General features: G+C 63.4%; 40 protein-coding genes. 13 read left to right on the top strand and 27 right to left on the bottom strand.

What is annotated here, in order from left to right; translation table 11 throughout:
* The 3 genes from VI26_RS19840 to VI26_RS19830 all read right to left on the bottom strand — a co-directional run.
* Positions 1-1,301: hypothetical protein (locus tag VI26_RS19840; RefSeq protein WP_048411493.1), on the bottom strand; the 1,301-nt coding region annotated here is incomplete at its 3' end.
* Between the two features lie 2 nt (positions 1,302-1,303).
* The gene (locus VI26_RS19835) at positions 1,304-1,726 is read right to left on the bottom strand and encodes a DNA polymerase III subunit chi (protein ID WP_048411492.1); all 423 of its coding nucleotides are present in this window, start codon (positions 1,724-1,726) and stop codon (positions 1,304-1,306) included.
* On the bottom strand, positions 1,713-3,278 hold the full coding sequence (locus VI26_RS19830; RefSeq protein WP_048411491.1) for a leucyl aminopeptidase: 1,566 nt from the start codon (positions 3,276-3,278) through the stop codon (positions 1,713-1,715). Before VI26_RS19830 ends, VI26_RS19835 begins: the two co-directional genes overlap by 14 nt.
* Before the next feature lie 201 nt (positions 3,279-3,479).
* Between VI26_RS19830 and lptF the strand changes: the two genes are divergently transcribed.
* The 5 genes from lptF (at position 3,480) to VI26_RS19805 (ending at position 11,054) form a co-directional block, all read left to right on the top strand.
* Positions 3,480-4,580 carry an LPS export ABC transporter permease LptF gene (lptF, locus tag VI26_RS19825; protein WP_048411490.1) on the top strand — a complete coding sequence of 367 codons (1,101 nt, stop codon included), beginning with the start codon at positions 3,480-3,482 and terminating at the stop codon, positions 4,578-4,580.
* Positions 4,581-4,587: 7 nt separating this feature from the next.
* The gene (gene lptG / locus VI26_RS19820) at positions 4,588-5,664 is read left to right on the top strand and encodes an LPS export ABC transporter permease LptG (protein ID WP_048411489.1); all 1,077 of its coding nucleotides are present in this window, start codon (positions 4,588-4,590) and stop codon (positions 5,662-5,664) included.
* A 1-nt stretch (position 5,665) separates the two neighbouring features.
* On the top strand, positions 5,666-8,239 hold the full coding sequence (locus VI26_RS19815; protein WP_048411488.1) for a [protein-PII] uridylyltransferase: 2,574 nt from the start codon (positions 5,666-5,668) through the stop codon (positions 8,237-8,239).
* Positions 8,240-8,681: 442 nt separating this feature from the next.
* Entirely contained in the window at positions 8,682-10,310 is a 1,629-nt protein-coding gene (locus VI26_RS19810) for a protease pro-enzyme activation domain-containing protein (protein WP_048411487.1), read from the top strand.
* Between the two features lie 99 nt (positions 10,311-10,409).
* Entirely contained in the window at positions 10,410-11,054 is a 645-nt protein-coding gene (locus tag VI26_RS19805; protein WP_048411486.1) for a HugZ family protein, read from the top strand.
* A gap of 61 nt (positions 11,055-11,115) precedes the next feature.
* Here the strand turns inward: VI26_RS19805 and ribA are convergent, their stop codons facing one another.
* Positions 11,116-11,697 carry a GTP cyclohydrolase II gene (gene ribA / locus VI26_RS19800; RefSeq protein WP_048411485.1) on the bottom strand — a complete coding sequence of 194 codons (582 nt, stop codon included), beginning with the start codon at positions 11,695-11,697 and terminating at the stop codon, positions 11,116-11,118.
* 96 nt (positions 11,698-11,793) lie between these two features.
* Complete coding sequence (locus VI26_RS19795; protein WP_048411484.1) at positions 11,794-12,519, bottom strand: GAF domain-containing protein; 726 nt, start codon at positions 12,517-12,519, stop codon at positions 11,794-11,796.
* A 32-nt stretch (positions 12,520-12,551) separates the two neighbouring features.
* Here VI26_RS19795 and VI26_RS19790 point away from each other — a divergent pair, with 32 nt between their 5' ends.
* Positions 12,552-13,706 (top strand): hypothetical protein, encoded by a 1,155-nt coding sequence (locus VI26_RS19790; RefSeq protein ID WP_231581066.1) that lies wholly within the window; start codon positions 12,552-12,554, stop codon positions 13,704-13,706.
* A 54-nt stretch (positions 13,707-13,760) separates the two neighbouring features.
* Here the strand turns inward: VI26_RS19790 and VI26_RS23420 are convergent, their stop codons facing one another.
* The 3 genes from VI26_RS23420 to VI26_RS19775 all read right to left on the bottom strand — a co-directional run bounded on the left by VI26_RS23420 (position 13,761) and on the right by VI26_RS19775 (position 18,125).
* Positions 13,761-16,427, bottom strand: a complete 2,667-nt coding sequence (locus VI26_RS23420; RefSeq protein WP_082151170.1) for a collagenase — start codon at positions 16,425-16,427, stop codon at positions 13,761-13,763.
* Positions 16,428-16,650: 223 nt separating this feature from the next.
* Positions 16,651-17,532 carry an Hsp33 family molecular chaperone HslO gene (gene hslO / locus VI26_RS19780; RefSeq protein ID WP_048411483.1) on the bottom strand — a complete coding sequence of 294 codons (882 nt, stop codon included), beginning with the start codon at positions 17,530-17,532 and terminating at the stop codon, positions 16,651-16,653.
* Positions 17,529-18,125, bottom strand: coding sequence for an MFS transporter (locus VI26_RS19775; protein WP_048411482.1), 597 nt, complete (start codon positions 18,123-18,125; stop codon positions 17,529-17,531). The genes hslO and VI26_RS19775 overlap by 4 nt, the downstream gene beginning before the upstream one ends.
* Positions 18,126-18,346: 221 nt before the next feature.
* Here VI26_RS19775 and VI26_RS19770 point away from each other — a divergent pair, with 221 nt between their 5' ends.
* Positions 18,347-18,775, top strand: a complete 429-nt coding sequence (locus VI26_RS19770; RefSeq protein WP_048411481.1) for a hypothetical protein — start codon at positions 18,347-18,349, stop codon at positions 18,773-18,775.
* Here VI26_RS19770 and VI26_RS19765 read toward each other — a convergent pair.
* Positions 18,744-19,160: an OsmC family protein gene (locus VI26_RS19765; RefSeq protein WP_048411480.1), complete on the bottom strand. Its 417-nt coding sequence runs from the start codon at positions 19,158-19,160 to the stop codon at positions 18,744-18,746. The two genes, VI26_RS19770 and VI26_RS19765, sit on opposite strands and share 32 nt — an antisense overlap.
* A gap of 121 nt (positions 19,161-19,281) precedes the next feature.
* Between VI26_RS19765 and tsaD the strand changes: the two genes are divergently transcribed.
* From tsaD to VI26_RS19750, 3 genes are all read left to right on the top strand, one after another.
* On the top strand, positions 19,282-20,307 hold the full coding sequence (gene tsaD / locus VI26_RS19760; RefSeq protein WP_048411479.1) for a tRNA (adenosine(37)-N6)-threonylcarbamoyltransferase complex transferase subunit TsaD: 1,026 nt from the start codon (positions 19,282-19,284) through the stop codon (positions 20,305-20,307).
* Positions 20,308-20,362: 55 nt separating this feature from the next.
* Positions 20,363-22,267 (top strand): ATP-binding cassette domain-containing protein, encoded by a 1,905-nt coding sequence (locus VI26_RS19755; protein WP_048411478.1) that lies wholly within the window; start codon positions 20,363-20,365, stop codon positions 22,265-22,267.
* Positions 22,268-22,472: 205 nt separating this feature from the next.
* Positions 22,473-23,234, top strand: a complete 762-nt coding sequence (locus tag VI26_RS19750; RefSeq protein WP_048411477.1) for an ABC transporter substrate-binding protein — start codon at positions 22,473-22,475, stop codon at positions 23,232-23,234.
* Positions 23,235-23,282: 48 nt separating this feature from the next.
* On the opposite strand, the gene accD is transcribed toward VI26_RS19750, so the two are convergent.
* The 15 genes from accD to leuC form a co-directional block, all read right to left on the bottom strand.
* Positions 23,283-24,152, bottom strand: coding sequence for an acetyl-CoA carboxylase, carboxyltransferase subunit beta (gene accD, locus VI26_RS19745; RefSeq protein ID WP_048411476.1), 870 nt, complete (start codon positions 24,150-24,152; stop codon positions 23,283-23,285).
* A gap of 74 nt (positions 24,153-24,226) precedes the next feature.
* Positions 24,227-25,015: a tryptophan synthase subunit alpha gene (gene trpA / locus VI26_RS19740; protein ID WP_048411475.1), complete on the bottom strand. Its 789-nt coding sequence runs from the start codon at positions 25,013-25,015 to the stop codon at positions 24,227-24,229.
* A 9-nt stretch (positions 25,016-25,024) separates the two neighbouring features.
* Complete coding sequence (gene trpB / locus VI26_RS19735; RefSeq protein ID WP_048411474.1) at positions 25,025-26,227, bottom strand: tryptophan synthase subunit beta; 1,203 nt, start codon at positions 26,225-26,227, stop codon at positions 25,025-25,027.
* Complete coding sequence (locus VI26_RS19730; RefSeq protein ID WP_231461218.1) at positions 26,214-26,843, bottom strand: phosphoribosylanthranilate isomerase; 630 nt, start codon at positions 26,841-26,843, stop codon at positions 26,214-26,216. The genes trpB and VI26_RS19730 overlap by 14 nt, the downstream gene beginning before the upstream one ends.
* Positions 26,844-26,845: 2 nt before the next feature.
* On the bottom strand, positions 26,846-27,637 hold the full coding sequence (truA, locus tag VI26_RS19725) for a tRNA pseudouridine(38-40) synthase TruA (RefSeq protein WP_048411472.1): 792 nt from the start codon (positions 27,635-27,637) through the stop codon (positions 26,846-26,848).
* 263 nt (positions 27,638-27,900) lie between these two features.
* Complete coding sequence (locus VI26_RS19720) at positions 27,901-30,318, bottom strand: FimV family protein (RefSeq protein ID WP_048411471.1); 2,418 nt, start codon at positions 30,316-30,318, stop codon at positions 27,901-27,903.
* 278 nt (positions 30,319-30,596) lie between these two features.
* A complete protein-coding gene (locus VI26_RS19715; protein ID WP_231581065.1) occupies positions 30,597-32,759 on the bottom strand; it encodes a FimV/HubP family polar landmark protein in 2,163 nt (720 codons plus the stop codon).
* 406 nt (positions 32,760-33,165) lie between these two features.
* Positions 33,166-34,176, bottom strand: coding sequence for an aspartate-semialdehyde dehydrogenase (locus VI26_RS19710; RefSeq protein ID WP_048411470.1), 1,011 nt, complete (start codon positions 34,174-34,176; stop codon positions 33,166-33,168).
* A 152-nt stretch (positions 34,177-34,328) separates the two neighbouring features.
* Positions 34,329-35,441, bottom strand: coding sequence for an aspartate-semialdehyde dehydrogenase (gene asd / locus VI26_RS19705; RefSeq protein WP_048411469.1), 1,113 nt, complete (start codon positions 35,439-35,441; stop codon positions 34,329-34,331).
* A 180-nt stretch (positions 35,442-35,621) separates the two neighbouring features.
* Entirely contained in the window at positions 35,622-36,686 is a 1,065-nt protein-coding gene (leuB, locus tag VI26_RS19700) for a 3-isopropylmalate dehydrogenase (RefSeq protein WP_048411468.1), read from the bottom strand.
* A 13-nt stretch (positions 36,687-36,699) separates the two neighbouring features.
* The gene (locus VI26_RS19695; protein WP_156183975.1) at positions 36,700-37,008 is read right to left on the bottom strand and encodes a hypothetical protein; all 309 of its coding nucleotides are present in this window, start codon (positions 37,006-37,008) and stop codon (positions 36,700-36,702) included.
* Positions 37,005-37,784 carry a class I SAM-dependent methyltransferase gene (locus tag VI26_RS19690; RefSeq protein ID WP_048411466.1) on the bottom strand — a complete coding sequence of 260 codons (780 nt, stop codon included), beginning with the start codon at positions 37,782-37,784 and terminating at the stop codon, positions 37,005-37,007. Before VI26_RS19690 ends, VI26_RS19695 begins: the two co-directional genes overlap by 4 nt.
* Positions 37,785-37,797: 13 nt before the next feature.
* Complete coding sequence (gene leuD / locus VI26_RS19685) at positions 37,798-38,436, bottom strand: 3-isopropylmalate dehydratase small subunit (RefSeq protein ID WP_048411465.1); 639 nt, start codon at positions 38,434-38,436, stop codon at positions 37,798-37,800.
* A 92-nt stretch (positions 38,437-38,528) separates the two neighbouring features.
* Positions 38,529-38,666 carry an entericidin A/B family lipoprotein gene (locus VI26_RS24085; protein WP_082151169.1) on the bottom strand — a complete coding sequence of 46 codons (138 nt, stop codon included), beginning with the start codon at positions 38,664-38,666 and terminating at the stop codon, positions 38,529-38,531.
* A 19-nt stretch (positions 38,667-38,685) separates the two neighbouring features.
* Positions 38,686-40,092 carry a 3-isopropylmalate dehydratase large subunit gene (leuC, locus tag VI26_RS19680; RefSeq protein ID WP_048411464.1) on the bottom strand — a complete coding sequence of 469 codons (1,407 nt, stop codon included), beginning with the start codon at positions 40,090-40,092 and terminating at the stop codon, positions 38,686-38,688.
* A gap of 170 nt (positions 40,093-40,262) precedes the next feature.
* Between leuC and VI26_RS19675 the strand changes: the two genes are divergently transcribed.
* On the top strand, positions 40,263-41,042 hold the full coding sequence (locus VI26_RS19675) for a helix-turn-helix transcriptional regulator (protein WP_048411463.1): 780 nt from the start codon (positions 40,263-40,265) through the stop codon (positions 41,040-41,042).
* Positions 41,043-41,159: 117 nt separating this feature from the next.
* Complete coding sequence (locus tag VI26_RS19670; RefSeq protein WP_048411462.1) at positions 41,160-41,996, top strand: hypothetical protein; 837 nt, start codon at positions 41,160-41,162, stop codon at positions 41,994-41,996.
* Between the two features lie 226 nt (positions 41,997-42,222).
* On the opposite strand, the gene VI26_RS23415 is transcribed toward VI26_RS19670, so the two are convergent.
* Complete coding sequence (locus VI26_RS23415; RefSeq protein ID WP_082151168.1) at positions 42,223-42,771, bottom strand: ankyrin repeat domain-containing protein; 549 nt, start codon at positions 42,769-42,771, stop codon at positions 42,223-42,225.
* Positions 42,772-43,122: 351 nt separating this feature from the next.
* Between VI26_RS23415 and VI26_RS19660 the strand changes: the two genes are divergently transcribed.
* Positions 43,123-43,557 (top strand): hypothetical protein, encoded by a 435-nt coding sequence (locus tag VI26_RS19660; protein WP_048411461.1) that lies wholly within the window; start codon positions 43,123-43,125, stop codon positions 43,555-43,557.
* A gap of 70 nt (positions 43,558-43,627) precedes the next feature.
* On the opposite strand, the gene VI26_RS24730 is transcribed toward VI26_RS19660, so the two are convergent.
* Entirely contained in the window at positions 43,628-44,107 is a 480-nt protein-coding gene (locus VI26_RS24730; protein ID WP_156183974.1) for a hypothetical protein, read from the bottom strand.
* A 1,038-nt stretch (positions 44,108-45,145) separates the two neighbouring features.
* Positions 45,146-54,238, bottom strand: a complete 9,093-nt coding sequence (locus VI26_RS19650) for a hemagglutinin repeat-containing protein (protein WP_369799218.1) — start codon at positions 54,236-54,238, stop codon at positions 45,146-45,148.
* Positions 54,239-54,349 lie beyond the last annotated feature (111 nt).

The following is a 54,349-nucleotide window of genomic DNA, read 5'->3' as shown; positions in this document are numbered from 1 at the left end:
TCTTCCACCGACAAGGCCGATGGCTCGGCCAGCGATTCCTCGGCAGCGACTTCCGGCACCAATGCTTCGGCTGCGGCGACAGGCTCTGGCTGTTCCAGAGCGGGTTCTTCCGCCGACAAGGCCGATGGCTCGACCAGCGATTCCTCGGCAGCGACGGCTGACTCGGGCGACTCCTGAATAGGCTCCGCCAACGGTAACTCCGCCGCCTGTTGCGGCTGTTCCCAGATCTGCTCCAGCGCTTGCTCCACTGCTGACGGCACGGCGGTAAAGTCCGCGGCCGGCATCTCCAATACCGTATCCGGCACTGGCTCCTGAACAGCAACAGCGGTTTCCGACGGCTCCAGCTCGGCTTCAAGCGCCAGTTCTTCCGCGGCGAAACCCGCCGCAGGCATATCCAGCGCCGGCTCGGCGGCCGGCGTTTCCACGCCGACAAGCGCCTCGGGAATCCCTAACTCCGGCTCCTGCTCCGGCTGCAGCGACAAGGCCGGCGCGGCCTCAGCAACAGCTTGCGGCGCGGCCGGCTCGAACCCGGCGCTTTCCGGCCAGTTCGGCAGCAGGCTGTCCACCTTGGTTTCCGGCCCCACCCCTCCGCCAAGCACGCCGGTGGGCAGGCTATCCAGGGAAATCGAGGTAAACGGCGTCGCGGCCGGCGGCATTGGCTCGGGCTCTGGCTGGACCTCGGTGGCTTGGTCGAACGCAGCGTCGGCGGGCTGCGTCGCTTCCGCTTGCGGTGCAGCGGCGTCCGCGACATCCGGCGAGGCGACGGGGGCAGCGTCCCCCAGCGGTTCCAGCGGCTCAAAGTCGGCAGCGACTGCCGATGCGGGCTCAGCCGCGGCCGCCAGCGGCGGTTCAACTATCTGCTCAAGCCGTGGCTCCGGACTTGCCGTGGCCAGTTCCTCTTCCGCCGGCGTCAGCGAAAATTCAAAATCGCCAGCCCCTGCCGGCATGGGCACGTCCCAGCCCGGCAGCGCCTGGTCCAGGCCTGGCTCGGAGGCGGAAACATCGCTCAGGTCCAGCGAGGGCAGCGAGGTCAGATCCAACAAGGGCTCCTCGCTGGCGGGCGCTTCCGCGATCAGGTCTTCAAGGCTCAGTTCGGGAATTTCCAGCTCGGCGGGAAGTTCTTCGCGCTGCGCGCCCAGTTGGTCGGCCAGCGCGTCCATTTCGCTGGAGAAATCAAAATCGGGGATGTCGATGACTTCGTCGCCCAAGGTGGGCACCTGCGACTCGTCCACCACCTCGGTCAACACCGGCAGGTTGAGGCCGGACCAATCAGGCTCTTTCGGCTTTGACGGCTCGCTCATGGTCACTTATTGCTCATGTCGTGATGTTCGATTGCATAACCGCGCTCGCGATACGCCTTGAACCGCTGGCGCGCCGTGGCCAGTGACGCCTCATCGCGTCCGACTATCTCCAGAATACGCTCAAAGCGCTCCATCCGCTCCGGCAAATGCGAACCCAGGTTCAACAATACCGGGTGTTCCAGCGTGTCCGGCAGACGGGCGGTCAGCCAGATCGGCGTGTCCGCCGCCTCGTCGGCGCCCAGCCGGCAATGCGGGACAAAGCGGGTATCGCCAAAGCTCCACAACTGCCGACTGAAGGTTTCCAGCTGCTGCTCGCTGTCGAACCAGATCAGCAGCCGTTCCCCCTTGCGCATCACCGTGGCCGCCAGCAGGCAGGCAAAGCCCTGCGGATCGGCCACCTTGGTGTAAAAATCAATCCTGCTCATCGTCCACCGCTTCCGGGGCTTCGCGGCGAGGCCGGCCGCGACGCACCACATTGCCCAAGGCGATATCCGCGCGATCCTGCAGGAACTGCACCAGCAGCGGCACCGGACGCGCGGTGGCGCCCTTGTCCTTGCCGCCCTTCCAGGCGGTGCCGGCGATGTCCAGATGCGCCCAGTCGTAAGCCTTGGCATAGCGCGACAGGAAGCAGGCCGCGGTGACGCTGCCGCCCGGACGACCGCCGATATTGGCCATGTCGGCGAACGGGCTCTTCAGCATGTCCTGGTATTCATCCCACAGCGGCATATGCCAGGCGCGATCAGCCACTTCCTCGCCTGCGGCCAGCAGTTCGCGCGCCAGGCTGTCCTGATTGCTGTACAGCGCGGTGGCGATGTGGCCGAGCGCGATCACGCAAGCGCCGGTCAAGGTGGCCACGTCGATCACCGTCGCAGGATCGAAGCGTTCGGCATAGGTCAGCGCATCGCACAGGATCAGCCGGCCCTCGGCGTCGGTATTGAGGATCTCGATGGTCTGGCCGGACATGGAGGTGACGATGTCGCCCGGCTTCAAGGCATTGCCATTGGGCATGTTCTCGCAAGTCGGCACAATGGCCACCAGGTTCAGCGGCAGATTCATTTCCACCGCCGCGCGGAAGGCGCCCAGCACCGTGGCCGCGCCGCACATATCGTACTTCATCTCGTCCATGCCCTCGCCCGGCTTCAGCGAGATGCCGCCGGAGTCGAAGGTAATGCCCTTGCCCACCAACACGATGGGCTTGTCCGCCTTGTCCTTGGCGCCGTGGTGACGCAGCACGATCAGCCGCGCCTCTTCCACGCTGCCCTTGGCCACGGACAGGAAGGAGCCCATGCCCAGTTCGGCGATTTCCTTGGGCCCCAGGATCTCGGCGTCGGCGCCAAAGGCCGCGGCCAGCTGGCGCGCTTCCTCGCCCAGATAGCTCGGGGTGCAGACATTGCCCGGCAAATTGCCCAGATCCTTGGCCAGCTTCATGCCGCCGCCTATGGCCAGGCCGCGCTGCAGGCCTTTTTCGCCGTCGGCCAAGTCGCTGCGGCGCGGCACCGCCAGCGTCAGTTTGCGCGGCTCGCGCACCGGCTCCTCGGATTTGCTCTTGAAGCGGTCAAAGCGGTACAGCGCGTCCAGCGTCACCACCGCCGCCTGCTCAATCATCCACTCGACATCGTGCTTCTTGACTGTCAGTTCGCTCAGGTAGCTGACCGCTTCCACCGCCGAGGTCTGGGTCAAGGCCTTGATCGAGGCGCGCACTGCCTCGCGGTATTCCTTGGCGCGGAACTCGCGCTCCTTGCCCAGGCCCACCAACATCACCCTGTCGCACAGAGTGTGCGGCACCGAATGCAGCACCAGCGTGCTGCCCAGTTTGCCTTCCATGTCACCGTGGCGCAGCACTTCGCTGATGAAGCCGTTGGAGATGCGATCCAGCAGATCGGCGGCGAAGGTCAGCTTGCGGGATTCGTATACGCCGACGATAACGCAAGCAACCCTTTGCTTTTCCGGACTGCCGCTTTTTATGTTAAATTCCATTGAGAACTCCCGTGTAGAGCGAGTGTCTGTTGCTCCACCTCTTAACCGGCCGTCGATGCACGGGTAGAATCCTGACGGCCCGGCCTTCCGGTGAAGACGGATTTTGTTGTTGATTCCGAAATCGTCCAATTTTGACGTTTCTGGATGGTCCCCGGAATTATCACAATGCTTTTCATGAAAAGTCAAAAAGGCACTGAATAAATGGTTTTTCAAAAAAGCCTGACACGCGAGCTGACTTTGAGCGCATTAGGCGTTTTCATCGTGTTGCTGGCGATTATCGTTTCCACCCAGGCGGTCAATCTGCTGGGGCGCGCCGCCGAAGGGCAGATGGCCAACGAAGCCGTTGCCGCGGTGCTGGGTTTCACTACGCTGGGCTTCTTCCCGGTATTGATGATTTTGACGGTTTTCGCCACCATTCTGGTGGTTTTGACCCGTATCTGGCGTGATCATGAGATGGTGGTCTGGCTCAGTTCCGGCCTGTCTCTCGGCGACTGGGTATGGCCGGTGATGCGCTTCACCCTGCCGCTGGCGGCGCTGATCGCCGGCGTCACCCTGTTCATCGGTCCATGGGCGGACCAGCGCAGCCAGGACTATGCCGAACAGATCAAACGGCGCGAAGAAGTTTCAGCAATCTCCCCCGGTGTGTTCAAAGAATCGTCCTCGTCCAACAAGGTGTACTTCATCGAGAACTATTCCGGCGAGCACGGCGCGGCCACCAATATCTTCATGCAGGAAATCACCGACGGCAAAGTGGCGACGATTTTCGCCAAGTCTGGTTTTATTACCACCAAGCCGGACGGCGAGCGCGTGGTGGTGCTGGAGCACGGCCAGCGCTACGTCGGCGAGCCTGGCAGCGCCAATTACGAGGTCGCGGAATTCCAGCGCTACACCGCCGGCATCGGCGAAAGCCAGCAAATGCCGGGACCGTCCGGCAACCGCCAGGCCATCCCCACCGCTCAACTGTTGAGCCAGGACTCCGCCGACTACCGCGCCGAACTGGCGTGGCGGCTGTCGATGCCGATCAGTTGCGTGATCCTGGCGCTGCTGGCGATACCGATGTCCTATTTCAACCCACGCAGCGGCCAAACCTACAATCTCTTGCTGGCGCTGCTGGTTTTCTTCGTTTATCAGAACGGGCTGACCGTGGCTCGCAACTGGGTGGCCCAGGGCAAGGCCGGCGTCTGGCTGGTGCTGCTGGTGCACCTGGCCATGCTGGCGCTGGCGCTGGCGCTGCTGAGTTATCGCAACCGGCCCGCCCGCCCCATCGGCCAGGCCCTGTCCCTGCTGTTCCGTAAATCCTGATCCCGTCATGAAACTGATTCATCGCTACATCGTCGTCACCCTGAGCCAGGCGACCCTGTTCACCCTGCTGGCCCTACTGGGCCTGTACGGCTTCTTCGACCTGCTGGCCGAAGTCCCCAGCCTGGGCAAGGGCAGCTATACCCTGGCCAAGATGCTGGGCTATGTCGCGCTGCTGATCCCCGGCCACGCTTATGAATTGATGCCGCTGGCGGTGCTGATCGGCGGCATGGTGGCGATGACCCAACTGGCCACCAGCAGCGAATACACTGTGATCCGCACCAGCGGCGTGACGCTGCCGCAAATCGCCGCCACCCTGCTGAAATTCGGCCTTGGCTTCGCGCTGCTCACCGTGCTGCTCGGCGAGGTGGTGGCGCCGCGCACCGGCCAGCAGGCGCAAAGCCTGAAGCTGTCCGCCACCCACTCCATGGTGGCGCAGGAATTCCGCTCCGGCATCTGGGTCAAGGACAATCAGAACTTCATCAATGTCCACGAGATGCTGCCGGACACCTCCTTGCTGGGCGTGCGCATCTACACCTACGACGACAATTTCCGCCTGGTCCGCACCCGCTACGCCGAACGCGGCTCCTTCTCCAAGGACGAGCAGCAATGGCAGCTGACCAATGTGCGCGAAACCACGCTGGGCGCCGAACAGACGGTCAGCCGTCACTATCCGTCGCTGGCGTGGAAATCCATCGTCGAGCCGGAAATCCTGTCGGTACTGCTGGTGGTGCCGGAGCAGATGTCGGCCACCGCGCTGCTGACCTATCTGGAGCACTTGCGCAGCAATAAACAGCAGACCCAACGCTATGAGATCGCCTTGTGGAGCAAGCTGTTCTACCCGCTGGCCTGCATTTCGATGGCGCTGGTGGCTCTGGCCTTCACCCCGCAGCAACGCCGCCACGGCCAGCTGGGCATACGCTTGTTCGCCGGCATCTGCCTGGGCGTCGCCTTCCACTTCGTCAACCGCTTGTTCGGCCATCTGGGCCTGCTCTACGACTGGAACCCCATCCTGTCCGCCACCCTGCCCACCCTGCTGTTCCTGATAGCCGGCGTCGCCATCATCGCCAGACAGGAAAGGCGCTGACATGAGCTTGCCGACCGCGGAAGCCCTCGCCCAATGGCGCCAGGACCTGGTCGGCAAACGTCAGGCGCTGGCGGAGCAATACCGCCAGCAACATAATCCGCAGGAGTATCTGAAGCGCCACAGCCAGGCGGTGGACGCCATGCTGCAAACGCTGTGGGCGCAGTCCGGCCTGGACGGCGCCGCCAGCTTGATCGCGGTGGGCGGCTATGGCCGCGGCCAGCTATTCCCCTATTCCGACATCGATCTGCTGGTGCTGCTTTCCCGAGCGCCGTCATCGGAACTGGGCGAGCGCATCGGCGCCTTCATCAGCTTGCTGTGGGATGTGGGCCTGGAAATCGGCCATAGCGTGCGCACCGTGGACGAATGCCTGTCCGAGGCCAGCGGCGACATCACCATCGAGACCAATCTGCTGGAAAACCGGCTGATCGCCGGCGATGCCGCGCCATGGCGGCGCTTGAGCGCGCTGCTGGAGCGCCAGCGCGACCCGCTGGCCTTCTTCGAGGGCAAGACCCTGGAACAGCAGCAGCGCCATACCCGCCACTTCGGCGTCGGCAACAATCTGGAGCCCAATCTCAAGGAAAGCCCGGGCGGGCTGCGCGATCTGCACACCATTCTATGGATCAGCAAGGCGATAGGCCTGGGCGACAACTGGGACGCGCTGGTGCGCCGCGGCATCCTGACCCTGGCCGAGGCGCGGCTGATCAAGCACAGCGAACGCCAGTTGCTGAGCCTGCGCATCGAGCTGCACCTGCTGGCGCGCCGGCGCGAAGACCGGCTGATCTTCGATCTGCAGCAGCAGCTGGGCCGCGCTCTGGGCTTGCAGGACACGCCGGCCAAGCGCGCCAGCGAGCAGGCGATGCAGCTGTATTACCGCGCAGCCAAGACCGTCAATCAACTCAACGGCATCCTGCTGCCCAATCTGCGTGGGCGCATTTATTCGCAAGTGCCGCGCGTCACCCAGAACCTGAACGAGCGCTTTTATTCGGTCAACGGCATGTTGGGCATCCGCCAGCCCGATGTGTTCGAAAAACACCCGTCCGCGATTCTGGAAGCCTTCCTGACCTTGCAGCGCCACCCGGAGCTGAGCGGCTTCGCGCCGCGCATGCTGCGCGCGCTGTGGCATGCGCGCAGCCATATCAATGAACGCTTCCGCGCCAATCCGCGCAACCGCGAACTGTTCTTGCAGATGTTCCGCGAACCCAACGGCCTGACCCGCGGCCTGCGGCGAATGAATCTATACGGCGTGCTCGGCCGCTACCTGCCCAATTTCGGCCACATCGTCGGCCAGATGCAGCACGATCTGTTCCACGTCTACACCGTGGATGAACACATCCTGATGGTGGTGCGCAATCTGCGCCGCTTCGCCAGCAGCGCCTTCACCCACGAATATCCGCTGATGTCGCGGCTGATCAACGACTTCGAGCGGCCGGAAACCCTGTACCTCGCCGGCCTGTTCCACGACATCGCCAAGGGCCGCGGCGGCGATCACTCGGTGCTCGGCATGGTCGATGCGCTGGAGTTCTGCCGCCAGCACGGCCTGCCGCCGCAAGACGGCGAGCTGGTGGCTTGGCTGGTGGGCCAGCACCTGACCATGTCCAGCGTCGCGCAGAAACAGGACATCTACGACCCGGAAACCGTGAGCCGCTTCGCAGAACTGGTCGGCACCCCGCGCAGGCTGACCGCGCTCTACCTGCTGACCGTGGCCGATATCCGCGGCACCAGCCCCAAGGTCTGGAATGCGTGGAAGGCCAAGCTGCTGGAGGACCTCTACCACGCGGCAATGCGCCAACTGGTGCGCGGCGGGCAATTGGACGTCGCCTCCGAGCTGGAGGAACGCAAGCACCAGGCCCAGACGCTGCTGCGCCTGCACGCGGTGCCGAACGGCGTGGAAGCCGCCTTGTGGCAGCAGTTGGACACCGTCTACTTTCTGCGCCATGAGGCCAAGGAAATCGCCTGGCACGCGCGCCTGCTCAACCGCTTCGTCCACGCCGAGCAGCCCCTGGTGCGCGCGCGGCTGTCCGACGACCACGAAGGCATCCAGGTGCTGATCTACACCCGGGACCGCCCGGAGCTGTTCGCCCGCGCCTGCGCCTTCTTCGGCCGCACCCATTACAGCATCGCCGACGCCAAGGTCTACACCACCCGCCACGGCTACGCGCTGGACACCTTCCACGTCTTCGTGCCCGAGCATCATGACGGCGATTACCGCGACATGATCAACTTCATCGAATTCGAGCTGGCGGAGTGCCTGCGCCAGGAAGGCGAGCTGAGCCTGCCGGCCCAAGGCCGCATCAGCCGCCATCTCAAGCACTTCCCGATCACGCCGCAAATCCTGATCCGCCCGGACGACAAGGCCAGTTTCTACGTATTGTCCATCGTAGCCGGTGACCGTCCCGGCCTGCTGGCGCGCATCGCCAAGGTGCTGTCCGACTACCGGATGAATGTGCAGTCCGCCAAGATCATGACCCTGGGCAGCCGCGCCGAGGACTCCTTCCTGATTTCCGGGCCTGGCCTCGGCGACGACAAGACCGTGCTGGCGCTGGAGAGCGCGCTGCTGGCGGCCTTGCGGCTGTAAGAACCCATTCAAAGCCTGCTGCGCTTCGGCGATACAAAGCGCTTACCGCGCATGACGGCTGTCCAGTTCCCGCCCTCTTTAAAATACTCATGCGCTCCATGAGCAAAACTGCTCGCTACTTCTCCGCTCATGCGCGACAGGCCTTGCATACATCCAAAGCGCAAGCTCAAATCCATTAGGCATACTCATTGCCACCATCAAACAAACTCATCGCTCTTGTATTTTTTTTGCGTTTTGCATACAGATTTGACGCTGATCAATAATTTACTTGTCATCACTTGTGGTTTGGGATTACACATTCAGCGTTCCCCATCGGGAGCAGCCCTTCCGCACCAAGGGCAACCAACCTGGATCAAAGGCTCGCCATCGAGCGACTACAAGCCTGATCCAAGGGCTCTGCCTAACCGCAGGCCCGCGCGGTACTTCTTCAAAGGAGAAGTGAATGTTTGCCAAGCAATACACGGCCGCACTGGTGTCCGCCGCCTTCTTCAGCATCGCGGCGCAAGCAGCAACCCTCAACTGGCAATCGACCAGCACCCTGGCCCACCCGGTACAAAGCCTGATCCCGCAAGCGCAAGACAGCGGCGAAGTCGCGGCCGGCCAGAGCGTGCACATCGCAGTGGCGCTGAAAGTACGCAACAAGGCACAGCTGGACGCGCTGACGCAGAGCATTCTGCAAGGCGGCAGCAAGCACTACCTGAGCAAGACCGAGTTCCTGAACCGCTTCTCGCCCACCGAGGCGCAAGCGCAGACCGTGGTCAAGCATTTGCAGGCCAGCGGCTTCCGCAATATCAAGGTGGCGCCCAACCGCCTGCTGATCACCGCCGACGGCAGCGCCGCCACGGTCAAGGCCGGCTTCCAGACCTCGCTGCACCGCTACAACATCAACGGCCGCCAGGCCTTCGCCAATGTCGCCAACGCCCAGGTGCCCAGCCAACTGGCCGACATCGTGCTGGCGGTGCACGGCCTGCAGAACGTGCATCAATTCCACACCGCACTGCGCCACCCGACGCCGCAGGCCTTCAAGACCGCCAGCGTCAGCGGCCATTCCCCCACCGATTTCCCGTCCATCTACAACGCGAACAGCCTGCCGCCGGCCAGCAACACCACGGTGGGCATCATCGCCGAGGGCGACCTGACCCAGACGCTGAGCGATCTGCAGGACTTCGCCAGCGGCGCCGGCTACGGCACGGTGGCCACCTCGGTGATCAATAGCGGCACGCCCACCAGCGACACCTCCGGCACCGAGGAATGGAACCTGGACAGCCAGGACATTCTCGCCGCCGCCGGCGGCGCGGTGCAGCAGATGAACTTCTACGTCGCGCCGTCGATGACCAATGCCGACATCACCGCCGCCTTCAACGCCGCGGTCAGCGACGGCAGCGCCAAGGTGGTCAACGTTTCGCTGGGCGAATGCGAGACCAGCGCGCAGAGCGACGGCATGACCGCCAGCGCCGACCAGATCTTCCAGGCGGCGGTGGCCCAGGGCCAGACCTTCTCGGTGTCCACTGGCGATTCCGGCTCCTACGAGTGCGGCGGCCGCACCGCGCGCCAGAGCTATCCGGCGGTATCGCCGTACGTGATCGCGGTGGGCGGCACCACGCTGTCCACCAGCGGCCAGACCGGCTATCTGTCGGAAAGCACCTGGAACGGCGGCGGCGGTGGCCCCAGCTATACCGAGAGCGCTCCTGCCTGGCAGACCAGCGCCGGCGTGCTGACCATTTCCAAGACCAAGCGCGGCGTGCCCGACGTCTCCTTCGACGCCGACCCCAATAGCGGCGCGCTGGTGCTGGTCAACGGCAGCACTTCGCAGATCGGCGGCACCAGCCTGGCGGCGCCGCTGTTCACCGGCTTCTGGGCGCGCATCGAATCGGCCAACGGCAACAACATCAACTCGCCGGCGCCGTCGATCTATAAATACTTCAAGGCCAATCCCTCGCTGTACCATGACGTCACCAGCGGCAGCAACGGCGCCTACAGCGCCGCCAAGGGCTGGGACTACACCACCGGCTGGGGCAGCCTGAACATCGCCAATCTGAACGCCTTCATCGCGCGGACCCCTGGTTTTTAAAGCAGCGCCCTCTCGCCTTGAGCCCCGCTACGCCGGGGCTTTTTTGCGCCTGGCCGCGACGCCGGCTAAGATGAGCCCACTTCGCGCCGGAAACCAAACATGAAAATCCCGCCCTCAGCCGCCATCCATCTGCTGCACCGCTGCGTCCACGCCAGCCTGGCCAGCCACAGCACCCAGCTGGCCGGCTACCCCTACGCCACGCCGATACCCTGCGTACCCGACGCCCGCCACCGGCCCACGCTCTGCCTCAGCGCGCTGGCCGAACACAGCAAGAACCTGCAGGCCGATCCTCGTTGCAGCGTGGCGCTGCTGGACCCGGCGGCGGCGTCCAGCCAGAGCGGCGCGCGCCTGACGCTATTGGGCGACATGGAAGCCTTCCAACCCACTCCGCTGGAGCTGGCGCGCCATCTGCGCTACCAGCCTGAGGCCGAGAACTGGCTGCAGCTGGACTTCGCCTTTTACCGGCTGCGGCCGCAACGGCTGCGCTATATCGAGGGCTTCGGCCGCATGGGCTGGCTTGAGGCCGAGCAGTGGCTGGACGGCGCGACGCTGGAGCCGGAGCAAGAGGCGGAGCTTCTGGCGCAAGGCGCCGCCCTGCCCGCCGACGTCCGGCTGTTGGGCGTTGACTGCCACGGCATCGATTACGAGATCGCCGCCGAGCGCCGACGGCTGGCTTTTCCCGATGCGCTGACGGCGGCCGAGCTGTCCGCCCGCTGGCAGGAACTCTGCGCGGCGCTGGCATGAAAAACGGGAGCCATGGGCTCCCGTTCGTACATCCCCGACTGCGCCGTTCCGGCGCGGCCGCTCACTTGAACAACATATGGCCCAGTTTGCTGGCCTTGGTGTCCAGATAGCGGTCGTTGTGCGGATTGCGCCCCACTTCCAGCGGCACCCGCTCCACCACGTCGATGCCGGCGCTGCGCAGGGTTTCGATCTTGCGCGGATTATTGGTCATCACCCGCACTCGCGACACGCCCAGTTGGTCCAGCATATGACGGGCGATGCGGAAATCGCGCATGTCGGCGGGGAAGCCCAAGCGCTCATTGGCCTCGACGGTATCGGCGCCGCCATCCTGCAGCTGGTAGGCGCGGATCTTGTTGATCAGCCCGATGCCGCGGCCTTCCTGGCGCAGATACAGCAGCGCGCCGCGACCTTCGGCGGCGATGGCGGACAAGGCCGCTTCCAGCTGGAAGCCGCAGTCGCAGCGCAAGGAAAACAGCGCATCGCCGGTCAAGCACTCCGAATGCAGGCGCGACAGCACCGGCTCGCCGTCATCTATCGTGCCCAGGGTCAGCGCGACGTGCTCGCGGCCACCCACTTCCTCAAAACCATGCATGGTGAACTCACCCCACGGGGTGGGCAGCTTGCAACTGGCGACGTATTCCATCCTCGGCTCATCCACGCTGAGCTCGACAGCAGGCAATGACATTGTTTCTCCGCTAAACCTGGTAAGCGCGCCTGAATCCGCGCGCGATAATCTTTATTAACTGTGGTCGGCTTCCGGATTTTCAAGCGCCAGCGGCAAGGCGGCGAAGGGCTCGGCCAGCACGATGGCCAACGCGGCCAGCCACACCAGCCTCTCCGGCGTGAAGAAACCGGCGCTGGACGCCTCGGCGTCCAGAATGCCCAGCACATTGTCGTCCTGGCCCTGCACCGGCAGGCACACCTCGCTCATCACCTTGGGGTCGCACTCGTAATAGCCGCCGCCCTCGGCGCGCCAGGCTTTGACGTCCTCGATCAGCACCGCCCAGCCGGTCAGGCCCACCCGGCTATTGTTGCTGTACTCGGCGAAGGCCTCGGTCAGCGGAAACTCGGCGCGGCTGGGCACGCCCTGATAGGCCAGCTTGACCAGCTTGGCCTGCTGGCCCTTGCCTATCTTGCGGTACACGCCCAACCAGTCCGCACCCACCCTGAGGTTCACCGACTCCACCAGCGCCAGCAGATTGCGCAGCGCCGCCGTCGCCTCCGGGCTTTCGCCGCCGAACAGCGGCGCCAGATCATAAGGCTCCTCCGCCAGCTCCTCGAACAGCGAGCAGCTGCCGTCCTCGCTCAATTTGGGCACCCGGTAGCGGTACAGGTCCTGGCGCGCCGCCGGCTTGTCCGCGCTCAAGACCGCGGACAGGGTCAGCACCGCGATCTGCAGCTCGGTGCGATCCAGTTCCAGGCTCTGCTCGCGCAGATAGTCGGACAGTTGGCTTACGGGTATCATGACTGTGCTCCTGAAGGCGGCGGCGCCGCCCGATGCGAATGAATATCAAAGCCCAGCAGGATACCAAAAACCGCCCCGCGCTGGCCAACCCCAGTCCAGAATACGACACCATGCCCGCCATCCATATTCCCTACCCGCCCCTTGTGATCAAGGCCGGCGCGCACGCACGCAAGCTGCTGGCGCGCCAGGGCCTGCCCGCCGCCAGCGTGACCACCCTGCCCGGCGCCGCCGGCGGCCCCAAGGCGATAGGCATCACCGGCCTGGACCAGGCGGTGTTCGAATGGCTGAACCGCAGCCCGCGTCGGCGCGAGCTGGTCGGCGCCTCCATCGGCGGCTGGCGTTTCGCCTGCGCGATGCAGGCCGAACCGCGCCAGGCGCTGGCCCGGCTGGCGGAGCGCTACACCGACGAAACCTACGCGACCAAGATCGGCGTGGCCGATATCACCCGCCAGACCCGGCTGATGCTGGACGAGGTTCTGCCGCCCGAGGCACGCGCCGCGCTGATCGATCATCCGCACTATCAGCTTAGCCTGTTGCTGGTGCGATCCCACGGCATGCTCGCCAGCGAGGCGCGCGCGGCGCTGCTGGGCGGCCTGGCGCTGAGCGCCGCGCTCAACACCTTGTCGCGCGACTTGCTGCGCCACGCCTTTAGCCGGGTGATCTGCCACGACCCGCGCAGCGACTTGCGCTTCAAGCCCGCGGACAGCATCCCCACGCTGTGCCAGCCGCTGGGAATGGACAATCTGGATGCCGCGTTGATGGGCACCATCGCCATTCCCGGCGTGCTCAGCGGCGTGCAGCTGCCGGGCGCGCCGGCGGCCACCTACCGCGACGGCGGCCTGACCGATTACCATCTGGATTTCCCCTTCGCCCACGGCGACGACATCGTGCTGTATCCGCATTTCACCGAGCGCATCGTGCCCGGCTGGTTCGACAAATTCCTGCCCTGGCGCGGCTCCAGCCCGGCCCACCACGCCAACACCGTGCTGATCGCGCCGTCGCGCGACTATCTGGCGCGGCTGCCCGGCGGCAAGCTGCCAGACCGTCAGGACTTCCACCGCTATCTGGGCCGGGACGCTCAGCGCCAACAGGTTTGGCGCCAGGCCACCGCCGAGAGCCAAAGGCTGGGCGACGCCTTCATGGCGTGGCTGGAGCGGCCGGACCTGGGCCAGGTTCAAGCGCTCTAAAACAAAAAGAGCCGGGAATCTCCCGGCTCTTTTCATTCATGCCTCAGACACGCCTCAACCGGCGCGGGCCCAGCACGCCTCGTCCGACATATTCACCGGCGTCGCCAGCAGCTGCACCACCACATCCCGCGTTTGCGCGCCCTTGCGCACGCGCACGGTGATCTGGTCGGCCACGCCCGGCTGGTCCTGGTCGCGGCGGTAGTTGAACGCGCCGTGGTCGGCCATGACGGCGCGGCCCAGCTTGGGACCGCTCACCAGGCTATAGCCGTCCGGCTCGCCCACGCCTTGCAGCTGGCCGCGCAGGCAGCGCACAGGGCTGGAATAGCTGAGCTTGGCCAAGCCCAGCTGGGCGTCGCCGCCGCCCGGCTGCGACGGCTGCGACGCGGCCAGACCCAGCGGGCCTTCGCAGCGCAGCGCGGCGCGCTTGGCCTTGAAGTCGTAGTCGGTGGCCGCGCAGTTGAGCGCCATCATATTGTTGATGCCGCTGCCGCGCAGCAGGTTCTGCAAGGCGGAGTCCAGGGTCTTGTCCAGCTCCTGGCGCGCCATGGTGGCGGTGCCGGAGCGCAAGGGCAACACGCCGTCGCATTCGAAGCGGCGCAGCGCGCTGCGTTCGCCGTCGGCCCAGACGCGGCACGCCACCGGCAGGTAGCGGCGCATCGCGCCCTCGATCGCGCCGATCTCGCCGGCCTGCCACTGCGCTTGCTTCAGCCAATCCACGCCTTGTTCGGTCGAGGTATTGCCCAGTTGGCCGGCGCGCTGCGCCTCCACCTGACGGCCCACATAGTCGTGGAAGCCCTGCACCAGGCCGGCGTCACGGCCCATTTCCGCCACCAGGGCGTCGAAGCGCTTGACGTCGTCGGCGCGCAGCGCGGCCAGGATCTCGGCGATGCGGCCCGGCTGTTGCTGGTTCAGGTAGTAGAACCACAAGGCGGAATGGCTGTAGAAGTCCCAGCCGTCGCTATAGCTGGAGCGCATGATGCGGGATGGTTCCAGATAGCTTTGCGGCCAGCCGTTGGCCACCACGTCCACCACGTGGCCGCGCACCTTGATGCCATCGCGCGATGTGCTCCAGGCCATGAACTCGGCGAAGCCCTCGTCATACCAGGCCATGCGGCGGTCGTCGCGGTAGAACTCCGAGCTGCCCCACATGCCCGGCTGGATGAAGCGGCCGGACAGATAGTGCACGTACTCGTGGCGCACCAGTTCCTCCAGGCTCAGATAGCTCTCGCGCGGCACTTCGCGCTGGAAGGTGTAGAAGGTGCCGTCCTTCTCGATGTAAATGCCGCCGTTGTCGGTGGACAATTCATTGAGCAGGCCCTGGAAGCGCTGGTAGGCGGTCTTGCTGCCGTAGATCACCATGCGCAGTTTAGCGTTGGTGTCGCCGGCCACCGGCTGACTGATGCCGCTGACCCGGCCCAGTTGCGCCTGCACCTGCTTCATCGCGTAGTACAGCGGCTCCACTTCGGCCAGCGCCAGCGGCGTTTCGAACACCAGATTGCCGTTATCGAAACTCCAGCTATGCGGGAACAGATGCGTTTTCAGCTCCTGTTCCGCCTGGCAGATGCCGTAGCGCTCGCACGGCACCTTGCCCAGTTTCTTCAAGGCGTACACTGCTTCCGCCCACGAAGGACCGAATTTCTCGCCGCCCAGCAGACCGGCCACCGCGTCTTCCGCCAGTTTGGCGGTGCGCGGGTATTGCATGAAGCGGCCGGTTTCGCGCACGGTGTTCAGATACATCTGTTCATCGGCGAAGGCCGGCTGGCCGGCGCGGGTCAGCCCTGCCAGGCTGGACACCAGCGCATCCAGCTGCCCGGCGCCCGCCTTGGCGGCGAAGCCTTCGGTGTAATGCATATTGAACAAGGTGGTTTGCATCGGGTGCAGCGCGATGCGCGCCCAGTTGTTCTTAGCCGCGGCGTTGTAGCGACCGAAGAAGCGTTGCAGCAGCGGCAAGGCGTATTCCTGCTTGCGCACCGAATCCGCCAGGATCATGGTTTCCGCCACAGACTGACGCAGATCGGTCGCTAGGTACCAGGCGTCGCGGTCGCCGCTGCCATCGCGCACCGCTTCGCTCCACAGCGCCGGGTTTTCCGCCAGCGCGCTCACCACCTGCATCACCGGCTCATCCACCGGACGGCCGTAATCACCCACTTCCGCGGCGTGGCTGTACTGGGTGAAGTAACCGGCTTTCAGGAACACCGCCAGCGGCCACAAGCCATTGGCGCTCTTGCCGTCCCAGCCTTGCGCGCGAGCGCGGGCCTCGGCCGCCACTTCGCGCATATTCGCCGGCGACACCACCCGGTAGCTGAAGGCGTCCGCCTGGAACAGGCGGTTCATGCACGTGCCCTGCACGCTGGCGACATAGCGCGCCAAGGCCGCGCCGGACAACTGGCCCAGCTTGGTCTCGTCGCAGGCGGCGTATTGCGGCGCGGCCACGGCTTCCTTGGCGCGGCGCACGCCGGTCTGCTGCATCGGACCTTGCGGCTTGGCGCCCGGACCGGCGGCGTCGGCCGGCGCGCCAGGCGGCAAGCCGTGCGGGTAGGACGGCTTTTCCGACAAGGCCGGAGAGTGCGCGGAATGGCTGGCCTGCGGCAGATTGGCCTGCGGCGCCGGCTGGTTGAGCGCGGATTTTTCGGAATCGCTGACGCAGCCGGCCAATAAGGCGGCGGTCATCACGGAAAGACTCAGCGCGCGCGCGCCGCTGAGTGAAGCTGTTTTTATCATGACGCTATCCAATTCATTGTTGATGCGTTATCAATAATATGATGCGCATTTCAAATCATATCGAATAGCCATCGTCATGAGAATTCAGTTTAAAATAAAACGTTCAATTTAAACCATAATTACAACATTGGTATTTTTACCCTGTTTTTTGCCAAGAAAAAGGCGTAAAAAAAGCCGCTTGCGCGGCTCATTGATAGTTTGTTGCCAAACTAATGACATGGAATCAATGCCTGGCCTCGCGCACCGCGGCGACCACATCGTAGTCGAACAAGCGATTGGCATCGTCCTCGTCATAGACATAGTGCTGGTTGCAGTAATCACAGACGATTTCCACGCTGCCCTGCTCCAGCAGCACCTCGCCCACTTCCTGCCCGCCCAGCATCTTCAGCATGTCGCCAACGCGCTCGCGGCTGCAATTGCAGGCGAAGCTCACCGTCTCCTGATCGAACACCCGCACCGTTTCCTCGTGGAACAAGCGATGCAGGATATCTTCCGCCGGCAAGCCCAACAGCTCATCTTCGCGCAGGGTGGCGCCCAGCATCTGGATGCGCTCCCAGCCTTCCGGATCGCCATGCCCTTCCGGCAGCTTCTGCAATAGCATGCCCGCGGCGGTGTCGTCGCTGGAAGCCAGGATCAGCCGGGTTTCCAGCTGCTCGGAACGGCGCATGTAGTTTTCCAGCATCTCGCCGACGCTATCCCCCTCCAGCGCCACAATGCCCTGCCAGGTTTGCGCCTTGTCCACGCGCGGCTCCAACGTCACCACGAAGCGGGCGTTGACGCCCAGCAGCGTCTGGATAGGCTCGTTCTCCGGCATGGCTTCATCCCATTTGGCGGTGGCGCGGATGGTGCGATCGTTATTGCACTCCACCACCGCCAGCTTCAGCGGCCCGGTGCCATGAATCTGCAGGATCAGCGCGCCGTCGAACTTGAGGTTGGCGGCCATCAGTTCGGCCGCCGCCATCATCTCGCCGATGATCTTCTTCAAGGCAGGCGGGTAGCTGCGCCGGGCCAGCACCTGCTGCCAGGCGCCGTCCAGCCTCACCAGGGCGCCGCGCACCGGCGCGCCGTCGAATAAAAACCGTTGCAATCTGTCTTGTGTGCTCATGCTATGTCTTTCTTGTCCTTGTCCGCCGCCAGTTCTACGGTATAGACCGTCATCGGCATGGCAGAACTGACGTCGAACTCGCAGCCGGCGCGCACGCCGATTTCGGCGATTTCGCGCGCGCTCAGCGCTTGATCGTAAACCGCGTACATCGCGCCCATCGCGAACTTGCGGCCGGAGCCTATCGCCCAGATGCGGGAGAATTCATAGATCTCGCGCATCGGATAAACCCCGAAGATGCCGTGACGGTTGGCGATCACCACCATCATCTGGCTGGATTCGTACGGATCTTCCTCGTCCTCCTCCGGCCGCAGATAGAAACCGTCCTTCAGCTTGGGATGCAGTTTGCGGAAGGTCTCGAAAATGCCCTGACGGCTGCTCAGGTCTTTTTTCTTCAATTCCTTCAACGCGCCTTGCAGCACCAGGTCGTGCGCGGCGGAGCCGGAAATGGCCAGATAGCTGTCGCCGTGCTGGAAAATCTTGTTGTGAAAACAGTCGTAGCCGGCCAACAGCTTCTGGTCGTCGCCAAAAGTGGTCTGGCTATCGGCGGCGATCGCAATCTGATCGCCCTTTCTTACCGCCACGATGGTAGTCATCCCCGCGCCTTTTCGTCGTATCGCGGCGCCCGCGTGAGGCCGCGCAAAACCGTCTATTGTATCGGCTTACGCCGGGCAACCCAAGCCCAGCGCCGCAAGCTGGGCCAGTCGGCTAGATGGGGGCCGGCGGACGGTTTTCAATGATGGCCATGCAAGCCGGGACGGATGACAAGGTGAACACATGACGATACAATGATATTGATTCTCATTTAAAAGAAACCATGCAATTCCACGCTCAGGACTTTCCCATCGTCTGGCTGGATCGCCACCGCCCGGATGGACAGCAGCCCACCGATATCTTCGCCACCCTGGACCAGTTGCTGAGCCAGCAACGGCCCTTCGTGTTCATCGCCCGCGAGCCGGCGCCGACCGAGCTCGACCTGCACGCGCGCATCGTCCGCAAGATGGCGGCGCTATGGGTCAAGGACAACCGCCTGCAGATCCGCCAGCTGATTCGCGCCACCATCGTGATCGCGCCGCGACCGGAGCAACAGCGCGACCTGGACGAGTTCGCGCCGCGCTTCGAAAAGTTTTGGGGCTATCCGCTGCGCCACCAGCCGGACCACGATGCCGCGCTGTGCCTGGCGGCGGAATTGCTGGCCGGGCCGCCCGCCGCCCTCAGGCGTCGCGCAGTTCGAAATCGTGGCTGATGTCGGCGGTCTTGCCCAGCATGATGGAAGCTGAGCAGTATTTCTCCGCCGACAGCTTGATCGCCCGCTCCACCGCATCGGCCTTTAGTTCACGCCCACTCACCACAAAGTGGAAATGGATGCGGGTGAACACCTTGGGCTCTTCCTCGGCGCGCTCGGCCTCGATCTCCACCCAGCAATCGCTGACCTGCTGCCGCGACTTCTTCAGAATGGTGATCACGTCGTAACTGGTGCAGCCGGCGGTGCCCAGCAATAGCAATTCCATCGGCCGCGGCCCCAGATTGCGGCCGCCGCCCTCCGGCGCGCCGTCCATCACCACCGCGTGGCCGCTGCCGCTCTCGCCCAGGAAACACACGCCGTCCACCCATTTCAGCCTGGCTTTCATCGCCCCCACCTTTCACCGTCACGCTATCGAAAACGGCTAGCCTAACATCCGGATTTGGGCGAACAAAGATTCACCGGTAAAATAGAAAGATTGTCCCGCTATATCCGAGCTGCGCCCAAACATGCTGGTACTAGGTATTGAATCTTCCTGCGACGAAACCGGAGTCGCGCTGTATGACACCGACGGCGGCCTGCTGGCCCACCAATTGCACACTCAAATGGCCATGCACGCCGAATACGGCGGGGTGGTGCCGGAGTTGGCCAGCCGCGACCACATCCGTCGCGCCATCCCGCTGACCGAGGCCTGCCTGGCCGAGGCCGGCAAGACCCTGGCCGATCTCGACGCCATCGCCTACACCCAGGGCCCCGGCCTGGGCGGCGCCCTGCTGGTGGGCGCCAGCGTCGCCAATGCGCTGGCCTTCGGCCTGAACATCCCGGTGCTGGGCGTCCACCACCTGGAAGGCCATTTGCTGTCGCCGCTGCTGGCCGAGCCCAAGCCCGAATTCCCCTTCCTGGCCCTGCTGGTTTCCGGCGGCCACACGCAGTTGATGGCGGTGCGCGGCGTCGGCGACTACCAGATCCTGGGCGAAACCCTGGACGACGCCGCCGGCGAAGCCTTCGACAAGACCGCCAAGCTGCTGGGCCTGCCCTATCCCGGCGGCCCGCTGCTGTCGCGGCTGGCCGAGGAAGGCGATCCGACCCGCTTCACCCTGCCGCGGCCGATGCTGAATTCCGGTGATCTGGACATGAGCTTCTCCGGCCTGAAAACCGCGGTGCTGACGCTGAGCAAGCAAGTGGCGGACGCCGACGGCCATATCGACGAGCAAACGCGCAAGGACGTCTGCCGCGCCTTCCAGGAAGCCATCGTCGAAGTGCTGACCAAGAAATCGCTGGCCGCGCTCAAGCAGTGCGGCATGAAGCGGCTGGTGGTGGCCGGCGGCGTCGGCGCCAACAAGCAGCTGCGCGCCGCGCTGGACGAGGCCGCGCGCCGCCGCCGCTTCGAAGTCTTCTATCCGCCGCTGGCGCTGTGCACCGACAACGGCGCGATGATCGCCTTCGCTGGCGCGATGCGGCTGCAACACGCTCAAGCCCCCGGCAGCTACTCGATCAAGCCGCGCTGGGACCTCGGCTCGCTGCCGCCGGCCTGACCCACACCCATGCGCCGCGCCGGCCACATGCGCCGGCGCGGCCGTTCGGACTCCTATGATTCAACTCAAGAACCTCAATCTGCGCCGCGGCCTGAAAGAATTGCTGCTCAGCGCCAACCTCACCCTCAACCCCGGCTACAAGACCGGCCTCACCGGCGCCAACGGCGCCGGCAAGTCCAGCCTGTTCGCGCTATTGATGGGCGAACTGCACGCCGACGGCGGCGATGTGCTGCTGCCGCCGCACTGGACCATCGCCCACGTGGCGCAGGAAACCCCGGCGCTGCAGCGCTCGGCGCTGGACTACGTGCTGGACGGCGATCATGAGCTGCGCCAGCTGGAGCAAGCGCTGCAACAGGCCGAAGACCGCCACGACGGCAACGCCATCGGCCATCTGCACGGCGAACTGGCGCGCATCGACGCCTACGCCGCGCCGGCGCGCGCCGGCAAATTGCTGACCGGCCTCGGCTTCGACGTGGACGCCCAGCTGCGGCCGGTGGCCAGCTTCTCCGGCGGCTGGCGCATGCGCCTGAATCTGGCGCAGGCGCTGATGTGCCGCTCCGACCTGCTGCTGCTGGACGAGCCCACCAACCACCTGGACCTGGAAACCGTGCTGTGGCTGGAAGACTGGCTGCAAGGCTATCCCGGCACCCTGCTGATGATTTCCCACGACCGCGACTTCCTCGACAGCGTCTGCGACCACATCATCGAAGTCGCCAACCAGGAGCTGACGCTGTACACCGGCAATTACAGCCAGTACGAAGTGATGCGCGCGGAGAAACTGGCGCGCCAGCAAGGCGAGTACGAGAAACAGCAACGCCAGATCGCCCACCTGGAATCCTTCGTCAACCGCTTCAAGGCCAAGGCGTCCAAGGCGCGCCAGGCGCAGAGCCGGGTCAAGGCGCTGGAAAAGCTGGAACGCATCGCGCCGGCCCATGTGGCCTCGCCGTTCGACTTCCACTTCGACAGCCCGGACAATCTGCCCAACCCGCTGCTGAAGCTGGAACAGGCCGATGCCGGCTATGGCGCCGCCACCATACTCGGCGGCCTCAATCTATCGGTGGAATCCGGCGCCCGCATCGGCCTGCTCGGCGTCAACGGCGCCGGCAAATCCACCTTGGTCAAGCTGCTGTCCGGCGATCTCGCGCCCTTGCGCGGCGAGGTCATCGCCGCGCAGACGCTGAAGATAGGCTATTTCGCCCAGCACACGCTGGAAACCCTGCGCGAGGACGACAGCCCGCTGCAGCACATGCAGCGGCTGGCGCCCAATGCGCGCGAACTGGAACTGCGCAGCTTCCTCGGTGGCTTCAATTTCCGCGGCGACGCCGCCTCCGACCCGGTGGGCCCGATGTCCGGCGGCGAAAAGGCGCGGTTGGCGCTAGCGATGATAGTCTGGCAAAAACCCAATCTGCTGCTGCTGGACGAACCCACCAACCACCTGGACCTGGAAATGCGCCACGCACTGACCATGGCCTTGCAGGACTTCAGCGGCGCGCTGATCGTGGTGTCCCATGACCGCAGCCTGCTGGAAGCCACCACCGACACCTTCTGGCTGGTCAGCCACGGCAAGGTGCAGCCCTTCGACGGCGACCTGGAAGACTACCGCCAGTGGCGGCTGGCGCAGCTGGCCGACGCCGGCAAGCCCTCCGCCGGCGACGCCCAGGGCCTGAATCGCAAGGAGCAGAAACGCCAAGAAGCGGAAGCGCGGCAGCGGCTGTCCCAGCTGCGCAAACCGCTGCAGACGCGCCTGAACAAGCTGGAGAAGGAGCTGGACCAGCTCAGCGCGGAGAAGGCCGAGCTGGACGGCTTCATGGCCTCCGCCGACGCCTACGAGGACGCCAACCGGCAACGGCTGACCGACGCGGTGCGCCGTCAGGGCGAGGTGAGCTCGCGCCTGGCCGAAGTGGAGGAAGCCTGGCTGGAAGCCCAGGCCGAGATGGAGGCACTGGAACAGGAGGAGTAAGGCCGCGGCGCGGGCTTGTCCACAGCAATCACCGGATAACTATGTGGATAACCCCGCCCGTAAGGCAAAAAAACTTTTGCAATTAGCCACTTGCCTCTTACGCTTATAAAAAAGGCAAATTCAGGGAACTTTCCCACTCCGCCGATGAGCAAATCTGGTGACAGAGTGTGGATAAAGCCTTCAAACCGCTGATTGCAAAACATAAATGATCTCCGCCTATTTTTTAAGCGCCACCCAGCGGCCTTCGAGCCGACGCAGGACCAGGCGCCTCCTGCCGACGCCGCGCCTGGCCTTGGCCGGCCTGCTATTGGCCGGCGCCGTCTTCGCCGACGCGCCGATACGGCTGAACACCCATCAGCAAGCGCCGCTGTCCTTCCGCAAGGACGACGGCGACGCCGACGGCCTGGCGGTGCAAGTGGTGCAATGCGCGCTCAAGCAACTGCAGCGCCCCTACTCCATCGCCTTCCTGCCCTGGCCGCGCGCGCAGTGGCAGGTGCAGCACCAGCAGGCCGACGCCTTCTTCACCGCCACCCCGTCGGCGGAGCGCGACGGCTACGCGGTCTTGTCCGCCTCCATCCTGCCCTATGAGCGGCGCTGGTATCTGCTGAAGGACTACCCGTTGTCACCCAGCAGCGGCGATTTCAAGCTGCAGGCGCGCACCGCCGCCTTCAATGGCTCCAATATGGACGACTGGCTGCGCGAACATGGCTACCAGCTCACCTCCACCCCGCCCAACAGCGAGCAATTGGTGAAAATGCTGCTGAACCGCCGTGTTGACGCCATTCTCGGCAATGCCTACGTGGTGGACGCGCTGATCGCCAAAATGGGCGTGCAGGAACAACTGCGCAGCGAGCTGGCGCAAAGCCTGCCCTTCGGCGTCTACTTCGGCAAAGCCTTCCTCGCCCGCGAGTCGCCACAGTTCCTGACGCAATTCAATCGCGCGGTGCAAACCTGCCGCGCCAAATGAAAAAGCCGCCAGAAATGGCGGCTTTTGTTGGCACCGGGTCTTGACGGATCAGACCGGCGCCGGCTCCTTCATCAGCAAGGCGCTCAACTCCGCCAGCTTGCGCTTCAGTTCGCGACGGTCCACCACCATGTCCACCGCGCCCTTGCTCAGCAGGAACTCGGCGCGCTGGAAGCCTTCCGGCAGCGTTTCGCGCACGGTCTGCTCGATCACGCGCGCGCCGGCGAAGCCGATGCGCGCCTTGGGCTCGGCCAGCACCACGTCGCCCAGGAAGGCGAAGGAAGCGGACACGCCGCCCATGGTCGGATCGGTCAACACCGAGATGAACGGCAGTTTGGCGTCGGTCAGCAGCTGCAAGGCGGCGCTGGTCTTGGCCATCTGCATCAGCGAGTTCAGGCCCTCCTGCATCCGCGCGCCGCCCGAGGCCGCCACGCAGACGAAGGGCGCCTTGGCCTCCACCGCGGCGCGCACGCCGCGCACGAAGCGCTCGCCCACCACCGAGCCCATGGAGCCGCCGATGAATTTGAATTCAAACGCGGCCACCACCACCGGCATCGATTCCATGCTGCCCTGCATCACCACCAGCGCGTCGTCCTCGCCGGTATCGGTCTTGGCGGCGGTCAAGCGGTCCGGGTACTTCTTGCTATCCTTGAACTTCAGGATATCCACCGGCTTGACCTCTTCGCCCAGCTCGCGGCGGCCTTCTTCATCCAGCAGCAGGTTCAGACGTTCGCGCGCGGTCAGCGGATGGTGGTGATTACACTTGGGACACACCTGCAGATTGCTCTCCAGGTCGGTGTAATACAACACGGCTTCGCATTCCGGGCACTTGCTCCAAAGCCCCTCCGGTACCGCGGAAGGTTTATCGGCGCGGTTGTCGCGCTTGATCTTCGGCGGCAGGAGCTTATTCAACCAGCTCATGCTGACTCCTTGATTCATGGCCCGCCGCGTAAACGGCGGACACAGTAAAACGGGGGCTGAGCCCCCGCTTCGTTCTATCGGATGGCGGCCTTCAGTTCGGCCACCAGACGGGTTAACCGCTCTTTGGCGGTTTCGGGTGTCGCCGCCTCAATTTCCTGCACCAAGCGGCTGCCTACCACCACCGCGTCAGCGGCAGCAGAGATCGCCTTGGCGGTCGCGCCGTCGCGAATGCCAAAGCCGACGCCGATCGGCACGGTCAAATATTCTCTAAGGGCAGCAATTTTACGCGCTACGTCGTCAATGTCCAGATGCCCGGCGCCAGTCACCCCCTTCAAAGACACATAATAGACGTAACCACGCGCCAATTTGGCGATTTCCGCCACACGTTGCGGCGGCGTGGTCGGCGCGATCAGGAAGACCGGGTCCAGGCCGTTGGCGCTCAAGGCGGCGGACAAATCCGCCGATTCCTCCGGCGGGCTGTCCACGGTCAGCACCCCGTCGACGCCGGCGGCCTTGGCCGCGGCGGCGAAGTCCTGGTAGCCCATGGCGAACACCGGGTTCAGATAGCCCATCAGCACCACCGGGGTGTGATCATTGTCGCGGCGGAACTCCGCCACCAGCTGCAGCACCTGGCGCAGACCCACTTTGTGGACCAGAGCGCGCTCGGACGCGCGCTGGATCACCGGGCCGTCGGCCATCGGATCGGAAAACGGCACCCCCAGCTCGATGATGTCGGCGCCGCCCTCCACCAGGCCGTGCATCAGTTGCACGGTCAGCTGCGGCGACGGGTCGCCGGCGGTGATGAAGGGAATCAGCGCCTTGCCGCCGGCCAGCGCTTCAAAACATTTGGCGATGCGTGACATAGCGCCTCCTTACAAGGTGATGCCGGCCAGGCCGGCCACGGTGTTGATGTCCTTGTCGCCGCGGCCGGACAGATTGACCAGGATCACCTGATCCTTGCCCATCTTCGGCGCTTCCTTGGCGGCCCAGGCCAGCGCATGGCTGGATTCCAGCGCCGGGATGATGCCTTCGAAGTGACAGCAGTCGTGGAAGGCGCGCAAAGCCTCGTCGTCGTTGATCGCCACGTAGTCGGCGCGGCCAATGTCCTTCAGATGACTGTGCTCCGGCCCCACGCCCGGATAGTCCAGGCCGGCGGACACCGAATGGGTTTCCACCACCTGGCCATTCTCGTCCTGCATCAGATAGCTCTTGGCGCCGTGCAGCACGCCCAGGGGCGCGCCACCGGAAATCGGCGCCGCGTGCTTGCCGGAAGCCAGGCCCAGGCCGCCGGCCTCGACGCCGACCATGCGCACGCCGTCAACGCCGATATAGGGATAGAACATGCCGATGGCGTTGGAGCCGCCGCCAACACAAGCCACCACCACGTCCGGCTGACGACCGATCACTTCCGGCATCTGCACCTTGGCCTCCTCGCCGATCACCGACACGAAGTCGCGCACCAGCATCGGGTACGGATGCGGGCCGGCCGCGGTGCCCAGGATGTAGAAGGTGCTGTCGATATTGGTCACCCAGTCTCGCATCGCCTCGTTCAAGGCGTCCTTCAGCGTCTTGGAACCGGACTCCACCGGCACCACGGTGGCGCCCAGCAGCTTCATGCGGAACACATTGGGCGATTGACGCTTGATGTCCTCGGCGCCCATGTACACCACGCACTCCATGCCGTAGCGCGCCGCCACGGTGGCGGAAGCCACGCCGTGCTGGCCGGCGCCGGTTTCGGCGATCACCCGCTTCTTGCCCATGCGCCGCGCCAGCAGCGCCTGGCCGATGGCGTTGTTGATCTTGTGCGCGCCGGTGTGGTTCAAGTCCTCGCGCTTCAGATAGATCTGCGCGCCGCCCAGTTGCTCGGACCAGCGCTTGGCGTGATAGACCGGGCTGGGCCGACCGACATAATGCTTGAGCTCGTGACGGAATTCTTCCCAGAACGACGGGTCGGCCTTGACGCGAGCGTATTCGTTTTTCAGCTCGTCCAGCGCCGCCATCAAGGTTTCGGCGACATAGACGCCGCCATGCGGGCCAAAATGGCCCTGGGCGTCCGGCAGGTCATAACGATCCATGTCTAACTCCTGATATGAACGCCGCCATTCTGGCGGCATCTTTAATTCCCTTGGACGCCTCCACTCCACTGGAGACGTCGACCGCGGCCGGGCGCACCTGCGCCACCGCCGCCGCCACATTGTGTTCGTCCAGGCCGCCGGACAGGATCAGCGGCAGAGGCAAGGCCTCCGGCAGCAGCTTCCAGTCAAAGGTGGCGCCGGTGCCGCCATGCGCGCCCTCGACGAAGGCGTCGCTCAATAGCGCGCGCGCGTCCGGGTACTCCGCGGCGATCTCGGCCAGATCCACGCCCGGCTTCACCCGTATCGCCTTCAGATAAGGACGCTGGAAAGAGCGGCAGAAAGCGGCGTCTTCCTCGCCGTGGAACTGCAAGATGTCGATCGCGCAGGCGGCCAACACTTCGCGCACGTATTCCGGCTCCGGGTTGACGAACAAGGCCACCACGCTGACGAAGGGCGGCAGCGCCGCGATCACCGCGCGCGCCTGCTCGACGTCGACATGGCGCGGGCTCTTGGCGTAGAACACCAGACCGATGGCGTCGGCACCCAGCCGCGCCGCCTCGGCGCCATCCTCGGGCCTAGTAATGCCGCAAATCTTGATTCGGGTCGTGCCGCCCACTCTCATCTCCACAAAGCCAGCCGCGCGGCGTCCGCCTGCGACGGCAAATCGTATATTTCCGGATAACCCACGCCGGTCAGGTACAGACCATCCGGCATGAAGGTGGGCGGCGCGAAGGTGCGGTCGCGCGCGGCCAGCAAGCCCGCCATCTCCTCGGGGCGCAAAGCGCCCTTGCCGACATAAACCAGCGCGCCGACGATATTGCGCACCATGTGATGCAGGAAGGCGTCCGCCAGCAGATCGAAGCGGATCAGGCCGTCTTGCTCGCTGATGTCCAAGCGCTGCAAATCCTTGAGCGGCGACTTGGCCTGGCATTCGGACGCGCGAAAGCTGGAAAAATCATGCCGTCCCAACAGATGAGCCGCCGCCTCCCGCATCGCCGCCACATCCAGCGGCTGGTGGAACCAGCCCATCTTGCCGGCCAGCAAGCAGGGCCGCACCGGGCTGGTCAGCAGGAAATAGCTGTAGCTGCGGGAAAACGCCGAAAACCGCGCGTGAAAATCGTCCGACACCTCTCGCGCCCATACCACCGCCACCTCGGCCGGCAGCACCGCGTTGACGCCACGCACCCAGGCGTTCAGCGGCCGCTGCGCCGGGCTGTCGAAATGCACCACCTGCATCGCCGCGTGCACGCCGGCATCTGTCCTGCCGGCGGCCAGGGTGCCGACCTCCTCGACACCGGCGATCTGCGCGATCGCCTGGTTCAACCTGTCCTGCACCGTATTGCCATGCGGCTGAGTCTGCCAGCCGGCGAACGCCCGACCGTCATACTCGATGCCGAGCGCTATCCTCATGCCCACACCTTAATCAAAACACCACGCCGCTCCGCGCCGACAAGCGCCGGTCGACGCGACCAAGTTCAGTAAAGCACTCACTCTACCTTATCCTGCCCGGTTTGCGCCACGCCCCAATCACGGCTTTTGCTGCGAATTCTCAAGAAAAACCGCCAACCCCTGCCAACATGAGCGCCCAACTCGCGAACTTTCGCAAAAAAAACAGCGCCGACGCATCTTGAACGCGTCGGCGCCTTGACTCCATCCGGCCCTAAACCCGGCTATCAACCGCCACTTGCTTCCTTCATCAGCGCATCCGCGGTTTCCTTGTCGCCCATTTCCAGGTACAGCTTGGCCAGCTCCATTTTTTCCTCGGCCGGGCTGGTCGCTGTGGACGGAGGAGCAGGCGGCGGGGGCGCGCTTGGCCGCGGAGGCGCCGCCGGCTCGCTTGCGCGCTCCGCAACGGGCTCATCCATTGCCGGCATCGGCGCAGCCGGCGCCGTCGGCGCGGCGGGTGTCACTTCCGCGACCACGGGCGCGGCCATCGCGAACAAGGGATGGCCGGGCGCGACGGTCTGACCGATCTCGCACACCCGCATCCACAAAGTGCTGTCCTTGCCGAACACGCCTTTGGCGGTGGTGGCCTCGGCGATGAACAGCTGCTTGTCCTGCTGGGTGGACAGCACTTCCAACAGCTTATAACGCAAATCCTGCCGCATCGGCTCGTTGGCCAGGCCTTCGCGCAAGATCTCCAGCGCCTGATCGTCGCGGCCGTAGGCCAGATAGACATCGGCCTCGGCCACTCGGTCCACCGAGGACAGATCGATGCCATCGCCCTTCTTCAAAGAGCTCATCAAGGTGGTCAGCGGCCCCAGCATGGACGCGCCGCCCACGGCCGCGCCCGCCACCGAGACGGCCGCATCGGCCTTGCCCTGCTGACGCTTGCGCCGAGCCAACAGCAAGGCCACCAAACCCAGCGCCGCCGCCGCGCCGCCCAACTTCCAGCGCAGCGATTCATCCGCCAGCATCGCGCCCAATTCATCGCTCCAGCCGCTGGCGGCCGCTTCCACGGGAGGTGCCTTCACCTCGGACGCCGGCTTGATCACCGGAGCGGGTTCCGCCGCATGGGGCGGCGCCTCGTGTTCAAGCGCAGCCTGCGGCGCGGACGCCGCCACCGGCATAGAGCTGACCGCGGCCACCTTGGGCGCCGCCTTGGTCTCGTGCCCGGTCTCGGTCGCCGCCACGCGGTTCTCCGTCATCGCCGGAGCCGGTGCGGAAGCCGGCGCCGCGGCCTTGGCCGCCAGATTGCGCTGGTAATCTTGTATCTTCTGCTCCAACGCCTTGGCCCGCTGTTCCGCCTGCTTCAGCGCCTGATCCTGCCGTTGCAGCATTTGCTGCAAATGCTGCTCCTGCGGCGACGATGCGCCCGGCTTGCGCTCGGCGGGCGCCGGCGCGGCTGTCTCGCCCTTGGCCATTGCCGGCTTGGGCGGCGCAACCGCTCGCGGCGGCTCCGCTGGCGCGGCGCGGGTCTCGCCCTTGCCGATCACGGGCTTGGGCATAGATTCCTTGGCCTTGTCCGCCGAGGGCGCCTTGGCCTCGACCGCAGCGGACTTGGACGCTTTAGGTTCGGCCGCGGCAGGCTTGAGCTCGGGCGCTTTGGCCGGCGCCACGCCGGCCTGGCCGCGCAGACGCCATTCCGCCGGATATTCCAGCGCCACGCCTGCGCGCAGCAGATTGGCGTTGCCGTCGATGAAAGCTTCAGGGTTATCGTGCAGCAGTTGCTGGCTGACCGCGCCGGCCGCGCCGCCGCCGCGCATGCGGCTGGCGATGCCGGACAAGGTATCGCCCTTGAGCACGCGATAGACTTTCAAGGCGCGCTTGGCGGATGCCGGCTTGGCCGCCGCCTGCGGATCCAGCAGCACCGAATAATTCTTTTGCGCCTTGAGCTTGCCCGCGCTGACTTCCAGCCGGAATGCCAGCATCGGTTCGGTCACCGGCTGTTCGGTGCGCAATTGCACCTTGAACTTGCCCTTGGCCACTTTTTCGAGCTGGGGAAGAATGGAGGCCACCAAGCGCGCCTGCTGCTGGCTGGGCTCGCCCTGCGCCGCCACCGCGAACAAGGCCAGCCGCGGCGGATCGGCCTGTTCCAACGCGCTGCCCTGCAAGGTCAGCTCCAGCAACAGCGGCTCGCCCAGCCGCGAGCGCAAGCGCACATCGCTCAAGCCCAAAGAGTCAAGCCGCGGCGAGGCGTCCACGCTGGCGACATGCTTCTTCCCATCCTCCCGCGCCGGCGCCGGTTTGTTGCGCGGGCCGTCGCGGCGGTAATCCACCTCGAACTCGCGCACCAGCCTGCCGGCCGGCCAGCTCAAGTCCACGGCGAAGCGCAGCAGCGGCTCCGGATAGGCGACCGCGCCCTTGACCAGGATTTTCTGAACGCTGCCGTCAGGCTTGCGCACGATGGAAAACTGCAGATTGCCGGCGGATGGGCTGTAAGTGGACAGCAAGGGATAGCGGTTGCGGTCCGCCAGCCCCACCAGCACATTGTCGGATGGCTCTTCGTCCACCACCGGAATTTCCGCCAGCAAGGGTTCGCCTTCGGCGGACAGCACCCGTATCGGCCCCAGGCCGGCGGAGGCGACGGCGGCCAGACCAAGGCCGGCCAGCAGCACCGCGATATGACTCATGCGCGTCTTAACAGACATGGAAGGCTATCCCCATCCTCATTCTTTCGAAGCCGCCGGCGCCAGATCGTCAACAGGCTCTTACAACGTTTTAATTATTGCAACGAAACCGCGCAACAACCACTTAGCGAAGATAAATCAAACATCTGCGCGCCATTGCACCGCGGCCATAGTCAAAAAAACCACACTTCGGCCGCGGTTTGCGGCGCATTCGGCGCGAACCCGGCATTTATGCCGGCTCAGACACTCAAACGGCGGGACGAGTACTCGTCCCGCCGCGCAGCGCCGTCGCGCCCACCTCAGGCGCTGATGCTTGCCAGCAAGGCCTCCGCCTCCGCCTTGAGCGGCCCCTGCGCCTCGGCGATCAAGTCCTGCAGCACTTCCTTGGCCCCGTCGCGATCGCCCATGTCCAGATAAACCTTGGCCAAATCCAGCTTGGTAGCCAGCGGATCGTCCAGCACCGACATCCCTTCGGCTTGCGCCGGCGCTGTTGGCGCGGCAGGCGCGGCTGTGGGTGTTTCGGCCAGCATGTCCTCGTACAGCGATTCGAAACCGGCCGGCTCGGCGGCTGCGGCCGGCTGCGTTTCCGCCGCGACCGGCGCTTCGGTCGCCAGGCTGTCCAGATTGAAATCGAAGTCCAACAGATTGTTCTCCGCCGGCGCCGCGGCCGGCTCGGCCGCCGCTTCCGGCTTGGCTTCCGCCGCCGGCGTCAATTCGGCGTCCAGGTCGAAATCGAGCAGATTGCTCTCCGCCGCCGCAGCGGGCTCCGGCTTTGGCTCTTCCAACAGAGCGGCCAACGGGTCGTCCTGCGGCGCTTCCGGCGGCGCGGCCGGCTCGACGGCTGGCGCGGCGGCCTCTGCCGCGGCCGGCACGTCGGCGTTTTGCGCGCCGAACAGCTCTTGATCCAGATCGATGCCGCCCTCGCCCGCGGCTGCAGCCGGCGCCGCGGCGGCCTCGATTTCCTCGCCCTCGCCATCGGACAGATACAGAGAGTTGGTCGGGTCGATGGAACGCCCCATCGCCGCGGCCTTGGCCCAGATCGGACCATGGCCGTCGAAGGTCGCGTGCATCTCCCGCGCCAGCTTCTCGAAGCTGGCGACGTCAGGCCTGGCGGCGTAGATTTCCATCAACTTCAAGCGCACTTCCTGACGCGATGGATCCTTGGCCAGCGCATCCTTGAGGATGTCCTCGGCCTGCACGTCGCGGCCATAGGCGATGTACACCTCGGCCTCCGCCACCGGGTCGACCTCGGCCGCGTCGATGGCGCCGGCCGCCTGGGTGAAGTTGCTCATGAAGGAATGGCCGGCGCCCACCGAGGGTGCATCCATGCCCGACGAAGCGCCGCGGCTCAGCGCCATGCTGGTATTGCTGGCGGACAAGGCCAGCGATGCGCCGCCCTTGCGTCGACGCGCCAGCAGCAGGCCCAGCGCGCCCAGCAAGCCCACTCCCGCCACGCCGCCGCCAATCAGCGGCAGGTGATCTATGATCTTGTCCAGCAGCGACGGCGCCGGCGGGGGCGGCGGCGCGGCCGGTTTAGGCGCGGGCTTGTGCTCGGCCGGCGCCGGCTTGGGCGCGGCCTCCGCCGCCGGCGCGCTGGCGGCGGCAACGGGAGCGCTGGCAGCGGCCGGCACAGCCGCCGGCGCGGAGCTGGGACTGGTCATGGCCGGCAGCGGTTTGCCGGCTTGCAAGGCCTTCAATTGATCTTCCAGGGCGGTGATGCGCGCTTCCGCGCTCTTCAAGGCCTGCTCGCGCGCCGCCACCTGTTGTTCCAGATCCGATAGCTTGGCATTGCCGCCGCCGGCCTCACTGGGCACCAGCTTGAGCACATCGGCGCCGGGCTTGGCCTCGGCCGCTGGCGCCGCCGGCTGCCCGCCCAGGATACTGGCCACCTGGGAGGCGCTCAGCGATTTGATCTTGCGGCTGGTCGGCACTTTCAGCACCGCGCCCAGCTTGAGGCGGCTGACGTCGCCATCGACGAAGGCATCCGGGTTGGCCTGGGCCAGCGCAGCCATGGTCTGGTCCAGCGTGGCGCCACGCGGCCGCACCTTGCCGGCCAGGCCACGCAGGGTGGAGCCGGACTTCACCTTGAGAATGCCGGGTTGCGGCCGCGCGATGGGCGCGGCATTGCCGCGGTAGCGGCTGGAAAGATTGTTGTCGGCGTAGCTGGGCACGTCCTGCACGATGTTGGCGGACGGCGAGGCCATCGAATAATTGCTAGGGTCCAGCAACACCGTGTATTCGCGCACCGCGCGGCCAGAGGAGGTCTTGGCCTCCACCACGAAGCGCAGATAGGGATCGTTGATCGGACCGGAAGAGCTGATGCGTATCATCGCGCCGCGCGAGCTTGGCGCCACGCTGAAGCGCAGCATTCTGAGCACCGTGGCGTAATCGACATTCAAATCCTGGAAGGTATCGGCGCCGGCCAGCCCTATTCTGGCGCTTTCCAGCTCCGCCGACCGCACTCCGGTCAATTCAATATCGGCGCGGAATGGTTCGCCCAGATTAGACCTGACATTGATTTTCCCCAGTCCCGCCCAAGCGTTGGCGCAGCAGGCCAAAGCCACCGCCAGGACGCCGATTCTGATTTTTGCCTGATTTGTCACTGTCAACCTTCCGGCACGGTTTATCTTGATCTTATTTGCGCTGGCTCGCGGGGAGCGCAGTCGGTAACTGTTGCAATCTTAGGCCTTGTCGCAGTTTTTAGCTAGATTTCATAATGACAAGCCTATCCGCAATGTTTAAACGAGCCGGTAAATAATTAAGGGGGATGGCGACGCGCCAAGCGCGCCCCATCCCCCTGCGCCGGCGTGCCGTTCTAAGCCGCGCCGGCAGGAGAACACGGGAATCTCCCCGGAATACTCCCTCTGTTTAAATCAAGCCATTTTGCTTTAGCAGCGCCTCGGCGATATTCACGCAATTGAGCGCCGCGCCGGCTTTCACATTATCGGCCGCCAGCCAGAAACTCAGCGTCCGGCCCTTGCCGCGCAGGCGGCTGACCCATACCGCCTCGTTGCCGGTGGCTTCCATCGGCGTCACATAGCCACCCAGCTTGTCCGCGGCCACCACTTGCAAGCCTGCCGCAAGCAGGCGCTTGCGGGCTTGCTCCATGTCAAATTCATGTTCGAATGCCACGTTCACCGCCCAGGCATGGCCGAAGAATACCGGCACCCGCACGCAAGTGGCCTCCACTTGCAGCTGCGGCAGATCCAGCAGCCGCGTGAGTTCGCTCTCCACCGAGCGCTCTTCCTCGGACACACCGTCCGCGTCCAACGCGCCGATCAGCGGCAGCACATTGAAGGCGATGCGCTTATCGTAGACCCGGCTCTCGGTTTCGCGCTGGGAGAACAGCGCCGTGGTCTGGTCCGCCAACTCTTCCATCGCCGTCTGGCCACTGCCGGACACTGATTGATAAGTGGCCACCGACACCCGCTGCAGGCCCAGCGGGCGCAGCGCCGCCAGCGCCAGCGCCAGCGGCGTCACCGTGCAATTGGGCACCGAGACCAGCGCGGCCTCGCCGGCATCCGCCAGCAAGGCGCCGTTGATCGCGGGGATCACCAGCGGCACGCTATCGTCCGCGCGGAAGGCGGAGCTGAAATCCACCACCGCCGCGCCGGCCGCGCGCGCCTGCGGCGCGTACTCGCGCGCCAACTCGCCGCCGGCGGCGAAGATGGCCAAGGCCACGTTTTCGAAGGCAAAGCCGTCGATCGGATGCACGTCCAGCTCCAGATTACCATAGGCGGCGGTTTCGCCTTCCTTGTCCGCCGCATCCACGGCAAAGACCCGGCCCACGGGCAACTGGCGCTGGGCCAGCAGTTCCAGTACCGCCTGGCCCACCAGGCCGGTGGCGCCGACTACGGCAAGCTGAATAGAATTCGACATCGCTTTACTTTCTCAATCAATCATTGCAAACAGAATACCGCACGCAAAAAAGGGCACCGCGGTGCCCTTTTCAACTTGACCGCGCGCTTGGCGCGCGGCGCGGCAGTAGGAACCCGCCAACGCGAATCCCAGGCTGCCGCCATTCTACCCTGTCAGCGCTCGATCAGGATACGCAACATGCGGCGCAGCGGCTCGGCCGCGCCCCACAGCAACTGGTCGCCCACGGTGAAGGCGGACAGGTATTCGCCGCCCATCGCCATTTTGCGCAGACGTCCCACCGGGGTGCTCAGCGTGCCGGTCACCGCCGCCGGGGTCAGCTCGGCCATCGAGGCCTCGCGGGTATTGGGCACCACCTTGGCCCAGGGATTGGCGGCGGCCAGCATGGATTCGATCTCGTCCAGCGGCACATCGCGCTTGAGCTTGATGGTCAAGGCCTGGCTGTGGCAGCGCATCGCGCCCACGCGCACGCACAAGCCGTCCACCGGCACCGGATTGGCGGAGCGACCCAGGATCTTGTTGGTTTCCGCGCCGCCCTTCCATTCTTCCTTGGACTGGCCGTTGCCCAGATCCTTGTCTATCCACGGAATCAGGCTGCCGGCCAGCGGCACGCCGAAGTTCTGGCTGGGGAAGGCGTCGGAACGCAGGAAGTCGGACACGCGGCGGTCGATGTCGAGAATGGCGGAGGCCGGATCGGCCAGCAGGCCGGACACCTGGGCGTTGATCGCGCCCATGCCGGACAGCAATTCGCGCATATTCTGCGCGCCGGCGCCGGAGGCGGCCTGGTAGGTCATGGAGGTGGTCCACTCCACCAGATCGTTCTGGAACAAGCCGCCCAGCGCCATCAGCATCAGCGACACGGTACAGTTGCCGCCGACGTAGTCCTTGACGCCGCGCGCCAGACCCTGCTCGATCACCGCCTTATTCACCGGATCCAGGATAATGATGGCATTGTCTTCCATGCGCAGCGCGGACGCCGCGTCCACCCAGTAGCCGCTCCAGCCGGCGGCGCGCAGCTGCGGATAGACGGCATTGGTGTAATCGCCGCCCTGGCAGGTGACGATCACATCCATGGTCTTGAGTTCGGCGATGTCCTTCGCGTCCTTCAAGGCCGGAGTATCGCGGCCGATGTCGGGGGCTTTGCCGCCCACATTGGAGGTGGTGAAGAACACCGGCTCGGCAATCGCCGCAAAATCATTCTCTTCGCGCATGCGCTGCATCAGCACGGAACCCACCATGCCGCGCCAGCCAACAAAACCTACTCTCACTGGGTTTCTCCTGGTATCTGTCTGTCAAATCGTCGCGCCCGCCATGGCGGCGGGCGGCTGTAATGTTGTCACCCCATTGTGCAGCGCGATAAAGCGCCAGGCAATGGGGTATTTCGTTTTTATTGTATTCAAATCAGAACAGACGGTTCGCCCGGCGCGAGCCGGGCGAACCACTGCCATTTACAGCGCCGACACCACCGCATCCCCCATCGCCGAGCAGCTGACTTTCTCGCAGCCGGCCTCGTAGATGTCGGCGGTGCGCAGGCCGCGCGCCAGCACGGTCTTCACCGCGTTCTCCACCCGCTGCGCCGCGTCTTCCCGGCCAAAGGTGTAACGCAGCATCATCGCCGCGGACAGGATGGTGGCCAACGGATTGGCCAGGTTCTGGCCGGCGATGTCCGGCGCCGAGCCGTGCGAAGGCTCGTACAGGCCCTTGTTGTTTTCGTCCAGCGAGGCCGACGGCAGCATGCCGATGGAACCGGTCAGCATCGAGGCCTCGTCCGACAGGATGTCGCCGAAGATATTGCCGGTCACCATCACGTCGAACTGCTTGGGATTGCGCACCAGCTGCATCGCCGCGTTGTCCACGTACATATGGGACAACTCCACCTGCGGGTACTCCTTGGCCACGTCTATCATCACCTCTTTCCAGAACTCGGTGGTTTCCAGCACATTGGCCTTGTCCACCGAGCACAAGCGCTTATTGCGCTTCATCGCGATGCCGAAGGCGACATGAGCGATGCGGCGCACCTCGCCCTCGCTATAGCGCATGGTGTTGTAGGCCTCGCGCTCGCCCAGCTCGTTGACGGCAATGCCGCGCGGCTGGCCGAAGTAAATGTCGCCGGTCAGCTCGCGCACAATCATGATGTCCAGGCCGGACACCACTTCCGGCTTCAGCGTGGAGGCATTGGCCAGCTCCGGGTACAGAATGGCCGGCCGCAGATTGGCGAACAGGTTCAAATCCTTGCGGATGGCCAGCAGGCCGCGTTCCGGTCGCAGCGGACGCTCCAGCTTGTCATAGGCCGGGCCGCCCACCGCGCCCAGCAGCACCGCGTCGGATTCGCGGCACAGTTTCTGGGTGAATTCCGGATAGGGCTGGCCAAACGCGTCGTAGCCGGCGCCGCCCAAGGGCGCCTGTTCGGTTTCGATGGGCAGGCCGTCCTTGCGCAGCACTTCCAGCACGCGCTGCGCCTGGGCAACGATTTCCGGACCGATGCCGTCACCCGGCAGAATGGCGATTTTCATACTGTTTTCCTTTTCAGTCTTGATCACCGCGCCGGGTCAGCCGCTCCACCAGCGCCCGCTCGCAGCATTTGAATACGATATAAGCCGCCATCGCGGCATAGCCGGACGCCAGCAGTTCCAGCAACTGGCGCAACGCGCCGTCCATCGCCGCCTGCCAGCCGGCGTCCAGCCACAGCTTGAAATTCAATTGCAATAACAGGGCCAGATTGACCGTGCCCGCGCCGAACACCAGAAAACTCAAGCCCAGCAGCACGAAGGCCCAGCAGGGATGGCGGTGCAGCCAGGCCATCGCGCCGCGCCTGCCCTCGCCAGCGGCGTTCATGTGCGGGCCCACAACACCATCACGTCGGCGCAGAAACTGCCGTCCGCCTCGATGGCGAAATAATCTCGCACCTCTTTCCCCATGCGCTGTTGCAGCAGGCGGATGGCCGCGGCCATCTCCGGCGGCGTGCGCATGCGCGCAATCCAGGTGTCGAAGTCCAGCCGCAGCCGCTGGCGGCGCAGGCTATCCACCGCGAAGCCAGCCTCGGCCAGCATCGCCAGCCATTCTCCGGCGCTGTAATCGCGCACATGGCTGGAATCGCGCAGCACTTCCACCGCCTGCAAATAAGTGTCCAGCAGCGGCTGTCCCGGCGACATCACATCTATCAGCGCCAGCCGGCCACCCGGCCTCAACACCCGCCGCGCCTCGCGCAGCGCCAGGCCGACATCGCCCCAGTGATGGGCGGAATAGCGGCTGAACACCAGATCGAAGTCGCCATCGGCGAAAGGCAGCCGCTCCGCCGCGCCCTGCTGAGTGCCCAGATTGTCCAGGCCGCGCCGGGCCGCTTCCGCCGCCACCACTTCCAACATGGCCGCCGACAGATCATAAGCCACTACCTCCCTTGCCGCCTCCGCCACCTGAAAGCCGACATGGCCCGCGCCGCAGCCCAGGTCCAGCACCCGCGCCGCGCCATGCTCCGCCGCGGCCTGGCGCAGCTCGGCGAACTCCGCGCCCTCCGCATGCACCTGGCTGCTCAGATAGGCGGCGGCCTGGCCGCCGAACTGCTGCTCCACGTGCTGCTTATGCGCGTGGCCGCCCTGCTGTAGCGCGCTCATCGCCGGCCGCCGTTCAGGCGAACAGCCACGGCTGCTCGCCGCGACGCTTGGCTTCGAAAGCCTTGATCTCGTCCGCGTGCTGCAAGGTCAGGCCAATCTCGTCCAGGCCGCCCAGCAGGCAGTGCTTGCGGTGTTCGGTGATGTCGAAGGAGAACACCTGCCCGGCCGGCGTGCTCACCGTCTGCGCCGCCAGGTCCACGGTCAGTTGATAGCCTTCAGCGGCCGCGCATTCGCGGAACAGCTGATCCACCGCGTCCGCCGCCAGCACGATGGGCAGCAGGCCGTTCTTGTAGCAATTATTGAAGAAAATGTCGGCGAAACTGGGCGCGATCACCACGCGGAAGCCCTGGTCGTCCAGCGCCCATGGCGCGTGCTCGCGGCTGGAGCCGCAACCGAAGTTCTCGCGCGCCAGCAATACCTGCGCGCCCTGATAGCGCGGCAGATTGAGCACGAAGTCCGGATTCAGCGGCCGCTTGCTGTTGTCCATGCCCGGCTCGCCGTGGTCCAGGTAACGCCATTCGTCGAACAGATTGGGGCCGAAGCCCGAGCGCTTGATAGATTTCAAGAACTGCTTGGGAATGATGGCGTCGGTATCCACATTGGCGCGGTCCAAGGGACAGGCCAAACCGGTCAGGGTGGTAAATGCTTTCATCGTCAATGCCGTTTCCGGGCGCTAGCGCCCGCCTTCATTAGAGAGTGCGAGGAGACAACCGCCCCGGCGGACGCCGGGGGCGGGCCGCCGCATCACATTTTGTTGGACACGTCCTTGGCGGCGTTTTCAATCGCCTGCCCGCCCTTGGACACGTCCTGGCCCACGCCCTTCACCGTATTGCAAGCGCTCAGGGTCAGCACGGCCAGTACCAGCAACAACAGTTTTTGCATGTTTCTCTCCTTGAAACGGTTACAACGAACGCACATCGACGAAATGACCGGCCACGGCGGCGGCGGCCGCCATCGCCGGGCTGACCAGATGGGTGCGGCCGCCCTGACCCTGGCGGCCTTCGAAATTGCGGTTGGACGTGGACGCGCAACGCTCGCCCGGCTGCAGGCGGTCCGCGTTCATCGCCAGGCACATCGAGCAGCCCGGCTCGCGCCACTCGAAGCCGGCGGCCAGGAACACCTGGTCCAGCCCCTCGGCCTCCGCCTGCGCCTTCACCAGGCCGGAGCCCGGCACCACCAGCACCTGCTTCACATTGGCGGCCTTGTGGCGGCCCTTGGCCACGCTGGCGGCCTCGCGCAAATCCTCGATGCGGCTATTGGTACAGGAACCGATGAACACGATGTCCACCGCGATATCGTGAATGGGGGTATTGGCCTGCAAGCCCATATAGCTGAGCGCGCGCTCGATGCCGCTTTTCTTCACCGGGTCGCTTTCCCGCGCCGGGTCCGGCACCGCGCCGTCGATATCCACCACCATCTCCGGCGACGTGCCCCAGGTCACCTGCGGCAGGATGTCCTCGGCGTGCAGCACCACTTCCGCGTCGAACGCGGCGCCTGGATCGGAACGCAAACTGCGCCAATACGCCACCGCCTGCTCCCACTGCTCGCCCTTGGGCGCGAACGGCCGGCCTTTTACATAATCGATGGTCTTCTGATCCACCGCCACCATGCCCGAGCGCGCGCCGGCCTCGATCGCCATATTGCACAAGCTCATGCGGCCTTCCATCGACAGGCTCTCGATCGCCGCGCCGGCGAACTCGATCGCATAACCGGTGCCGCCGGCGGTGCCGATCTTGCCGATGATGGCCAGCGCCACATCCTTGCCGGTGATGCCGCGGCCCAATTGGCCGTCCACCCGCACCAGCATATTCTTGGATTTCTTGGCCACCAGGCACTGGGTGGCCATCACATGCTCCACCTCGGAGGTGCCAATGCCGTGCGCCAGCGCGGCGAAAGCGCCGTGGGTGGAGGTGTGGCTGTCGCCGCACACCACGGTCATGCCCGGCAGCGTGGCGCCCTGCTCCGGCCCCATCACATGCACGATGCCCTGGCCCTTGTCCTTGAACGGGAAATACGCCAGCGCGCCGAAGGCCTTGATATTGGCATCCAGCGTTTCCACCTGCTGGCGCGAGATCGGGTCCTTGATGCCCTCGTCCCAATGATCGGTGGGCGTGTTGTGGTCCGCGGTGGATACCACCGAATCCACCCGCCACAGCGGGCGGCCCGCCAGTTTCAGCCCCTCGAACGCCTGCGGGCTGGTCACCTCGTGCACCAGGTGGCGGTCGATATACAGCAGCGCCGTGCCGTCCGCCTCCTGGCGCACCACGTGGCTATTCCATAATTTGTCGTACAAGGTCTGTGCGGTCATGGTCTTTGCTCGAATCCGGTTGCTCAATATCAGACTGCCACCGGCGCCGCGGGTTTCCGTGCGCCAGCCACAAGGCTCTGTTCCGTGAAGCTATCTTGGAAGCAAATTTTCCCGGCAACAAGACAGTTGCTTATACTAGTAGCGATACTAATACCCAGAACCCTACGCCCATGACCGCCAGCAAAGACAGCGCGCCGCTGGGCCAATTCATCCGCGCCCACCGCGAACGGCTGAGCCCGGAACAAGCCGGCCTGCCGCCCGGCCAGCGCCGCCGCGCCAAAGGCCTGCGCCGCGAAGAAGTCGCCGCCTTGTGCGATATCAGCACCACCTGGCTGACCTGGATAGAACAAGGCCGCACCCAATCCGTGTCCGCGCCCACCCTGGCCCGGCTGGCCGAAGCGCTGCGCCTGACCGCCGCCGAGCGCGACTACCTGTTCAACCTGGCCGGCCTCAAAGACCCGGAACCGGAATGGCGCGGCCCGTCCGAACAGGCCAAGGCCCTGTTGAAACAAGCCACCGCCCATATCGACTCCCCCGCCTACGTGCTGGATGCCGAATGGCGCGCCGTGGCCTGGAACCCGCCGGCCGAACGCCTGTTCCGCGACTGGCTGGGCCGGCCGGACGCCAGCCGCAGCCTGCTGGACTTCATCTTCCTCACCCCGGAAGCCCGCCACTTCATCGACCAATGGCCGCAACGCGCCAGCCGCATCGTCGCCGAACTGCGCGCCGACATCAGCCCGCGGCTGGGCCAACCCGCCGTCGCCGCGATGATTGCCGCCTTGGAAACGCGCAGCCCGGAATTCCGCCAATACTGGCAGCAACAAGACGTGCAGGAGCGCGAAGGCGGCAGCCGCGTGTTCCACCACCCCAGCGCCGGCCGCATCGAGCACCAGCAAATCACCCTCAAACTGGCCCAGGCGCCGGAGTACAAACTGGTGATGCTGCTGTGACGCCATGCCGGCGACATGACCAATTCTTTATATTGAGCTTTCCCGGGCTTGGGCACACTGTGCCGCATCCCAACCACGGCGGCGGCACACGCCACCGCCCTTGCTCAGGAACGCCCAATGAAAATAAGCAACGACATGCTCAGCCGCATCCACCCCCGCGGCTGCGCCGATCCGGACACCCCGCCGCAAACCGCGCTGGCCGCGGACATCCGCAGCGCGGTCAATAATAGCGAACGCCCGTCCAGCGTCGGCCGCGCCAGCCCGCGCGGCGCGCAGCCGGCCGAAGCGCTGCGCCGCCTGGCCCCGGACACCCTGCAAGCCGCTCTGGCGCAATCGCAACGCCAGTTCAGCCTGTGGCTGGCCGGCCGGACGCAGGAAGACGCCCACAACCTGCTGCGCAACTACTACACCTCCATGCTGCACGACCATATCGACAGCAGCGCCGAAGCCACCGTCAAGCAATGCCTGCCCCAGGCGCCCAGCAGCCGCTTGGCGGAGCAGGCCAAGCACTACCGTGCCTTCATCATAGACAGCGCCGCCGCGCGCTTCCCCAGCCAGGCGGAATACTTCCGCAAGCAAGCCGGTCCCAGCCTGCTCAACAACCACCTCAGGGCCATCAGCACCAAGGCCGGGCTGAACGACAAAAACCCGCAACACCAAGCGGCGCTGAAACAACTAGTCGAACACTGCGCCGTCCAGCTCTCCAACAGCCTGCAACAGCTCAGCCCGCTGACGCTGCGCGACACCCTGGAACAAGCCCGCTGCGACTACCTGCGCAGCCACGCGCCCGAGCACGCCATGTCCGAACACGCCGCGCCCAAGCCGGAACAGGACCGCCTCGCCCCGCTAGCGCAGGCCGAAGCCATCCTCCGACGCGGCAAGAGCAAGCGGTTCCAGTCTCACCGCGATTCGCGCCAGATCCACTTCAGACGGATGACCGGCTCCGCGGCTTAAGCACGGCCCAGAACCTGTTCAAAGTGCGGCACTCACCGTCTCAGAGCCTGTTCAAAGTCTCGCGAGCAAGAGCGAGACAAGGCGAAAACAACAGAGAAAGCGGAATGTACATACGGTACATGAGCATTTCGAAGGGGTTTTCAACGCCGTATCGCCGAAGCGCAGCAGACTATGGACAGGTTCTCACGACGCGCAGCGGGCTTTGAACAGGTGACCCAAACCGCGTTCACGCTCCGCCCAAGGCCCGCAACATCGCCGGCCGTTGGGCCTTGGGCAGCTTGGCCACATAGTCCCGCGCCGACTGATCGTATTTGTCCCGGTCCTCCAGCGAGGCGCCGTGCTTGAGCAAATCGGCCACCAGCTGCGGCGCGCCGCTCAACACCGCCGCCATCAGCAGCGACATCTGCGAAAAGCGCGTCGACACATTCACATCCGCGCCATGCTCCAGCAGCAACTTCGCCGCCGGCGCATTGCGCACCTCCGCCGCGTAGAACAGCGGCGTCTTGCCGTCGTAGACATCCGCGTTCACATCCGCGCCGGCCGCCAACAAGGCCGCCACCGCCGCCGGACGGCCGCTCTGGATCGCGTACACCATGGCCGAACTGGCGCCGTTGTCCAGGCCCTGGTTCAAATCGCAATGATGCTGCCGCGCATACTCGACAATCGCCTGCTCCGAACCACGCAGCACCGTCTTCCAGTCCTGCTCAGAACACGCCGCCGACGCCTGCGCGCAGAACAAGGCCAGCGCCACGCCGGCCAAGCTTCTCAATCGCATGGTTCCCCTCCCAATTGGCTAAAAGCCGCCACTATAAGCGCAAGCCCGCCGCTTGGCATCCCCGCGCCCTTGACCCGACCCGTCCGCGCCGCCACAATCATCCGCGTGCCGGCCTACATCCGGCACTGGGACTGGAACCCCAAAAACTTCACTCTCAGCGAACGGGCCGCTTTGCGGCCCTTATTGTTCGCTGCCTGAGCACGCCCATATGGCGGGAGCAGGCTGCGGGAACGGCTTCGGCCGTGCCGAGAGGAGAGTGAATCGGTGTTCCAGTCCCGTGGTCTTGCGCCCGCCTCCCGACTGGAACCGAGAAGCGGGGACATCATGCACACTCTCATAGGAGTATTCCTAATGTCCCAAGCACTTCCCCCGCGCCGTCATTACCGGCCTAAGCCTCACGAAACCCAGGCCACGCAACTGCCCTTCGTCCGCTACCTGCCGCAACGCGGTCAGCCCCACCATTGGCAGATGCCGCCCGCCGACGACTACGTCGACGCCTGCGCCTATGGCCGTGAATGCGCCGCCCACCTGGCCCAGTACCTGAAAGACAATCTGGAACGCCACAACAGGGGCCTGCTCGGCAAGATCGCCTACGACATCGACTTCCGCGATCCTCACCATGCCCGCGGCTATTGGGTGGGTTTTTTCAACTACGCGGAGCAGTTGATGGTGTTGGGCGCGCTGCGCTGCGACGTCTTCCAGCACGTGGACAGCGTGCACGCGCTGCAACGCGCGTTAATCGCCAAAACCGAACTGGAAGGCAAGACGCCCGGCCGCAATAGCTAAGGCGTAAAAAAGCGGCGCGCCGGATTGGCGCGCCGCTTTCATAACCATAGAAGACCACAGGCTTCAACCTCTAATAATCGATATAGCCCCAATTATCCTCGTCTATCGGCGCAGTCAGCTTTTCCGCCGGATAATTGCGCAGACCTTCCAGCACTATCGGCAAATCACGAGCAATCGCTTCGTACTCGTCCCGTGGTAAATGATAGGCCGCATGGTAACGCTCCAGGTCAAAGTGCTCCAATATCGCCAAGGCCCACGGGTGAAAATTGATTGGTACGTGGTCCCACTCCAAGGCTTTTTTGGCGATAGACAACCATGCAATCGGAAGATTCGCGTTAACTTGGCAGTAGACATCCCAAGCCTCATTTATTACCCACCAAAATATATGACTAACCTGCTCTGGCGTATAACTATGTCGTTCTGCCAGCCTCCACTCAGAATCAAAAACATCATCGCAAAACTTAACCGCCGCAAGATACACTACCGATCTTTCAGAAAAAAGGTATACCTCTTCTCCTAGTAAGTCATCTAGACACGACATGGCAAACACAGCATCTCCTTAAAAAGCCAGCCATCAGCCCCATCATTACACCAACAAACCACCCCTCAATTTGCATCACAGCAAAGCCAACCCAACAAACACCACTCAATATTCATTTCTTACAAACAACGGCACTTCCGCCCCCTGTCAACTCAACTAGGAAACCACATTCTTTTGAATATATAGGCATAGAACCCAACAGCCAAAACATCGAACAGGCCATCATTAACTCCCCTTAAACTTGCAAAAACAATTGACACTATAGCGCCCCCAAAACAAAGCAACCCTCTCATCCAGACCAAACATACTCAAAACCATGTCAACATGGCCCCTCTCGCAGCCTCCATCGCTCCCTTTAAACAGCTGACCTGAGCTAGAAAAAGTGAACTCTTTTTGGATGTCATTTAACACTTTTTGAGTAACAACACCTGATACAACGACACATTCACAACCCAGAGCTTCAACACACTCAAAAAAAATAGAACACTCTCTCTACACCACGCCACCTAAATCATTAAATTCAATCAAAAATCACCTCACAAATAACCACCAAAACAAACACTCATAGAATTACAGCCACTCCCCATATCAGACTCAAAGCCACCAAAGATATACACTATACCACTTAGGCTTCCACCGAGAAAAAACAGGAATATAACTCTCATCACGTTTTAGCTGACGCCGCAGACGAACCTCTCGCTTTATATGGCTAAAGTAATAATCAATAGCCACCCACGCCGCCAAAATAGATATCGGAGTAAAAAACAGCTCTCCCCACGCAACTGCCGGAGCCGCCGGGCTAGGATATCGCCCACAGTCCCAATCAAGATTACACCGAACCACCTCGAGCCAATCATGACCATGAGACGGAAAAAGATACAAGCCCCAACAACAATACAGCCAAATCAAAAGCCGATGAAAAAATCTAGGAAAAAAACAGTGTTCAAGCAGCAATGAGCATGGAAAAACCACTACCCACCTCAGAAAAAAATAAAATCCAACCCTGAGATTTCTTTTAACAAAAACTGCACCAAGCATTATAGCCTCCTATTTTTTATTATCCGGCGCCTCTAAGAACGATGGACTATTTGGCACAACAACCCCCCAGAACTTAGAAGTTCCATTTGGCGGCAATGGCTGGAACAATGCGGGGAAATCAGCAATCATCTTACTTCGCCACTTTTCCATAGCAACGCTCCCGGCTCCTGTCCCCACTGCGCCGGCAGCCGCCCCCAACAAGCCAGCCCAAACAGCATTCTTATCTTCTTGATAGTAAAAATTATTAAAAATCGTATTAGCATACCCTGTAGAAAATCCAAGGCCTCCATTCGCAATCACCACACTCAATGTTTTTGATGCTCCGGCCTTTTGTAGCATCACCGCTGCCGGCGAAGCAAACGGTGCTGTCACCATTGCCGTATTTCCCGCAAATACAGCCTGCGCTATTCGAATATCTTCGGGATCACACTTTCCTTTCACACAGTTCTGAAAATATTGTCCCGCCACATCAAATCCCGCCCCAAGACCACCAGCAGCCAGCATACTACCCGCCACTCCACTTCCACCAATAGCCCAACCACCAACGGGCAAGCCTATGGTTGATGCAATTAATCCAAATTGCTGCTTATTTTTCTCCTCATACTCAGCATACATCTTACCCGGCGCTACACCTTGCACTGTCCACACCGCACTAGCCCCCATACTCCACCCAGGAACACGCCCACCTTTAAATTCACTAGCCCGGTTTACTGCTTGCAAATAGTCCACCCTCGCAGCATCTGCCTCGACCAGATATAGCTTGCTCCGGTCCATATCCTTACTATTGGCAAATGCATTTCCAACATCCCGGAACCAGTTCTGGTTTTCTTTCAGCTCTTTCGCCAGCATGGTACATTCAGCTTCGCTTTGACAATTCCTTGCTCGCTGCGACAATTCGTCAGACTCTTTTTTATGCTGAACCAATAGCTTGACTCGTTGCGCTTCGGATAAAGCATGGAAACGTTCCACCCAACCTACCCCGGTTTGTTTTTGTAAAGAGTTGTTATCCATCTCCGTCTTCGCCGCGTTCACCGTGGTTGCGGCGGTGCTGCCACCACCAGTGGCTGTAGACAAGCCAGCCAGCAGACCACTGACCAGGTTCTCGCGTTGCAGTTTCTCCGCTGCCGTCATCTTGCTGGCGTCGGTTTTTTGCAGCTGATCCAAAGCACTGTTCAGCGCCACCGCGGCGGCGGCCCCGGCGGCTCCCGCGCCGCAGTTCTGGCCGCTGGCGCTGGCTCCGCCGCAGGCCAGCGCGGCATGCAATACCGCGCGGACGGTTTCGCCTTCCGGCGTTTTGGCGCCGTCCTCCATCCCGTCAACCAGCGCTTTCACCTGCTGAGCACCCAAGCCTTGCAGATAGGCGATGCCGGCGTTTTGCGCCATGCCGCCAAGACCGTTGGCCAGGTTGCCGCCGATGCCGGCGGTGACCGCGGTCAAAATTTGGCCATAGGCGCCGCCTGGCGCCCATTTGTCGGCGTCGGCCTTGGTGTCCGCGGCGGCGCGCTCCAGCCGCTCAAGATCGCTGACCGAGGCGGCCGGATCTTTGCGCGCGGCGTCCAACGCGTCCTGAGTGGCCTTGGCCGCCTGCGCCTTGTTGGAGAGGAAGGTGCCCACTTGTTCGTGCAGCGCGGCGGCGGCATCGAACAGCGCTTGCACCTGCTCCTTGTCGAAGTTGTTGGCCAGCTTGCCGCTGCCATCGGTGGCGCTATCCACATTACGGTTGAGCTTGGCGACGGCATCCGCCGCGCTTTGACCGGTCAGCGCTTGTTGCAGCGCCGGGTTGCTGATCTCCAGTTTGCCGCCGCTGATGCCGCTGCGCGTGGTGCTGGCATCGTGATCAGATGCCGCCATTGCCATGCCGGTGACGCCGCCAGAACCTGCGGTGACGGTCACGCTGCTGGCGGTGAAGTCGGCATGATTGTCGATGTCCTTGGTGACCAGCGCGCCGGTGCTCAGGCTGTTCTTGCCTTGCTGGATGGATGCCGCGCTGCCGGCGATGACCGCGCCGGTGAGTTGGGTGCTGCCCTTGACGCTGAGCTGGAAACCGCCATCGCCGGCCTTGATGCCGGATTGCTGCTGCACGCTGGCGTAGTCCGCATCCATTTTTTGCTGGCTAAGCGACACCGAACCGCCGCTCATGCTGGCATTGCCACTCACGCTCTGGTTCAGGCTGTGATAGCTGCTGGTATCTTGCAGGCTCTCCAACCGCAGATCGCCTGCGACCACGCCCACCACTTGCTGACCGCGGGCTTCGCCTTGCAGCGTGAAGTCGCCGCCGGACTGAATATCCAGCTTGCCGCCGGCATTCAGTTGGCTGAGTTGGTTTTGGGTGCTATTGCCGTCCACCTTGCCGCGGCTGGCACTGCCGTTGGCAGTAAAACCCACTGTCGCCTTATTGTCCTGCAGACCAATCGCCATCCCTACCCCGCCACTACTAGACGTGGAGGTGGTGTGTTCGCTGCTGCGGCTTTGCGCCGCCAGCAGGCTGATTGCACCTTCGGCCTTGATCGTCAGATCCTTGCCGGCCAGCAGCTGCGCGCCGTGACCGGTGATGGTGCTGTCCTGGCCCGCACCCGCCGCCTGGGTGAACAGATTGCCGCCGGCCTTGAGCAGGCTGCCGCTTTCGGTATGGCTGTCGCTGACGGTGGTGCTTTCGCTCTGGCTGCCGCCCACGCTGATGCTGAGCTTGACCCCATAGCCGTTCTTGGACGGGTCCGCGCCGGCCATCGCTTGCTGGTAGGCGGTGTAGCTGTTGTAGCCGGCCAGGCCGGCGGTGGCGGCGGACAGGGCTTTGACGCGGTTGTCCTTGCTGCTGAGCAAGGTGTCGGTGGCCGCGGCAGCGGCCTGCAGGCCGCTGATCAGCGGGCTGGTGATCTGCACGGTGAGGCCGCTGGATTTGCTGGTGGTTTTCTGCACGCTGTGCCAGGTGTCCACCGCCGCGTCCAATTGTTGTTTCTTGGCATCCACCAACAGGTTGCCACCGGCGGTGACGTCACTGCCTTGCAAGGTGAGCACGCCGCCGGCTTTCAACTGCAGGTCGCCGTTGATGCTGCCCACCAGGCTGCGGTTCTGGCTCTGGGTGCTGCCCGCGCCGTTCATTTCCTGGGTCAGCTCCTTGCTGCCGACCGTGAAGCCGATGCCGCCACCGGAGAAGACACCGGAGGTTTTTTCCTGGTGGAACTGGAACACGCGCTGGGTATCGGTGCCGGAACGGATGTTAAGGTCGCGACCCGCCATCAAGCTGACCGTGCCGCTGCCGGCCACCTGGCTAGCCTGGATATTGAGGTCCTGTCCGCTTTGCATTGCGATCTTGTCAGCGGAGACGGTGGAGCCAATTTGGGTGGTATTGTCATGCGCGCTGATATCCACCGTGGTTTTGCGGCTGAACGCGCCACCGGAGCTGCGCACGGTTTTGTGGTAATCGCTGTGACGGTTTTCCGCGCTGCCCAGCGTGATGTCGCGGCCGGCCAGCAACGTGGCCTGACCATCACTGCCAAGGCTGGCGGCCTGGCTCGTGATGTCACGGCCGGCATTAAGGGTCAGCCCGCTGGTGCCAGACAGCGCGCTGCCGTGCTGGCTAAGGTCGTAGTTGTTGTGGATATCGCCATTGGTGTAGTAGTTGTCACTACGGCTTTGAGTGGCCACCGCGCCCAGGCGGATGTCTTGGCCGGCGCTGAGCGTCAAAACACTGTGGCTGCCCAGGCTGGCACCGTTCAACACCGCGTCGCCACCGGCTTGCAGTTGCAGATTGCCCTGACTGGCCAGGCCCGCCACGGTGAGGCTGTCCGTTTGCCAGCTGTGACCATAGCCCTTGGAACCCATCTGCACATTGAGACGATCTTGCCGGCTATTGACTTCGCTTTGCACGGTCAGCTGCTTGCCGGCTAGCGCCAGTAGGTTGCCTCCTGCCTGGGCCTGGGAGCCGTTGAGGGCTAGATTGCCGCCGGCTTGCAGCAGCATGTCGCCGCCAGCCTGCAGCTGGGTGGCATGGCGGATCTGATCCGACATGGAGTCCAAGCCCTGGGCACTCCCCCAGCCGCTGCTGACCCAGCTACCCTGACCTTGTTTGCTATCCAATGTGGATTGCAGGGTCAGTTCATTGCCGGCCACGGCCAGCAGCTTGCCGCCGGCCTTGACCTCCGCGCCGCTAAACGTGAGGTCGTGACCGGCGTTGAAGCCTAGGCTGCCACCCACTTGCAGCGCGCTACCGACATGGTCCACTTGCTGATAGCTGTACTGGCTGCGGCCAGTATTGGCACGGTAGTCGTAGCGGTTTTCGCGGCTGGCGATGTCCAGATCGTGACCAGCCTGCAGTTGCGCGTCGCCGTTGACCTGCAGCTGCACCGCCTGCAGCTTCAGATCATTGCCGGCCTGTAGCTGCAAGCTGCCCGCCTGGATCACGCTGCCCGCCTGACTGCGTTGCTTGTCATCGCTAACAAGCAGATCGTGGCGAGCGCCAAGGCCCAGATCGCCGCCGGCCAGCACTTTGCCGCCTTCGATGCGGATATCGCCCGCCTGCGCCAACAGGCTGTTGTCCGCCTTCAGAGTGCCGCTGTTGATCAACGCGCCATCAGCCAGCAGTTCCATATGGCTGCCGGCCAACACCGCGCCCTGGCCGCGCAGCGATTGTTCCTGCGCCTTGGCCAAGTATACCACCGGCACCAGTACGTCGTGGCCGTCCACCTTCTGATTCACCAGCCACACCATGTCCGCGGTGAGGCGAGACATTTGCTCCGCGGACAGCGCCACGCCCGGCGTCAATTGGAATTGCTTGGCGTATTCCGCGCCCTGATTCATCAATTGCTGGTACTGCTGCGTTGCGTTGGCGTTGCCGCCGATGAAGCGCTTGCCGGTCAGTTCGGTGACCGCGCGGCTGACCAGTTGCTGCTCGTAGAAGCCATCGCCCAGGCGCTTTTCCACGCGACTAGGGTCGTAACCCAATTGTTTGAGCAGGTAATCCGAGGAAATGAAATTGCCGTATTGAGTAAAGCGCGGGTCGGTTTCCACCAGATAAGGCTGCGCCGGCGCCGGGCGGGTCTGGAACAAGCCGTTATTGGGCAGGCTATAGCCGTCCGCCACCGGATTGGCCGCCTTGGTACCGGCGGATTCCAGCAACACTTGCTGCGGCAGCACCGCGGCTTTGGCTCCACTCCAAGCCGTGGCAGTAATATGCGAAATATCGCCAGCGGATAATGTCCGCCCCGATGCGTCATCCCCATGCGCCTTGCTACTGAGGACCTGGCCATGGGCGGTATCTAGCCCCCCGCCCAGCCCCGCGCCACTGGCAGTAGTGACTTCGCCTTGCAAGGTTTTGCCTTGGGCCGGTGCAGGAGCGGCCTTGCTCAGCCCATCTCCCGCTACCGCTTGCACTTCTCCACGCAAAGCGCCACCCGAAGCGACAGTTGCAGCGGCCTCCGAGGGGAGCACCTGGCCGGAAGCACTATCCACATGAGTGCCGGTAAGCTGGTGGGTACTTGAAACCGGCTTCAGCGCTTGGCTGCCCACCCCGCTTGCAGCAAGCTCTACCGCTTTGGCGGCATCAGGATCCACCGCGAACGTTTGGCCTGAAACACGGCTTGTCGCTGCAACCGTTGAATGGCTAGAGCCAGAGGCGGCCGCGATATCCAACTGTCCGGCCTTGCCATTGGAAATGGTAGGGGCTTGTACAATGAGCTTTTGGCCGGTACTGATAGTGGCGTCCAGCGAAGCCAGAACTTCAGTATGTGTTGACACAGTTGGACCACTATGTCTGCCACCTAAAAGAGTAGCTTGTGTAGTTTCGGTCACTGTTTTTAAAAGCTGCTGCCCTGTATTGCTTATTTGGTTCCCTGCAGTCAATACCAAGTCTTTACCTACAGCAATCGAACTATATTTGTTGGCCACATCCGTCGAGCCAATAATCAACGACCCCCCAACCAATATTTTTGCAGCTACCACACTACCGCTTGCAACGTCCAGCGTTGCCACCTGAGTCGTGACCCGACTAACCTCGATTGGCTGGCTAATGACATCACGACCTGCGACAACTCCACCATTCGGAATTGAGACAAACTCACCCCTATTTCCTTGATATGTATAGTAATCAGTGCCCGCCTGATCCCCTTTATTCGGGCGCATAGCTTCCTGCGCTTGAAGTATTTCTGCAGGGGATAGTGCATTGGCATTATTAGCCACACCATATACCAAGGTGTTTTTCTCATAATCATACCCTGGCAGATAATAATACTTACCATTTTCTTTTTTGAAATAAGGTATTTTTACAACTGAAGAAGTCTCAGCATACCATTTTGAATCACACTGCCGCCCAAGTGCCCACTGGCAAGTCTCATACTTGGCCGTAATGATTTTATTGACCTCATCCTCCGCCATGAATGTGTATTTAACAAAATTATCACGTTTACCCACCCCGTTTCTGCCTTCTGACTGATAGCGCTGCCAGCGACCAAAACTAACACCCGAATCAAAACTAATTACACCAATATAACTAATCTTTCTATCTGGACAAGTACTACTATCATCTCGACCACAAGACCTGTAGCTAATAACTGCCTCCGGAAGTATCGTATATGCCGTTCTGGAAGACGAACTGGTCACCTTGCTCTGCGTTATCGAAACCGGGGTCGCCTCATTGCTTACCCTGCCGGCCTCGATAAACATATTGCCCTCTGACTGCAAGATCGCTACATGGTTAATCACCTGCCCAACAGCCGCCCCCGCCTTGCCAATGCGCATATCCCCCTGGCTATACAACCAGCTGCCATCGTGATTACTCAGCGTCTGGCCAATATCCAGCGCCATATTGCCGGCAGAGGCGATCAGACCCTGGCTGCCGCCGTTATCCAGGCTGGCGGCCCGGATGGAGATATCGCCGCCGGTAATGGAGTGAGTGTTCAACACGCTGGCGGCATTCAGTTGTAATGTGCCGGCGCTGAGCTTGCCGCTATTGCTAAGTGCCTGGCTTAATTCAGTACTGAGTTTGCCGCCGGCGTTGACCTCACCGCTATTGGTCCAGCTAACGCCATTCAAGGCCAAGTCGCCACCGGCCTGTAGCTGGCCACTGTTGATCAGATTGCCGCTGCTGCTGATGCTGAGCTTGCCATTGGCCTGCAGCTTGCTACCCGCCGTATGGATGAAGTCGCTGGCGAGGGTCAGGTTCAAGTCCTTGCCAGCCAAGAAAGAGCCGGAATTGCCCAGCGTCACGGCGTCTATGCTCAGGTTGCCAACGCTCAGCAGGCTGCCGCCTGCATTGTCTAACCCTTGCGCCTTGATCCTCCAATCGCCGTTACCTGCGATCTGACCGCCGTTGTTCAATTGCCCGCCGAGGGTCATGCGGCTGTCGCCGCTGCCCAAGGCCAGCAGCCTGCCACCCTGGTTGAGCAGGCTGCCGCTGTCCAAGGTCAAGGTGTAGCCGGCCTGGAGCAGGCCGCCGGCATTGTCCACGCTGGCGCTATCCAGCTTCAAGGCGCCGTTGCTGCCCAAAGCGCCCTGGCGGTTATCCAGCGTGCCACTCACGCTGAGCTGCAAGTCACTCTGACTGCTGAACGTGCCGCCGACATTCAGCAAGTCCGCCGCCGTCACCCGCAGTTGGCCGTTGGATAGCACCTTGCCCTGCTGGCTATTGTCCAGCTTGCCACTTAATTCCAGCTTGGCCACGCCGTCGCCAGCCTGGCTGAGCAGCCCCTGCTGATTGTTCAGCTCGGAGGCTTTCAACTGCAGTTGCTCGGCCTGAATCTTGCCGCCCTGGTTCTGCGCCAGCCGCGCCACTTGCACATCCAGTGCGGCCGCACTTTGCAAAGTACCCTGGCGGTTGTCCAAAGCCGCGGCGCTTACCTCCAGCCGTCCATTGCCAGCCAGCACGCCCTGCGCGGAGTTGTCCAGAGTCCCACCAATGTTGATGCTGCTGCCGCCGCTTCCCAGCGCCTTGATGCTGCCACCCTGATTACCCAGTCCGGCCGCGTGCACCTGCAAGGATTCGGCTTGCACCGTACCGCCTTGATTGTTCAATACCGCGCCCAGTTGCAGTTGCAACCCCTGTCCGCTGACCAAGGTGCCGCCCTGATTGTCCAGGCCTTGAGCCAGTTGCAAGGATTGCGCGCCCAGGCTGCTCAGAGTGCCCTTCTGGTTGTTCAGCGATTGAGCCGCAAGCGTCAAACCGCCATTGCTGAACAAGGTGCCTTGCTGGTTGTCGAGCCGCTGGCGCACCTGCCATTGCGCCATGGTCTGTCCCAGATGGCGTATTTCGCCGCCCTTATTGCTAAGCGTGTCCGCTTTCAGGCTCAGGTCCTTGGCAACGATGTGGCCGCCGTCGTTGTTCAGACTGGCTTGTTTGTTCAGACTCAGCTTGTCCGCCGACTGCAAGCTACCGCCGTGGTTGTCGATGTCGGCGGCATTGACGTCCAGCGCCGCATTGCCGGCAATCTTGCCCTGGTTGTTCAGCTGGCCGCTGATCTCCAGGCTGCTAGTACTCTCCTTGCCTAAAGCCAGAATCTGGCCATTGTCGGCGTTGTTAACGCTGGCCGCCGTCAGTTGCAGATCCTTGCCGGCCTGGATCAGGCCGGCCCCGTTCTCCAACGCACCGGCCGTCAGCTTGAACTGGCCGTCGCTGCCCAGCAAGCCATCGTTGCGTAAGATATCGCTGGCACTGAGCGTTAGTCCTTGCGAGCCGATCAAGCTGCCCTTGGCGTTATTCAACTGCTGCAGCTTGGCGTCCAGCTGTTGCTGGGCGAAGACCTCACCGCCCTGATTGCTGAGCGTGTCCGCTTTCAGGCTCAGATCCTTGGCAACGATGTGGCCGCCGTCGTTGTTCAGGCTGGCTTGTTTGTTCAGATTCAGCTTGTCCGCCGACTGTAGCAAACCGCCGTGGTTGTCGATGTCGGCGGCGTTGACGTCCAGTGCCGCATTGCCGGCAATCTTGCCCTGGTTGTGCAGCTGACCGCTGATCTCCAAACTGCTGGCGGCCTCCTTGCCCAGCGCCAAGATTTGCCCTTTGTCAGCGTTGTTGACGCTGGTCGCCGTCAGTTGCAGGTCCTTGCCGGCCTGGATCAGGCCCGCGCCATTCTCGAGTTGGCCAACGGTCAGCTTGAGCTGACCATCACTGCCCAGCAGGCCGTCGTTATGCAGCGAGGTACTCGTGGTCAGGTTCAGCTTCTGCGAGCCGATCAGGCTGCCTTTGGCGTTGTTCAGCTGCTGTAACTTGGCGTCCAGCTGTTGCTG

The sequence above is a fragment of the Chromobacterium sp. LK1 genome (assembly GCF_001043555.1).
Taxonomy (GTDB): domain Bacteria; phylum Pseudomonadota; class Gammaproteobacteria; order Burkholderiales; family Chromobacteriaceae; genus Chromobacterium; species Chromobacterium aquaticum.
Note: the sequence above shows the minus strand (reverse complement) of the source record. Positions and strands in the feature narration are given on the sequence as shown.

Bases quoted from the DNA above. Each gene is read 5' to 3' on its own strand.
- VI26_RS19835 (WP_048411492.1), bottom strand. From the start codon at position 1,726: ATGAGCAGGATTGATTTTTACACCAAGGTGGCCGATCCGCAGGGCTTT.
- VI26_RS19830 (WP_048411491.1), bottom strand. From the start codon at position 3,278: ATGGAATTTAACATAAAAAGCGGCAGTCCGGAAAAGCAAAGGGTTGCT.
- lptF (WP_048411490.1), top strand. From the start codon at position 3,480: ATGGTTTTTCAAAAAAGCCTGACACGCGAGCTGACTTTGAGCGCATTA.
- lptG (WP_048411489.1), top strand. From the start codon at position 4,588: ATGAAACTGATTCATCGCTACATCGTCGTCACCCTGAGCCAGGCGACC.
- VI26_RS19815 (WP_048411488.1), top strand. From the start codon at position 5,666: ATGAGCTTGCCGACCGCGGAAGCCCTCGCCCAATGGCGCCAGGACCTG.
- VI26_RS19810 (WP_048411487.1), top strand. From the start codon at position 8,682: ATGTTTGCCAAGCAATACACGGCCGCACTGGTGTCCGCCGCCTTCTTC.
- VI26_RS19805 (WP_048411486.1), top strand. From the start codon at position 10,410: ATGAAAATCCCGCCCTCAGCCGCCATCCATCTGCTGCACCGCTGCGTC.
- ribA (WP_048411485.1), bottom strand. From the start codon at position 11,697: ATGGAATACGTCGCCAGTTGCAAGCTGCCCACCCCGTGGGGTGAGTTC.
- VI26_RS19795 (WP_048411484.1), bottom strand. From the start codon at position 12,519: ATGATACCCGTAAGCCAACTGTCCGACTATCTGCGCGAGCAGAGCCTG.
- VI26_RS19790 (WP_231581066.1), top strand. From the start codon at position 12,552: ATGCGAATGAATATCAAAGCCCAGCAGGATACCAAAAACCGCCCCGCG.
- VI26_RS23420 (WP_082151170.1), bottom strand. From the start codon at position 16,427: ATGATAAAAACAGCTTCACTCAGCGGCGCGCGCGCGCTGAGTCTTTCC.
- hslO (WP_048411483.1), bottom strand. From the start codon at position 17,532: ATGAGCACACAAGACAGATTGCAACGGTTTTTATTCGACGGCGCGCCG.
- VI26_RS19775 (WP_048411482.1), bottom strand. From the start codon at position 18,125: ATGACTACCATCGTGGCGGTAAGAAAGGGCGATCAGATTGCGATCGCC.
- VI26_RS19770 (WP_048411481.1), top strand. From the start codon at position 18,347: ATGCAATTCCACGCTCAGGACTTTCCCATCGTCTGGCTGGATCGCCAC.
- VI26_RS19765 (WP_048411480.1), bottom strand. From the start codon at position 19,160: ATGAAAGCCAGGCTGAAATGGGTGGACGGCGTGTGTTTCCTGGGCGAG.
- tsaD (WP_048411479.1), top strand. From the start codon at position 19,282: ATGCTGGTACTAGGTATTGAATCTTCCTGCGACGAAACCGGAGTCGCG.
- VI26_RS19755 (WP_048411478.1), top strand. From the start codon at position 20,363: ATGATTCAACTCAAGAACCTCAATCTGCGCCGCGGCCTGAAAGAATTG.
- VI26_RS19750 (WP_048411477.1), top strand. From the start codon at position 22,473: ATGATCTCCGCCTATTTTTTAAGCGCCACCCAGCGGCCTTCGAGCCGA.
- accD (WP_048411476.1), bottom strand. From the start codon at position 24,152: ATGAGCTGGTTGAATAAGCTCCTGCCGCCGAAGATCAAGCGCGACAAC.
- trpA (WP_048411475.1), bottom strand. From the start codon at position 25,015: ATGTCACGCATCGCCAAATGTTTTGAAGCGCTGGCCGGCGGCAAGGCG.
- trpB (WP_048411474.1), bottom strand. From the start codon at position 26,227: ATGGATCGTTATGACCTGCCGGACGCCCAGGGCCATTTTGGCCCGCAT.
- truA (WP_048411472.1), bottom strand. From the start codon at position 27,637: ATGAGGATAGCGCTCGGCATCGAGTATGACGGTCGGGCGTTCGCCGGC.
- VI26_RS19720 (WP_048411471.1), bottom strand. From the start codon at position 30,318: ATGTCTGTTAAGACGCGCATGAGTCATATCGCGGTGCTGCTGGCCGGC.
- VI26_RS19710 (WP_048411470.1), bottom strand. From the start codon at position 34,176: ATGTCGAATTCTATTCAGCTTGCCGTAGTCGGCGCCACCGGCCTGGTG.
- leuB (WP_048411468.1), bottom strand. From the start codon at position 36,686: ATGAAAATCGCCATTCTGCCGGGTGACGGCATCGGTCCGGAAATCGTT.
- VI26_RS19695 (WP_156183975.1), bottom strand. From the start codon at position 37,008: ATGAACGCCGCTGGCGAGGGCAGGCGCGGCGCGATGGCCTGGCTGCAC.
- VI26_RS19690 (WP_048411466.1), bottom strand. From the start codon at position 37,784: ATGAGCGCGCTACAGCAGGGCGGCCACGCGCATAAGCAGCACGTGGAG.
- leuD (WP_048411465.1), bottom strand. From the start codon at position 38,436: ATGAAAGCATTTACCACCCTGACCGGTTTGGCCTGTCCCTTGGACCGC.
- VI26_RS24085 (WP_082151169.1), bottom strand. From the start codon at position 38,666: ATGCAAAAACTGTTGTTGCTGGTACTGGCCGTGCTGACCCTGAGCGCT.
- leuC (WP_048411464.1), bottom strand. From the start codon at position 40,092: ATGACCGCACAGACCTTGTACGACAAATTATGGAATAGCCACGTGGTG.
- VI26_RS19675 (WP_048411463.1), top strand. From the start codon at position 40,263: ATGACCGCCAGCAAAGACAGCGCGCCGCTGGGCCAATTCATCCGCGCC.
- VI26_RS19670 (WP_048411462.1), top strand. From the start codon at position 41,160: ATGAAAATAAGCAACGACATGCTCAGCCGCATCCACCCCCGCGGCTGC.
- VI26_RS23415 (WP_082151168.1), bottom strand. From the start codon at position 42,771: ATGCGATTGAGAAGCTTGGCCGGCGTGGCGCTGGCCTTGTTCTGCGCG.
- VI26_RS19660 (WP_048411461.1), top strand. From the start codon at position 43,123: ATGTCCCAAGCACTTCCCCCGCGCCGTCATTACCGGCCTAAGCCTCAC.